The sequence below is a fragment of the Nostoc sp. S13 genome, from assembly GCF_029379315.1.
Lineage (GTDB): Bacteria > Cyanobacteriota > Cyanobacteriia > Cyanobacteriales > Nostocaceae > Nostoc.
This window is the reverse complement of the sequence record NZ_JAQYWQ010000054.1, coordinates 1-43,305: the sequence shown is the minus strand read 5'-3', so window position 1 is coordinate 43,305 and position 43,305 is coordinate 1. Positions and strand designations below refer to the sequence as shown.

The window sequence follows — 43,305 nt, the reverse complement described above, 5'->3', positions numbered from 1 at the left end:
CGTTTATTCATCCACCAGTCGCACAAAATACCCAAGTGAATTCTGGCGACTGGCACCTGAATTCTGTTTGATAAAAAACTTTGGGAGCATTTTCTACAAAATCAACTCCCTAGTTTCCAGTCCCCAGTCCCCAGTTCAATTTATGTGCAATAAATTTTCCCCACGTTGGTAAATTTCCCGTGCATAATCAGTCCAAGCACCTTGTCCCCAATAACGAAAACAACTGGTTTGCAGTAAAAGGTTATGTAGGAGAACGTTACGGTAGTGAGATTGTCTAGTTACAGGTTCTGCTGAATCAACTTGCTGTAATGTATCAACTTTTTGATGAAATAAACTACTTAATTGATACATGGGAGACAACACATTTTCATATCCTTTTACCCAACTGATATGATTTGTCCACGAGGCTCCATCCATGTGAAAATTAGAGTTGATTTGCTTTAATTCTTGAATCGCATTCTCTACAGCTTCCGGTTGGCAATTGTCTGCTGAAACTCGCTCCCAAATCTGATGTTGTCCTACTGGCTGACAAGTTGGATAGTCTTCAGGTTTGCATCCAGCAGCTTCTATTAATTCTAAATATTCTGTACCACACATCCCAACAACACCTGATTTTCCTCCCCCGTTATTCACCATATCCCACCAAGCTTGTTTAAAAGCGCTAGGAAATTCATTCATCATCACGCCGCCATTTTCACCATCGCCAATTTGGCTAACTATTGGTGGCACAAAAACACTGCCGATTTGTTGTTTGGATAAAGTTTTAGCTTCATAATAAGGCTGCATTTGTGCAACTAATTTAGTATCCGAACCTTGGGTTTTAATTAAGGCTGTAATGCTAATTGTTTCGCCTTGGGAATTGCGGGCAATCAGACGATGTGGTAAATGTTTGTAGGTAAGAGATTGACCGTTAATTGTTTCTACAGAATGTTCTTGAACAAGTAGCCAGCGATATCCACATTCTTTCAGCGCTTTCACAAATTCAAAGAGAGCATCAGGGTGATTTGGGAGGTGCATTTCTGGAGGGGAAAATCCTTTGACTCGCGCTAGTGCTTCCCAGCCAAAAATTGCTGCAAAGTGATGTTGCCATGCAATGATCTGTAATTTAATATCTGCTATGGGTGTGGAAGGAATAACTGCATGGCTCCACATTGTACCCAGCCACTCTACATAAGGTTGGTAGGTGCGATCGCAAGTGATGCGTTTAAGATTATCGAGAATATCACCGCGTCCCATTTGCCGCAGTCCCCACAAAAGATTACCTGAGTAATCCAACATCACACGGGGATTGCAACCTTGATTGACAAGTTCGGGGATCAAGTCTGCCATGCGGCTGTAACAATAAGCAAAAGCATCTGCATTGTGGTTATCCCCAACATTTGGATGTTCAAACATATATTGCAGATTGCTGATGAGTGCACCACCATGTCCAGCCGGTATAGTTGGCTGGTGCATGTGTAAGGCGATCGCAAACACAGCATTTACGTTTTCTAAGCGGATATTTGTTGTTGGTAAAAATACTGGTTTATCATCGTTAACTACAGAGAGAACCTCTGTTTCCCAACCAGAAATATTCGGTAAGCCATCAATGATTTCGGGCAAAGGAGTGAGAGTTGTGGATAAGGAAAGCATTTCTGGTTGCTCCGAAATAAGTTATATCTATAAAATTTACATGAGTATCTAATAGCACCTAACTCAGTATAAATACAATAAGTACCCTGAGCCATAACATTTTTAATTTGGTGATTTTCAGTAACTCCGAACTCAGGCAAGTCTAGTAATCATTAGTGCAGTCTACTCAGATATTCGCATCTTTGTGTTCTAGTGATTGATAAGGTTTGTTTACCGTCTGTTAATACCCAGATTTAGTCAGAAATTCCCGATCAGCCTTTTTAGCATTGGCGTTGGTTGGGAGCTTGATTGCCCATATCTGGAATTATAAGCTGATTGATTAGGGTTGGGAAGGATTGCTGATTGCGGTCAATCTAGTTAATTTGGTCGGGTACTCCCGTTTTTACCCTAAAGGTAAAGGCAATTGACCGCAGAAGAGGAGGCGATCGCGCCAAAAAATTTAGGACTTATGTGCAGACACGCCAGAAATCATGTTCTTGACAAGAATAAATCGCCGAAACGATGGATTTTCGTCAAAAAACTCAGTTTCGGGATCAGCTTGTTCAGTTTTTGACTCGACTGTTGTTTTGTTAGTGTTGGCGGAGTTGCTATTCGTAAAATTAGCTCTAGCAACCAGGGAGCAAGGCGTTGACACCATACGGCTAAATGACTTTGCCATCCGACTAAAATTTCTGGTGAATCATTTTGCATTCCGGTGACGAGTGCTTTAGCCACTTCCTGGGGAGTCATGGGGATCACCCAGCGAAATAATTTTAAGTCACGCATCATGTCTGTGTCTGTGAGGGTAGGCAGTAATGCGATCACCCGGATATTATATTCAGCTAGTTCGCGCCGCAAGGCTTCGGTAAATCCCAAAATTGCAAACTTGGTAGCTGAGTAAGTCGCCATCGTCGGTGCAGCAACTTTCCCCATCAGACTCGACACATTGACAATTGTCCCTTGCCTTTGGCTGGCCATGCGTCGAGCGATCAGACTAGTGAGGTTGTACATTCCTAGCAAGTTCACAGAAAGTTCTTCTTGAACTTGGGGCATTTTAGATTGCAAAAACGAGCTTTGGTATGCGACTCCCGCACAATTAACTAGCAGGTGAATCTGTCCGTAATTGCGCCACAGTTGGGCAACAACGATATTCACTTCAATTGTCTGCGTCAAATCTAATGCCACGATCGCAGCTTCTGTGCCCATCGCCTCGATTTCCTTAGCTACCTCAACTAACTTTTGGCGATCGCGTGCTACCAATATCAGCCGCTTAATGCCTAGTTGCGCTAGTTCCAGGGCGATCGCTCGTCCAATCCCACGCGAAGCCCCTGTAATTAGAGCTACTTTGCCTTGAATCTTCATTGGTTTTATCCTCCAAAATTTAAGTCTTACCAAACTCTTCGTTATTGCCGACCGACATAATCACAGCTACTCGCTTATCGGCGCAAGGTAAGACAAATAATCAATTGCAATTGAAATCAAACTGAAACTAAGCCTTTAGCAACGAGATATTTCTTAGTTAATCTGCCATCCCTCATAATTGTCTATACGAGGCAGAAATTTCTCCTTTTTAACCCGTCAAAACCTAACATACTTGGCTGAACGGATGTAGCTCATAGATTTTACTTCTCCTAGATCCGAGCGCTCATCAGCATCGTTGTCATACACACGTTAGCAATTAAATCAAGGTATTGCAATATTCTTTAATCAGGATTTCTTAATAGTTATTAACGCAAGCATATATATAGAAAATATTTTATTAAATAAGTTTTTATGAATACCTCAGTACAAATATCTCAATTTCCTGACAATTAACTCCTGTTTTGGGAAATTGTGATTTCTAAGTCATGGTTAAGAAATAAAAAAGACATATAGGTTTTATTTATGGTTGCAGAGCTTTTGGTCTTCAGCTATTTTGCAAAGATGCAACAGTATATTTACGGATTTATTTAAAATTAAGGTTTCTGATTTATATTTATCAAAATAATAGAAGAGAGTTAAATTATTGTCTTTAATGCAAATTAGAACGGCATCTTTATCTGCCAAAACTTTAGGAAAAATAGTAACTTATTTGGCTTTAGCTTTGAGTTTATCAAGGGAATGGTTGAGACTTGCCTGGTATATAGCAAACTTAAATCATTCATAAACAACAAGATCCTTGACTTCTTAGAGAAATCAAGGATCTAAAGCTTTCAATCTTCACAAATTAAATAAGATTGCTCTAGTTAAAACTGTGAGTAAGTACAGTGGGCAAGAAGAAATCAAACTATGTGTTTATGTATAGAACGAAATAGCCCTGCCCCTTAATTAAGGGGTTAAAAAGTCTAAATGGTTTCCTGGTTGGGCACGCAAATCTTCCACAGTCCCCTGAATTTGTAACTTGCCTTGATTAAGCAACACAATCCAATCAGCACGGGTAATTACTCTCGGACGGTGGCTAATCAGGATTGTGGTTTTTCCTTTGCGGTGGGACAACAGTTGATCTAAAACTTGACCTTCACTAACTGGATCGAGTCCAGCAGTTGATTCATCTAAAATCAGGACTGGTGGATCATTAACGATAGCTCTTGCTATAGCCAGTCTTTGGCGTTGTCCACCAGAAATATTTGACCCAAATTCACCTAATACAGTTTGATATTTTTCAGGTAGTTTACTAATAAAATCGTCTGCCTCAGCAATTTGGCAAGCACTGACAATTTGCTCAAAAGTGACGTGAGGAGAACCTAACCGGAAGTTTTCAACAATTGAGCGACTCCAAAAATGAGCATCTTGAGGAACGAGACCAACTTGTTGCCGCAAACAATCAAGGGCTAGGTCTTGCAGATTATAAATACCAATGCGAATGTTGCCAGAAATAGGTGTATATAATCCGGCTATCAGTTTAGCAAAAGAACTTTTACCACAGCCAGATGTACCAATTAGGGAAACAACTTTACCGCCAGGAATAGTTAAGGAGAAATTTTCCAGTAACTCTAACCTGCCAGGGTAGTGAAAGTTTAGATTTGTGCAAATAATATTAGCGTTGCTAGGAATTTTAACAAAGGGTTTGTTAGTATCGCCTTGAGTTTCAGGTGTGGCATCAATAACTTCTGTTAAGCGTTCGGTCGCAGTTTTTGCACGCGTTAATTCATCTATAAATCCGATCACAGTACCAATGAATGCCAAAAAATTACCATTCATCGCGTTAAATGCCAGCAGTTGACCGATGCTGAGTTCCTTACTAATAACTAGCGTGCTGCCGAAACCAATCAAACAAACGCTGCCGATAGCGTAAACTAACCCAGAAAAGATATTGTTAATAATTCCAATCTGAATTGTGCGGAATGTTTGATTTGCTAACCGACCAAATCGATTCTGGAATTCTTCCCAAAATTGCGGGCCAGCAGTAGTAGTTTTGAGTGTCAGCGCCCCTTTAAAGCTTTCAACGAGAACACCTTGATTTTCCGCGTCTAAGACTAATATACTTCTGACTTTCTGTTGAAGTGTAGGCAGAAAAACAACCGTAGAGGAACTCATAACAATAGCAATAACAAAGGCTACCAAGCAGAGTTTCCAGCTGTAGAATAGCATGAAACTTAAAGAAACCACTGCAATAAAAAATTGGCTAGGCAGACTAACAACTATTTGGGTAACTAGCTGATTAATTTGTTCAATATCTTGCAATCTGCTAACAATCTCACCACTGCGACGTGATTCATAGTAAGTCAGAGGCAACCGCAGGATTGTCCTGGCAAATTCCAGAACTAGCCCTAACTCAAGCCGTTGGGCAAAATGAGCAATGAGATTAGATTGAAATAGTTGTAGACTACTTGACACAAGATTCATTACCACAACGGCAATAATCAAAGCCCCAAGCAGCTTGGTATCTCCTCGAACCAGTACATCATCAGTCAGAATTTGAAGCAGGATTGGAGAAGTTAACGAAAGCAGACCGATAATAACGGCGCACAAAAAAGCCTCGAATAGTATGCCTCCATAAGGCACTACACGCCGCATAAAGCGCCCGAAACCGCCTATTTTATCATCCGGTTGAGCATAAAAGCGAACCGAATCTGGCTCTAATAAAAGCATCACCATATCCGGCCAACCCTCCATTAATTCTTTTTTGGAGAGATAACGGATGTTAGCTGCTGGGTCGGCAACTATATATTTCTTGCCTTTCTGACCATACAAAACAACCCAGTGGTAGCCTTTCCAGTGAATAATTGCTGGTAGTGGTGCTTGGTCTATTCGGTCTAATATTTCTTTTGATGCCCTGACGGAACGCGCATTAAAACCAAGTGCCTCGGCTCCCCGCCTCAATCCCAACAATGTTGTTCCTAATTGGCCAGTACCTACCGCTTCCCGGATGCGATTTAGTGTAAAGTTACGCCGATAATGTTTGGCAATGGAAGCAAGACAAGCAGCTCCACAATCTTCCTCACTATGTTGTGTAACAACTTGGTATTTCATTTCAGACTCTAATACCTAATAATATCGTGATAAAATCCAAAAAAAATAGCAGGGTTTCGTCCCTGCATCATTAAAAATTTGACCAACATTTTAATTGTACTAAGCTAATGAGCATTCATTTAACTTTCATCAAAGCAGATATGAAATCTTTACTAAAAGTAAATCACTCTGGAAAGATGAATGTCGATAGTTGATGATGTTCATGTATCTTTATCATGCGAATAAAGATGCCAATAGACTCACTGTACTAGCATCAAGAACAGATGAAGTTGTAGTTGTAGTTTTGCCTGTAGTTGATTTGACTATCTTTACTTTTTTTACTGACGCAGATGCTCCTTTTTTCCCAGCTGTTCCCTTTTTCCCAGCTGCTCCCTTTTTTACAGTACCTTTAGTAATACTAACTACACCACCACACAGGCTTGCTTCGTCGGTTTCCGTTAGTGAGGTAAACATTGAGGATGTTTGAGTGCTTTCCATACTTAACCTAAGTTGCTAATTATCAGTTTTGCACTTTTTACAAAGTTGCTTTCAGTTAAGATAACGAGAGCTAGTACGTACCAAAATCGCTAGATTCGCTATATTTTTCTACATCAACAGAGAAAACATCGCCAACTTTGGTATGTTTAGCTTACTTACTCCAAGGGAATAGATACACTTGCCTATTCGTTTGGAGTAAGTGATGCAAAAATAGCTTCGTTATCATTCACAAACTATTAGGTTGTGAAGAATATGGTTGATTTGTCCAATAGCAGCGCTCACTCCCCTAGTTGAGTACTCAAGGTCAGCAGTCAACTAGGGAAAAAGACTGCTTAAGTTTACCAACAGTTGCTAGAAAGCAACTGTTGGTAAACTTTATTAACTTTATTGAAGAAAAGTATTTAGGTAGTAATAAACGTATGCTAGGATAACTGCGATAACCAACACAGCTAATCGTTCGCTTAAAAGTAACTTAACCTGCTTCAACAGGGTACTTTATTTAAGACACTTTATCCTACTAACAAACGCAGTTAATAGTGTCTTTGCGTTTATTGTTTCCCTTCTACTCAACCTCATAAGTTTGCCTACCACCCATATGCAATGGCTGGGGCGCCATCTCCACCAGCTCCACCAGCTCCACCAGCTCCACCAGTAACGGTTCCGCCACTAACGCTAACAGAGCCTTTGCCGCTATTTAGGATACCAGGACCGCCAGCTCCACCAGTTCCACCAGCGCCACCATTACCGCCAGTTAGTTTAATGGTAGTACTAGTATTAGTAGTAGTGGTGGGTTTAGCAGGAGTCTTCTTTGGCGCTGGTTTCTTCTTAGTATACCAACCACCAGATAAATTTGCTTCTTCGTTAGCAGTCAATGTAGTGAACAATGTGCTTTCCATAGTCTTAGTTCTCGCTTAATTGTTGGGATTAACGCTTGATTTTTGAGATTAACCTAAATTATCTATCCAATGGCTGGGGCACCATCTCCACCAGGTCCACCAGGTCCACCAGCTCCACCAGTAACGGTTCCGCCACTAACGCTAACAGAGCCAGTGCCGCTATTTAGGATGCCAGGACCGCCAGCTCCACCAGTTCCACCAGCGCCGCCATTGCCGCCAGTTAGTGTAATGGTCTTAGTAGTATTAGTAGTAGTAGTGGTGGTGGTGGGTTTAGCAGGAGGCTTCTTTTTTGGTTTCCAATTACCACCAGATAAATTTGCTTCTTCGTTGGCAGTCAATGTAGTGAACAATGTGCTTTCCATAGTCTTAGTTCTCGCTTGATTGTTGGGATTAACGCTTGATTTTTGAGATTAATAACCTAATGCAACGGCTGGGGCGCCATCTCCACCAGCTCCACCAGCTCCACCAGCTCCACCAGTAACGGTTCCGCCACTAACGCTAACAGAGCCAGTGCCGCTATTTAGGATGCCAGGACCGCCAGCTCCACCAGTTCCACCAGCGCCGCCATTGCCGCCAGTTAGTGTAATGGTCTTAGTAGTATTAGTAGTAGTAGTGGTGGTGGTGGGTTTAGCAGGAGGCTTCTTTTTTGGTTTCCAATTACCACCAGATAAATTTGCTTCTTCGTTGGCAGTCAATGTAGTGAACAATGTGCTTTCCATAGTCTTAGTTCTCGCTTGATTGTGGGGATTAACGCTTGATTCTTGAGATTAATAACCTAATGCAACGGCTGGGGCACCATCTCCACCAGCTCCACCAGTTCCACCAGCTCCACCAGTAACGGTTCCACCAGTAACGCTAACAGAGCCGGTGCTGGTGTTTTGGATGCCAGCTCCGCCAGCTCCACCAACTCCACCAGTGCCGCCATTGCCGCCAGTTAGTGTAATGGTAGTAGTCGTATTAGTAGTAGTAGTAGTGGTGGTGGGTTTAGCAGGAGGCTTCTTTTTTGGTTGCCAATTACCACCAGACAAATTTGCTTCTTCGTTGGCAGTCAATGTAGTGAACAATGTGTTTTCCATAGTCTTAGTTCTCGCTTGATTGTGGGGATTAACGCTTGATTCTTGAGATTAATAACCTAATGCAACGGCTGGGGCACCATCTCCACCAGCTCCACCAGTTCCACCAGCTCCACCAGTAACGGTTCCACCAGTAACGCTAACAGAGCCGGTGCTGGTGTTTTGGATGCCAGCTCCGCCAGCTCCACCAACTCCACCAGTGCCGCCATTGCCGCCAGTTAGTGTAATGGTAGTAGTCGTATTAGTAGTAGTAGTAGTGGTGGTGGGTTTAGCAGGAGGCTTCTTTTTTGGTTGCCAATTACCACCAGACAAATTTGCTTCTTCGTTGGCAGTCAATGTAGTGAACAATGTGTTTTCCATAGTCTTAGTTCTCGCTTGATTGTTGGGATTAACGCTTGATTTTTGAGATTAACCTAAATTATCTATCCAATGGCTGGGGCACCATCTCCACCAGGTCCACCAGGTCCACCAGCTCCACCAGTAACGGTTCCGCCACTAACGCTAACAGAGCCAGTGCCGCTATTTAGGATGCCAGGACCGCCAGCTCCACCAGTTCCACCAGCGCCGCCATTGCCGCCAGTTAGTGTAATGGTCTTAGTAGTATTAGTAGTAGTAGTGGTGGTGGTGGGTTTAGCAGGAGGCTTCTTTTTTGGTTTCCAATTACCACCAGATAAATTTGCTTCTTCGTTGGCAGTTAATGTAGTGAACAATGTGCTTTCCATAGTCTTAGTTCTCGTTTGATTGTTGGGATAAAAATCACGTCACTTTAAAGTAAAAAATATACATAAAAAGAGTATATTTGGTAACTTTTTTGTTCCGCTACATGTATTATACGGTTCTTCCTCAAAAGGTCAAGCAACTAATTTTTTAAGAAATATGTATTACACCTTTTTAGAGAAGATATTACATAGTTATTGTTTATACAAATTTAATTAGAAAAAAGGTTTTATTTCTCAAATCATTGATATAAATATAGCTGTGTAAAAGCGGAATTTTTTCTAATAATCTATAAATTAAGCTTATTGCGTATTAGTACTGGGAAATTAACTAAAATGCCCATAGTTCAAGATGCAGCAAACTAAATAGATAATCTTTTTATACTACTTATACTTAAATAAATTTATCAAACTCAAAACTGGGATTCTGTATTTTTGAATAAGTATTTCTATGTATAATCTTTTGTATTGAATTCTTATATACACTATGAAGTTGAGTTCATATAAATTCTTTTAATATAGAAACGCTTAAGTTTGCTTAATTATTGATTAATTAGAAAAAAGCTTTATTTACTATACAAAAGTTTTGTAAACAAATAAAGAAAAGATAAAATTTTATATAAAAATTATAAAGATTTGGTATTTGCAATAAAATGCGTTAATTATTATTTAAACTTAGCTGTATACAAACCTTGTATTTACATACTAACTACATAAAGGCAAGACGTTGACCAGTAATAAAAAAAAAGCCGGCACTTTCCCCCTGGAGGGCGAAAAGACCCAAATTACGGAAATTTTGCCAAAAAGATGATTGAAACGAAACAGAGCTTTTATTTTTTGGATATCATCCCTGAATCTTGGTCGTCACGCTAACGCTAGGTAGATTTTTTTGCTAGATTATTTACACAATCAAAATGTTTTTTAGTCTTCATGCTCATTGACCCCCAACCAGACTTTCTCCGCGTAATCCAAAACGACGAATATCTTCCACCAATCAGCATCTGGACAAAGTTGGGAGGGATATTCTTAATTGGAAGTGTTGGCGCTACCTTTGGACTTACTAGTATCATTCAATACAACATAATAGTGAAGGCTGATGCTACTGTCCGCCCAACCGGAGAAATACGGTTGGTGCAAGCAGCAGCCGAAGGAACAATTTTAAGCATCAAGGTGAAAGAAAATCAGGTTGTGAAAAAGGGAGATACGATCGCAATGATCGACAACTCCCAATTGCAAACTAAAAAAAGCCAACTACTCGGAAATATCCAGCAGAATCAGTTACAACGATCGCAAATCGATGCACAACTCAAAGCGCTAAAAGCTCAAATGACTGCTGAGTCCAATGCAATGGGACAGGCGATCTCATCTGCAAAAGCAGACTTCAGTCGGAACAAAAGAGACTTTCAAGATCGGCAAATCACTAGTGAGGCAGATGTACAAGAAATAGAAGCCGCTGTTGAATTAGCTAAAGAGGAACTGAAGCGATATCAGCAGTTAGGAAATACAGGAGCGATCGCCGTTCTCCAAATTAAAGAAAAAGAACAAGCTTTTAAAGCTGCTACTGCTAGACTCGAACACGCTAAAGCTGGACTGAATCCCAATAATGCTAATGTGGCGATCGCCCAAGAACGTATTGCTCAAGAATCGACAAAGGGTGAATCTACCCTCGCTCAATTGAACAAAGAAAAAGAGGAAATCATCAGGCGTCAAGTTGAAATTCAAAACCAAATTAGTAGCGCTCAACAAGAACTTAAACAAGTTTTTACGGAACTCCAAAAAACTGTAATTCGTACCTCAGAGGCAGGTACTATCCTCAAACTAGAATTAAGAAATGCTGGGCAAGTCGTGCGTGCTGGGGATGTGATCGCTCAAATTTCTCCAAACAAAGCCCCTCTGGTGATCAAAGCCCGTGTTGCCGCTTCTGATATTAGCAAAGTGAAGGTGTGTAAAGTCGTACAAGTCGCAAAATGTCCAGAGGGGGAAGTAAAAATGCGGCTCTCTGCCTATCCGTACCCAGATTATGGAATCCTCAAAGGTGCTGTCAGAGGTATTAGTGCCGATGTCATTACATCTCAAGGTAACGGTAATATTCCAGTTGCGCCTTACTATGAGGTAACAATTGAGGCAGAGAGACTTTATTTAAAAAAGGGCGATAAACCGTATCCTATTCAAGCAGGGATGGAAGTTCTAGCTGAGATCATTTCCAAAAAAGAAACCCTACTAACATTTATTCTCAGAAAAGCAAGATTGCTAACAGATATCTAGACTCTTTCTTCTATCCACGCCATTCAAAACCACTATAAAAATTCAAAATTCGGAGGCGGAGCTACTCCCCCTCCGAATTAATAATTATTTAATCTTATATTCTTCAGCATCTTATATTCTTCAGCAAAATTAATAAGCATATCTACCAAGGCTGTAAACAGTTCAAAAATTTTATTAACTAATTCACAGGCTTGCTTGCGAATATCCTTTGCTAAATGCATACTTGCGATAAATTTTTTTATTTTATTAGAATGAACATTCTGGTCATTTTCAAGGAGTAAACGAGGAATTCCAAAATACGGATACTCTCGATTGCTAATAATTTTTAATTCTTGAGCGAGTGGTACAGTTATTGATAAAAAAATATTTGAGATGGATTTTATCCACTCAATAGCTACTAGCTTATAAATGCTATTAACTTGAAAAGTTCGCCGATATAGTTGATGTATTATTTGTCTAAAAATTGCTATCTGATCACTAAAATTCAATTTTAAATAGTTAGTGAAATTTAATAATCGGTTAAAATTCAAGTCTTCTAAATTTTTTAAAACCCATATCCAATGATTCTCTTCTTCACGGATTTGTTTGTTAAAAATATCTAGACTTGAATTAACTCTTGGTTCTTCTAACCAAACAAACTTGTTTAAATTTCCATATCCCATTACAAAAATTGCAAAAACTGCAAAAACTAATCTTTGTATAGGATCAATGCTTTTATTTACTAAAAACTCAAATAAGGGTAATTGAGCAAATTGTAAGGATTCTTTTTCAATTAATGCAAACACTTTTTTCATGTTGAACTTTCACCCACAATCATTACTTGTTTACTATTGAAGTTCCTCAAGGTAGTACCTGCTTACTTTACGTTCTGCGTACAAGTTTTATGTAGAGCCAGCCAATTCTTTACAAAAGTTCATAAAAAAGTCTTCCCTGATAATTGGACAGTGCAGTGTGTATTGAGTTATCAGTTGGGCGTACAAGTTTTATGCAGAGCCAGCCAATTCTTTACAAAAGTTCATAAAAAAGTCTTCCCTGATAATTGGACAGTGCAGTGTGTATTGAGTTATCAGTTGGGCGTACAAGTTTTATGCAGAGCCAGCCAATTCTTTACAAAAGTTCACCAAGGGCGTTACAGTAAACGTCTTCCCCTTATGAGTGTCAGAGTTTTCTTTTGGTCGCTTGGGCATGGCGGTAAACTTTACCTCAACCTCTCAGGGATGGGTAGGGGTAGGTTGAAGATTTGATGATTTGCCTGACTGGGGAATTGAGCCATTCCAAATTTGATTGAATTCATCTGCTGACAACGATTGTATAAGACTGAGATTAAGCGGCTCTTTACTGATGAATTTAGCGTAGGAAGGCTGCAAATAGGAGCGGTATTCAGGACGGTTCAAGAGATGGGTTTCCAAAAAAGCGACGCTAAGGGCGTTGAGATAGGAATAAACAGGAGCACGATCGGGGCCCAGCAAGGCAGATGGCACAGGTAACACATCGTTTTGAGAAGTAGATTCTCCGATCGCTGAAAAGTGGGTGGCGTTTTCGATCAAAGCTAAGTATTTATTGGGTTCAGAAAGCCAGGTGAAGGGGCGAATTTGCTCAAATACAGGTGGGGCGAAAATATCTTGACTACCTGCTACCAGCATTACGGGAATTTTAATTTGACTTATTCCGGCCTCACCCAAAATTGAACTGTCAATCGGATTAATCGCAATAATCGCCTTAATGCGATCGTCTTTGAGTTCGTAATTTTTCGGGGGTAATTCAATTGCTTGACACTGCAAAGCCAGCGACAAATTAAAGGATGAATTATTAGGATTACAGTCTTGGCGGAGTTGGTTAAAGTTAATCTCTGCTCCTGCTAGAGTCAAAACAGTATAACCGCCAAAGGATTGACCAATCGCCCCAACTTGCTGAAAATTGAGTTTTCCTTGGAGGGTGGGATCGGATTTTTCTAGTTGTTCGAGTTCATCGAGTAGATACTTAATATCCAAAGATCGGTTGATAAATTCTGCGGCATCTGGCGGCCCTGCCAAACCCGCAAAGTATTGCTGAAACCGTTTGGCATTACTACCAGGGTGTTCCAGTACAGCAACGGCAAAACCATAGGATGCTAGATGTTGAGCCAGGTAGACAAAGGTAGAGCGGTCTGAAGCGATGCCATGAGAAATTACAATCAGGGGAAACGGAGACGGCACAGAGTTCTGAGTTGTCAGTTGTGAGTTTTGAGTTACAGGTATATAGATGTCCACGGGTAGACGGCGATCGCGAGAAACGTCATTTAGCTCGAAGCTTTTTTTCTGCCAGCGGAATTTTCCTGGCGATCGCAAATCTGGCAGTTGGAAGAAGTCAGTAGTTGAATTGGCTGCTTGAGCGATCGCTTCTTTTTCCAGAGAGGCAACAACTTCATCCTTCTTTTTCAGCACTTGTGACAAGTCATCGACTATCTTTAACCCTTCTGTGAAATTCACCCTTATGGTATTGCTCGGAAATTTCCGCAGCAAATTCACAACTGTTAAACCCTTTTGATCAGCAGCAGCCAAAATCAAAGAGGCACGTATGGCATAGAAGCCGTTCTTTCGAGACTGAGTGAGGAGTAATTTTCCTAGCTGTTGCATCACTTGTTCGCCTATAGGTGAGTAGGTAACTTGAGATACTAGTGTAGGAGTGACATTGAAGCGTTGCTGGAGTAGATCCCGCAGTTGAGCGAGTTGTTGAGGAGTAGCACGATTAGCATAAAATGAAAAGTCTTGATCGATTTTGCCTTCTTTAGCAAAAGTTTCTAGCGAGTCCACGGATAAGTAGAATTCTCCGAAGGGAGGGTAATAAAAGCTAATGCGTTCAGCTCCCAATCCCGGAGTAGCAGTCAAAAACGTAGATAGAAAACCTAAACCCAGGTATCTCAAAAATTTTTTCATTAGAAAACCCACTATCTAACCCTGCCAAAAAAGTTTGGGCGGGGCGGGATCTATACCGCTTTCCTGTTTACAAAGGCTATAAGCACAAGAAAGCAAGTACTTACATCCATAGTTTGGCACATACGCAATAACCGGCATTGAATTAAATTTCTGGGTTGAGAGCAAAGCACATCTGTGCTTTGCTCTCAACCTAAGCTAAAACCCCTTTAAAACCTGGTTAAGAGCCTCTGGCTGGAAATGCTCTTCAATTGCGGCTTTGGCGCGAGTCAGGGCCTCAATCACGGGCATTCCCAGTCGGAGACTCTTAACGAGGTATCCCCTACTTATTGTCCTGAATTATCAAAATACATGGTTAGCGGGACTTAGACAAAAATTAAGCCCAAATGTAGCGCAAACTAGCTTTATAAGCAACCTGAGTTCGGGATAAGGAAAAGGACAGATAGTAAGCTGAAAATAACAACAAATCCAGCAACCTGTCTTATGTTTAGTTTAGATGCTTTGTTCTGTCATGTAGATGATTTCTGTAAAGCGTTTGAAGCTCAATGGCACAGAAACTGTTAAATCATGGAGTAATAAAACGTCTAAGAGCGAAAAGCTTGTGTTTAAGTCAAATAATCACAATTATCATCGCTTTTCATCAAAATCACTCCTGGAATTTCAAACATTTTTATTTGAATCAGGTGAAACAGCAGTAGAGTTGTGCGTTTCCAGGTCTTCCTTCTTATCAACGATTTATTGAATGGATACCATCAACCTTAATACCTTTATAGGTAATGTCAGGTATATTGCAGCTTAAATGCCGATTAGCTTAGCGAAGCGGTAGCCGGTATCCCGGCATCAGCCCCGTTAATTTTTGCGTTAATGTTCTTTGCGGATTAATCTTAGATGAGGCTTTTCAGGGGTGGAAGGGCTTGAAATTGAAGTTACGCTAAGGGCTTGAAAATGCGAGTCAGTTCTACAGTGAGCTAGTCTTTGCAGTTGGCGAGGCTATTGGGGTGGCTGATGGGGAGCCTTACACAGAACGGATATCTGGGGCAATGGCAGGTTTGGGTCAACTTTGCTGGTGGGTGTACTTCTGTAGTGTGCAATTGGCTCTTTTCGGTATAGTTCATGTCTTCACAAAGCTCACGCCTATTAATTATAGAGAATAGGAACAAGCGCAATGGCGGAAGCTACACTCAATAGCCCCCCACAGGCATGAACTCAATGAATGAGGTCAATTGTGGCGATCGCTTATCCATTACGATTTGCATTCAGCAAAAGAGATACGAAATGCTTTAAATAAGACCTCGCCAACCATAGGGCTAATTTCGATTAAACAACCACAAAATTTTTGTTGGTTAGTGACAATCCAGCAGATAATTGTGCAAATTGTACCTGAGTAAACCCAGACGCGCTGCCATCAAGATCAAAGAACAATGCACCTGTAGTACTGTTGTACATAAAACGCTCTTCGCTAGTGGTTGCAGATGTTCCGAGGGTAAACCTACCTGTCGGAAGTGAACCGATTGATAACCCGCCACCAAAACCAGTAGCTGATATCTGAATCAATTCATTGTTGGCATTGAAGTCATAAAGACGATCAACACCTTCATTGTAACTATTAAAAGCAAAGGTATCAGTACCAGATCCTCCAATTAGACTATCATTGCCATTGCCACCTGTGAGGTAGTCATTGCCATTACCACCATTAATAGTATTATTACCAGAGGCGTTAGAAGCACTTAGAGAATCATTCCCATCTCCCCCAAAGAGTAGATTAGCACCTGATGAATAATCAACAATTAACTGATCATCACCAGCACCACCGTCGAGCGTATTATTGCCAGAGACAGTATAAACTTTGTAGAAAGAGTATAAGGAGGCTGACCCAGAGGCGTTAAGAGAATCATTCCCATTGCCCCCAGAGAGTAGATTATTGCCTGATGAATAGTTAGTAACTAAGTTATCATCACCAGCCCCACCATTGAGGGTGCTATTCCCAGAGTTAGCAGAAAGACTGAACTGGCCGCGGTAGTCGTCGTAGAAGCCAGAGGCACTAAGAGAATCATTGCCAGTATCACCATCCACCAGGTTATTACCCTTTGAACTGTTAGCACTCAAGTAATCGTTACCTGCACCACCGTTGAGGGTGTCATTGCCATCATTGCCGAAGAGTGTATCGCTGCCATTGCTCCCCACTATATAGTCATCGTAGCGTGTACCGATAATATCTAATCGTTCGATAAACTTATAGTCAAGCCGATTCGTGTTTACTGTAATCGAGCCAATGTTAGTAGTAGCATTAAAAGCTGTAGTGATTCCTTCAGTCAGACTGGTGTCATAATAGAAAGACTCCAATGTATCGTCACCTGTCCCTCCATCTACAGTTGTAGTCACTAAGGAGGAAGTCTTTCGGGCGCTGAACAAAAACGAGTCATTGCCATCGCCCCCACAAAATAAATTATTGCCTAATATATACTGAGCATCGAACACATCGTCACCAGCGCCACCGTTAAGGGTGTTATTGCCATATGAGCGAGAGTCGTTGTAGTTGACAGAGACGGTGAAAGAATCATTGCCATCGCCACCAGAGAGCAGATTATCGCCTGGTGAAGAATTATCATCGAACACATCGTCACCAGCGCCACCGTTAAGGGTGTTATTGCCATCGGCAGAAGAAAGAACTAAAGAATCATTGTCGTTGCCACCACAGAGCAGATTATTGCCTGGTGAATTATCAACAATCAACCTATCATTACCAGTACCACCAATCAAAGAATCATTACCAGTACCACCAATCAAAGAATCATTACCAGTACCACCAATCAGAGAATCATTGCCTGCACCACCAATTAGAGTATCATTGCCTGCACCACCAATAAGAGTATTATTGCCTGCACCACCTCTAAGTATGTCATCACCACTCAATCCGTCGATGATATCATTACCCCCTTGACCATTGATGACATCATTAGAGTCGTAAAAACCTGTAATATTGTTATCGAGATCATTTAGGAAAGTAACAGTATTCTTATTGAACAGGTTAGTTTGAGTGGAATTTGCATCAAACACATCAAAACTGTCAGTGACACTAGTTTGTCCATAAAAGAGGATATTGCCAATAGCAGGTCGTGAAGAAGTTGCTGGCAAATTATCCAAGTTTTCTAATTTGAAGTTTTGCAGAATGACTTTGCGATTACCAAGATTTTCATTTTCAAAAGTGATTTCTAAGTTGTTGCTATTTGGAGTTAATTGCAGATTTTGAGCAGTGAATGCAGAACTTGTAAATTGCAAGGTGTCTAAAGAGTCAATCACAGTTGCTGAGGGATTTGAGCCTTTACCTACACCACCAAAATCGGTAATAGTATCAGTATTTTCGTTATAAAAAGCTCCCTTACTGTAAACAAATTCATCATTACCATCGCCACCAGTTAGAGTATCATTACCATCGTTACCAGTTAGAGTATCGTTGCCACTGTTGCCCACAATTTGGTCATTGTATTCTGTACCTGAGATATTTAATCGCTCGATATTCTTGTAATTAACCACCTGATTCGTACTCGAGCTAATTGAGCCAGTGTTAGTAGTGCCATTGTAAGTTGTTACGATCGCCGTACTACCGTAGTAATTGACGGACAGTAAATCCTCACCCTCACCCCCATCTATGGTATCATTGCCACTACTGCCCGTGGAGAGGGTATCGTTGCCACTGTTCCCCACAATGTTGTCATTGTAACTTGTACCTAAGATATTTAATTGTTCGATATTCTTGTAACTAACCTGATTCGTACCCGCTTTAATTGAACCAATGTTAGTAGTAGGATTGAATGTCGTTGTAATCCCCTTTCTAGCATAAATATTGTAATTGACGGACAGTAAATCCTCACCCTCGCCCCCATCTATGGTATCATTGCCACCATTACCCGTGGAAAGGGTATCGTTGCCACTGCTCCCCACAATTTGGTCATTGTATTCTGTACCTGAGATATTTAATCGTTCGATATCCTTGTAATTAACCTGATTCGTATCCGCTTTAATTGAGCCAGTGTTAATAGTAGGATTGAATGTTGTTGTAATCCCTCCTGTAGCAGCGCTGTAATCACTATAATCAACGGACAATAAATCGTCACCCTTACCCCCATCTACCGTTTGATTCTCTAAATTTAGATAGAAGGAATCATTGCCATCGTCCCCAAAGAGGAAGTTATTTCCTGTTGAATTCTCAGCCCTGAAGGTATCGTCACCAGCACCACCGTTGAGAGTATTATCGCCTGAAGACAAGGCTATACTACTGTCGTAAATGGAAAGACGAGAGATATCAAGATAATCATTGCCATCGCCACCTGATAGCAGGTTATTGCCTGATGAACCCTCAGCCCTCAAGTAATCGTCACCAGCGCCACCGTTGAGGGTGTTATTCCCTGATGAGGTAAAATTAGGATCTGCTGGATAAGTAAAAAGACCAGAGGTGGAGAGAGTATCATTGCCATCGCCACCTGATAGCAGGTTATTGCCGGATGGAGACTCAGCATTCAAGTAATCGTCACCATCGCCACCGTTGAGGGTGTTATTCCCTGATGAGGCTGTATAATCATAACGGTTTTGAGAAACGTAAGAGGTGTAAAGAGTATCATTGCCATCGCCACCAGATAGCAGGTTATTACCGGATGTTGCCCCAGCATTCAAGTAATCCTCCCCACTGCCACCGTTGAGGATGTTATTGCTTATTGAATATTCAACATCCAAGGTATCATTGCCTACACCACCAATCAAAGTATTATTACCTGCGCCACCCCGCAATAAATCATTGCCACTTTTGCCGTCAATCAGATCATCACCCCCCTGACCATTGATGACATCATCTGAGTTATCAAAGCCGCTAACATTATTGTTCAGATCGTTAAGGAAAGTGACTGTGTTCTTATTGAAGATAGTACTTTGGGTGGAGTTGGCATTGAAGATGTCAAAGCTGTCAGCAATGGTAGTTTGCCCATAAAACAGGATATTGCCCGAGTTGACAGTTGCTCCTGTAGATAAGCTTAGGTTATCCAGATTTTCCAAGGCAAAGTTTTGCAGGATGACTTTAAAACTATTCTCTGCTTTCAAAAAGGTGATTTCCACATTGGTATCATTCTGGATCAGCACCAAATTTCTGGCATTGAAGGAATTATCAGAATCAAATTTTAATCTATCTACTTCGGCAATAACTCCTGCCGATGGATTTATGCCTTTACCTATGCCACCAAAATCGGTGATAGTGATCAGAGGATCGGTATTGCCTGGTATGGCGGCGTAAATATCGTTGCCGCCTCCACCAGTCAAGGTCTCGTTGTAGCCATCGCCGTAGTATAGGGTATCGTTACCGTTGGTTCCAATGATACTTGCCATAACTTTTACCTACCTCAATCGATTTTTTCAGTAATTTCAGTTTTGAAGGGAGCTGATTAGTGGGACTTAATGGGACTTAGACAAAAAACACCCACAAAAGAGGCTCAAATGTATATATAGAAAGACTTCGACATCGTTTTGGTTACTTTATTGATATATCTGGGTTTGGTCTATTTTTGAGTATTTGGTGTATTTCCTTTACTCTGCATGGGTTTAAGGCTTGTTTCTACCTCAAAAATGTTTAAGTCCCGTTAGTAAATTTTTGAGCCAAATACCATCAGTAGAGCGATAATAGATATAGAGATCAAAATATGTTATATGTCCCTCGCCTCCTCCGCCTGTTGTGTTGTCGTTCTTAACCAACAACAAGAGCAAAATCAAAATCTCTGCCTCCAAAACCATTGCCAGGATGTGCCAGTTAACCACAGCAAGAGGGTGGTTAAAAGTTGCACTGTAGTTGAAAATGGTCGGGTTGTGGTTAAACCCTTGCAACCACCAGTCAATGAGATTTCTGAGTAACTTTCCGGTATTTCAACTCTTTTCATCTAAAGGGAAAACATCGTGAAAGCGGTTGTAATCAATGTAGCGATTTCCATCGGGTGTCTGGTGGAAGATATCGACAAATTGATTGTTCCACAAAATCTCATGAGCACCATAGGTATGACGGGCATGGACGACCTGTGCAACCGTTTCGTCAAGGCCACTCAAAGAGATGATCAGAATAGTATTTGTCTGGATTAACGATTCTGGTGTCATCCCATATAGAGGACTAAACTCATCAATGACATGCATCACTGACCAGCTTAAGGTGAAGCTAGGTGTTTGGTTTGTTAGCAATTTGAGATCGTGGAACCGACGCATGAACTGCCCTTCTAGGGTTACTTCGTCGCGCATCAAGTAAACTCGCATCTGTGCCTCCAGAATCATATTGCGACGCTTATTAGCGCTGCGAAACATGAGAGTAGGCATCGCATCTTGAGGTGTAATCACTGCAACACGGCTAAAAACCACACGGGCTGTAGGTCGGGAGAATCGAGCAAACGCTAGTCCTGTCGTCACAGCAATTCCCACCAAACCGATCATTGCTTCAATGGTGACAATAATGTTGGCGTAAGTTGTTTTAGGATACATTGCTCCATAGCCGATGGATGCTAGGGTTTGCACGCTAAAGAAAAAGACATCTAAAAAAGAGCCAGATCGGGCGTTGGCAATACAATCTCCTCCAATCAAGTAAGCTAGGGCAAATAGAGCATTAATAGTTATATAGGAAGTAAAAATTAGGATCAGAAAGGCAGTCCAGGGAATTGTGAGCAGCAGATGATAGGGATCGCGCCAGTAGGAATGCCATGCACCCATACCCATAATCTCAAATTTTCCATCTCGAACTTGAATCTGAATCGGTGGGATCAGACGCTGTTGTTTCTTTCGTGAAAGTCTCTTGAGTCGAAATTTCATTGCAAGTAGCCAAAAGAACGGCAACTGCTTAGTATTGTAAATTAAGTTGCTTTGGAGACATTCCACTAATCCGCTAGGAAACGGGAAACTTCACCTTTCTTTTCTTACAGCATAATTCAGAATTCAGAATCCAGAATGGGCCACGCCTCGCTCCGCTAACAGAAGTAAAACAGGGTTTATACCTGGCTTTGGGAAGAATCGTTATGTACTTCAACTTCCTTGAAATCTGCTATAAATCGACAAAAAAATCGGGTGTGCAATGCCCACCCGACTAATTTATCTTCTAGAAACTTATTTTTCCGGCTTTAGCGATTGACCTTTAGAACAACGGTCAAACCACTCCTGGTATTTTTTCTGGTGTGACTCATCTTCAACAGAAATGGTAACACGCACCTGCTTGCATCCGTGATTTCGCTCTAGTGCGATCGCATTCAACAATAAACTAGCAGTTTTAAGCGAACTAAATTCGCCGCTTACCGTTAAACTACTGTCAAAAGGTGTAACTTTAAGTCTTTCTACTTCGGTCAAGTCAACGCCAGAAATTTCTTCTTCTCCTAAATCAATTTCTGCTAGTTGTTTGTGTTCTGGGCTAATTTGTTCCACAATCAGCTTTTCACGCCGGACAGGAACTTGTATCATCCGGGTTTCGATGACTTTGCGAACAATCACCTCGCCAATTTTACGCTTACTGTTTTCAACAACTAGCCGTTCTTCTAGTAAACGAATAATCTGTTCTTCGCTAACCTTAACTTGTTCTAAATTTACTGGCTCAACTGGGCTATTTGTAGTTTGATTATTGACTAGTTTCTCAGTTGAGTTTTCTGATAATGTGTGTAGATGCAAAGCAGCTTGCCGATTGGCATCGCCTGGTGTTTCTGTTTCTAAATATTCAGGCATATACTCGATTTCTGATTTGTTTAAGTCTATGAAAACAGATTTAGTCGGCTTGTCAATTTGCTTTATTCTCTGGCTCTGCAAGTGAAATAAAGAAGGATGTTTATCGGCTAACTGCTGACCATCTTCTACAGTTTGTTGATTCACCTGGTTAGATATAACTAGGTTTAACCGACGATTAGCATCAACAATTAAATCATGAACTACTCCTACTAGCTCACCTTGCCTATCGATAACAGCAAAATCCTTCACCTTCTTTCTTAAATCTGCTAATGAGGTGCTAGTACGAGTGGTCGTATTTGCCTGTCCAATGTTTTTTGTCATCGGTTGGCTATTCATATGCAAAATTTATGAACTGCTTTCTAGTTAGCTATTAAATGTATTGATCATCTGAATACCATTTAGAAAATGTTTGCTGCTGATTATATTTATACAACCTATACAACCCATATTTAGAGCAATATTCCCAATCCAAAATCTAAACTGGTATCAGCGATTGCAAGCACAGGTAAGGCTGATTTAACAGCCTCACCTGTACTGTATCGAATTAATTATTAGTCATTAGTTAGTAGCTAATGACTATATTTAGTTAGCGTTCTTCAATCGGAAGATTACCAGAATTCACATCTAACTCTTCACGACGTACAGTTTCTTGAGTTTCAACTGTGTCTTGGTCAACCACTTTTCTAACTCTGACTTCTTCACGCAAAAATGCTTCTTTGCGAACATCAGCAGTTTCTTCGTGGAGTTCTATGCGAGCAACTTCGCCTTCACGGAAATCTGCTTCGCGCCCAGAAACGGCAGTACCTGCATCTGCTGGAGTTACACGTTCAATTACAACTCGCTCTCTTTCCACCGGCACTGCAATCCGTGCAGTATCAGTCTCAACATGCTTGCCAATCGTTACTTCTCCAGTCTTTTGGCGTCGTTTAGTGGCAATCAGCCGTTCTTCATACAATTTCAGAGTTTGATTATCTTGGTCATTTAAGCCGAATAAAGAAGGCTCATTTTCGTAATTGTAGCTATCACGATTGTAAGTAGGCGTAACCGGCTGCCGAGAGGTTGTATCTACTGGTGTTACCGGTGGTGTTATCGGTTGCAATGGTAATGAAGCATCTACAGCAAGACCGTAGTCTGCCGCTTGTGGTAATGATGCATCTAGAGGAAGGGCGTAATCTCCCGGTTGGCGATATACCCCACGCACCCGTTCTTCATAGTCGTAATCAAGGGTTTGGCGTTCATTGAACTCAGGTAAATCTTCTGCTTGCTCTCTAGTCAAGCCAATTGTATAAACACGATCATTGTTATAGTCGATACGGGCACGACCAATTGGTAGTAATACTTTTTTACCAAAAATCCAGAAGCCTAAGTCAACGACTAGATAGCGAAAATGACCTTCTTCATCAACTAAAACATCGCTAACTGTGCCAACCTTTTCATCAGTTCCTTGTGTATAGACACCCAGACCCTTAATGTCATGTCCATCAAAACTATCTTGATAGTTAGGCTCGAAATCTTCTACTTTGTAAAGAACCATTAAATTTAACCTCAAAAACTTTCTCTTCATCTCCTAATTACTAAAATAGACATTTACTTAGTTCTTTACCTCCTTCTGCCGAATGAATTATTTCCAAATTTAAATAATCAAAAGTTATAGATATTTTTTATTTATGGCATATAGCTAACTAGAAACGCGAATGTAAAAAATATTATGCTGTGTCTGCTCGTACTAGCGACTGAATTTAATTGAGATATTTCGTGGTTTATGTGTTTACATTACTTGAAAATTAAAGCTAAAACTTGCCCAATTATTTACATCCAAGATATATGAGTCGGTTGCTGTGCCGTTCATCTCCGTTTTTAGGGCGCTGGCGTTATGCAAGTCTTGTAGCAAGGCTTGTGCAACGTCTAAGGAATTCAACAATGGGCCAATCGGGTCTTGTTCGGCTGTGGAATACTTAGCAGTATTCAAGGCGGCGAGAGTTTCGCTAAAGGGTGCAGTACTAAAAATTAGTTGTTGTTCATAAAAGAAAGCTGGCCCTGAAATCACCCATGCGGAAGCAGCATTAGTTTGGGGTAAGGTGAGGGTTTCACCTGGGGCGATGACGGCTTCTTTAAGGAGGGGCTTGGTGTCGGCAGTGTTTGGTTCTTGGAGGGTTTCCCAAGAGTAGAAGGCAATTGCTGTATGATTATTGTTTAATCCCAGCAAGATTAAATATACTCGGCGATCGCTCTGGTTTTCTACTCGATATTGCATTCGACTACCGATAGGCACAATGGGAGTGGGCAGAGACGCTATTAATCGCGTCTGCACTGATTTTTTAATCGAAGTTTCAGTTTTAAAAGTTCGCACTGTTTCACGCTGCATGACAACGCTCGGCGATGTGTCACTAATTATTTCTAAGGTTGCCTTGAGAGCCAAGCGAGAAGAACCTTGATTTTCTGTGAGTCGCCATAACTTAGCTGCTAGCAAGGTTGATAATTTTGGCGCTAACCTCTGCACCGTTAATTTCACTGCTTCTCCTACTTCCCCGGTGGTATTGGGAATTAGCTCGCCACCAAGAGAAAATAGTCCATAGCGACTAGGCGTTTGCTGTAGCTTGGCAAATAGATAATCAGCTGGTTTTTCTCCTACTACTACGGTGGACACACGGGAAAATGCGGCAAAGGCACTTGTGGCATCTACCCGCTCAATTCTTTCTAGTCCAGTATCCAAAGCAATTGTTAAATTAATATTCCGGGGTAAAACCCGGACTGCTTCTTGGACGAGTTGCCCGACTTGTAGAGGAGTTGTAATATCAATTTTGGAAATTTGCGCTTTTGCTGTTAACCCAGTCCGCGATCGCAATACTAATTGCTCTGTTGTTGCTAGGGTGAATCGAGAATTCACTCCGTAGTATAGCAGCACATGTGGGGGTAATCCTCCCAACCACAGATGGACTGTTTTGCCGTCTTCTTCAATGGCACTCACCGCCCCTTCTGCACCAATGGAACTGTGTGGTAGTAGGTGATTTTTCACCTCATCTGGAAAACCTAACCCCTCAGTTCCCTTCCCTACTAGGGAAGGAAGAGTATTCAAAGCCTCTTCCCTTTTAGGAGAGAGGTTTTCCACATCCGCAGAAAACTCAGTTGGTAGTAGAGACGTTATATATTGATTTTTCTGATTACTTAATAACGTCGGTTGCTGTTTGCTAGCCAATTTCGATAGAGAATTTTCCACATGAGAGAAGGCGACTTGAATTGTGGTGGCTGGGGTGAATTCCCACAAATACTGTGTCAAGGCGTAGGTAAATAACCCAGCACTAAAACCAGAAAACAGTCCTTCCCTCGCCGACTGCTTTGGATTTGAGGTAGCTGCTAAGACAATAGGAGTGCTGGGTAACTTCTGAGTTTTAAGTTGTTTGAGCAAGTCGAGTTCCTCTGCTGCTAACTTTGCCTCTACTGACTCCTGAAGGGCGCGAATTTTTAATCCTAAGACTGTGCTAGGAGCATAATAGCTAGTATCCAATACTGCTGTTACTCGGTCTGTGGGAAGCGATTGCAATAATAGCAGTAGAGTTTCTTCTAATATATAGTTAACTATTTTCTCATCTTGTGGGTCTTTACTGCCATTAGCTGCTGGTACCAGAGCATTTTGCATTCTCTCTGGCGATGTTTCCAATTTGACACGGCTGCCATAGCCGCTAAAGTGGAAGACAATCACATCACTAGGTTTAGCTTGCTTACCCAGGTGATCTAAAAAAGCCGCTTGAATGAATTCCCTGCTAGCTTCTTCCTCAGTTAAGGTTAAAATATCTGACCCTTGGAAGCCAAAGCGATGAATCAAAAGTTCTCTTTGTAGTTCTACATCTGTCAGACAACCACTGAGGGCTGGATTTTCTGGGTATTGGTTAATACCTATTAACAATCCCAACTTACGCGGACTGGATTGTGCCAAAGCCTGATAATAGCGATTTCCGAAAGTCAACCACTCAGCTTCAGTTATCCCCAATACCGCGAGTATTGAGCTAATTCTCTGTAAAAACCTGCGCCGTTTCATAATTAGCTATCAGCTCTCAGCTATCAGTTAGCAGCTTACAGGGCTGAACTCTGTAATGTAAAGTTACAGATAATGTTTGCTTGTTGATCAAAGTGTGGGGAGTGGGAGGAGATGAGGGAGTAAGAATTTTAGATTTTAGATTTTAGATTTTAGATTTTAAATTAAAGAATTGAAATTTAATCCAAAAGACGCTCGCGGACTCGCTAACGCTACGCTATCGTCAATCCAAAATCCAAAATCCAAAATCCAAAATCCAAAATCCAAAATCCAAAATTGAATTGCCCCATGCCCCATGCCCAATGCCCTAAGCCGGTACTTGTATTTGCATTGCCCGCGCTAACTCTGCCGCCACCTCTGGACGGGAAAATTCTGGAGGAGGTAACTCACCACGCCGCAACATTTCTCTAACTTTTGTCCCCGATAGGTGAATGCGTTCCTCTGGTTTGCTGGGACTGGTTTTAGATGTTGCCATCTGCTTAGTGCGCGTGCAGTAAAAAGCGTGTTCAAATTTCATCGGCACAATTCCCAATTCACTTGGCGCAAATTCTTCAAAGATGTATTGAGCATCGTAAGTGCCGTAATAGTCACCGACACCAGCATGATCCCGTCCGACGATAAAGTGAGTACAGCCGTAATTTTTGCGAACTAAAGCATGGAATATGGCCTCACGAGGCCCAGCATAACGCATTGCAGCTGGATTAATTGCCAAAGTTACCCGATCTAAGGGGTAGTAGTGTTCCAGCAAAATTTCATAGCAACGCATCCGCACGTCAGCAGCAATATCATCTTCTTTTGTCGCCCCGACTAATGGGTGCAAAAATAGACCATCAACGATTTCTAAAGCGCACTTTTGAATATATTCATGGGCGCGGTGGATGGGGTTGCGAGTTTGAAAGCCGACGATAGTTTTCCAACCCTTGTCTTTAAATAGTTGCCGTGAGGCATCTGGATCAATCTGATAAGTGGGAAACTGGGGATGAGGTTGGCGTTGCAGTAGCCAAATATCACCTGCTAGATGTACATTACCTTGGTTATAAAGTACCTGCACGCCGGGATGATTGGCATCATCAGTGCGGTAGACCTTTATTGCTTCGCGGGTTTTGTCGTAGTGATATTTTTGCGTAAGTTGCAAAACCCCAATAAATTCACCTCTGGAGTTATCCAGACGGATTAAGCCGCCTTCTTGTAACGGGGAAGCTACTTCTTCGTTAACCGATAGTGTAATCGGGATTGACCACACAAGACCATTAGCTAGTCGCATTTCTGTAACAGTGCGATCGTAGTCTTCCTGGTTCATAAAACCCGTGAGTGGACTAAAAGCACCGATCGCAATCATTTCTACATCAGAAACGGCGCGATCGTCAAGTTGCACTCGCGGCAAAAAGTCAGCTTTTGAAAGAAACTCTGCTCTTTGTTCTGGTGTGGCGATACGGTTAACTAACTGTCCACCGTGGGGGGCTATAGCATCTGGATTGTGACTCAACGTAATCCCCTTTTTGTATTAACTGCTATTGTTTCAGATTATGTACTAACTAACTTATCAAATGCTGGTACGTAGAGAAAAAGAGTTTAGGGGTATGGGGGGCTAGGGATTGGGGACTGGGACTTAAGTTTTCTAAAAATTTACTATACTTTTTAAGTTAGGCTAAAGTTAATCTCCGCTTTAGTCGTTGAAGAGTTCCCTTATTTTGAATTGCTTATGACTGCTGTATCACCTGTTTTTAAAGCAGTTAGCCAGATGCGGCTAGCACCCGGTAGTACAGTGTCTATTCAAGATGTAAGCTGGGAAGAATTTGAGTCTATCTTGCAGGAGTTGGGAGAAAAGCGATCGCTACGAGTTGCTTACAGCAAGTCTACGTTAGAAATCATGGTTCCTCTACCAGAACACGAAAAATCAAAGGACTTAATTTCAGATGTTGTAAAAATCTTGCTGAAGATCGCAGGGAAAAGTTATGAACCCTTCGGTTCAACTACCTTCAAGCGGTAAAATACGGCGGGGGTAGAACCAGATGCTTGCTTCTACATCCAGAATTACCAAAGAATGATTGGTTGTCGTAAATTGGAACTAGATGATCCGCCTCCTGATTTGGTAATTGAAACAGATGTGACATCAAAAACAACTCTTGGTGCTTACGAAGCGATCGCTGTTCCAGAACTATGGATTTATGATAGTAAAAAGCTGAGGATTTATTTACTCAGGGATGGACATTACATCGAATCTGATCACAGTCCTAACTTTCCAAATATCCCTCTAACTCAAATTATTGCCGCTACAGTTGAACGAGCTTGGCAAGTAGGAACCGTACAAGCTTTGAAAGAGTTTTAAGGGGCATTAGATAGAAGTAGTTTTTGATAAAAAGTACATAGATTTAGTTCGCCGCAGGTATCGCTTTTGCTCATTAGACCTATCCACAAATAAACCTCAAAATAGCTGAAACCCTTACATAGCTGGCTTTTTAGCTTATATAAAACAGGAACCTCTAAAACCCTCTCCAGAGCTAGGTTTCAGCCAAATAAAGTTCTCATTTCCGGATAAGTCTATTGAGCCTGCTATGGCAATAAATGGCATAAATTGCCATAAAATAATATTATGAAAGAAAAATTAGGGAAGTAGTGCCAGTGAAAAGTATAAATATATCTCTCCCTGATGCGATGCGGACTTATATAGAAGAGAAAGTGGCGACTGGTGGTTACAGCAGTGTCAGTGAATATTTTCGTGAGTTAGTGCGCCAAGACCAAAAGCGTCAAGCGGCTGAACGTTTGGAAGCGATGCTTTTAGAAGGTCTAAATTCTGGGAATGGAACTGAGATGACTCCTGACGATTGGGAAGACATCCGCCAAGCTGTGCGGGAAAGAATTGCCAAGCATAAAGGGTCAAACCAAGGTTAATGACCAACGTAAACAAACGACCGCAAGTCATCCGCGACTTAATAGAATTAGCGACTTATATTGCAGAAGATAACTTGGAGGCTTCAGACCGGTTTCTTATAGCAGCAGAAACAACTTTCAAACAACTGGGTAAAATGCCAGGAATGGGAAAATCTTGTCAATCCTCTCATCCTAATTTAGCTGGTGTTCGACAGCAAGCGATCAAAGGATTTAAAAAGTATCTTGTTTTTTATCTTCCTTCCGATTCTGGTGTAGAGATTCTTAGAGTCATTTATAGCGGACGAGATATTGAAACAATCTTAGATGAAGATTTAGGAGAGAATAACGCTGAATAATAATCGGGTAGGAAACTGTGTCAAAAAAGAAAAAATTTAATCTAAAAGTAGAGGTTCTCAACCCGAAGACAGGCAAAATTACAACTAAGAGTATACACTTTGAGCAACTTAGTCATAATCGAAAGGCAATCAGCAAACTTAATTCTGAACAAATTACTCGAATTAAAAGAATTTATTCCATTTTAGATTTAGATTGTTTATTAGGTTATAATTTTGAAAATTGGGCAAGACAATTTACATTCGATATTTTTCCTGAAAATGACATTAGAGCTTGGGAAGAAATAACTTTTGTATTTTTAAAATTTATTACAAGACATCCTTATAATTTAACATTGAACCACAAAAAAGATATTTTATTCAGACTTCTAAAGCTCTCTTGTTGCGAAAGTCCAAATGATACGTCATCAATGTTTTTATATTCATTTTGGGAGGAATTAACGGAAGAATTCAGAAAAACTAAGGCTAAAAATATACATGAGCAAACAAAAGCTGCTGATCAAAGCTCAGTATATCTTAACCCTTGGGATACAACTGATTTTGAGCAATTAGCTTTTGCTTTTAATAAATATACAAATCAGCATAATTTGAGTTCAGAAGAAGATGATGATATTTTTGTTAGATTGATGCATCTGATGGCCGGAGAACAGCCTAAAGATCATCTTTCTAGAGAATTATTTCATATCCTTGTAAATGAATTTGATCCACATAACATTATAGATGATAGGATGCGAGTTATTTCTCTTGTTTATAGACGTAAAGGACAGTCTAAATTTAGGCGTGAAGTTATAAAAGCCTATAAAGGAAAATGTGCAATTACAGGTTATAGCGTAGATAAAGTATTAGAAGCTGCTCATATTATCCGCTATCTTGGCAGTGAAACAAATCATCCCTCTAATGGAATTTTACTTCGGGTAGATATACACAGACTTTTTGAGAAATACTTACTATCTATTCATCCAAAAAACTATGAGGTAGTAATTTCTCCTACTTTATGCGGGACTGATTATGAAGGACTTGGCGGAAAAAAATTACTACTTCCTGATAAAGACAGATTTAAACCTAATTCAATTGCATTGGAACAGCATTATCAAACTTTTTTACAAAAATGTGAGAAATAAAAATAGCCCTCCACAAGTGTGGAGGGACGCAAAAACGGGGTTGGGTTCAACTAAACTGCTCGATAATTCCGCCACCTAATACTTTTTCCCCGTCGTACCACACCGCAGCTTGTCCGGGAGTGATGCTGATTTGGGGTTCATCAAATACCAAACGCACATGGGAGTTTTCCAAAGCAATGACTGTAACTGGTGTAGCCGTTGAACGATAGCGAATTTGCACTTCGGCATGAATTGGAGTTGATGGTTCAGCAATAGAAACCCAATTTACCCGATTTATAGTGCATTCTGGCTGAGTTACCTTAGTGCGATCGCCTACTACTACTTTATTATTTTCCGCATCTAATTCAATCACATAAAGTGGTTCGGCAGCAGCAATCCCCAAGCCTTTGCGCTGTCCAATGGTATAGTGATGGACACCATCATGCTGTCCCAAAATTTTACCTGTGACATCTACTATATCGCCTATTTTGGGAGCTAAATATTTATCTAAAAATGTCCGCATGGAACCATTACTTTCCACTAAGCATAAGTCTTGACTTTCTGGCTTATCAGCAGTTTTTAGTCCGTATTCAGTAGCAATCCGGCGCGTGTCAGTTTTTTCTAGTTCACCTAGAGGAAATATAGTTGCTGCAAGTAAATCTTGAGACAAATCATAGAGGAAGTATGACTGATCTTTGTTGCGGTCAACAGCCCTTAATAATTGGTAACGTCCAGTTGCTTCGTCATAGCTAATTCGGGCATAATGACCAGTGGCGATGCGATCGCATCCCAATTCTTCATGGGCATATTGCACCATTGGCCCAAACTTCACCGTTTTATTGCACTGGGAACAAGGCAAAGGCGTGATTCCAGCACTGTAACCAGTCACCAAGTAATCGACAATATGCGTCTGAAAGAGATCCCGAATATCCACAACCTGATGGGGAACGCCCAGTTGTTCACAGATATCAGCCGCGTCAATCATACCTTCAGAGCAACATTGACCTTTGCCTTTCATTAGCCAAAGAGTCAAACCAATCACTTCATAGCCCTGATGGTGCAGGATAGCTGCGGCAGTGGAACTGTCAACGCCACCAGAAAGACCAACGACGACTTTTTTCATACAAAGCACGATATATTAAGCAATTCAAAAGTCAAAATTAAGAAATCAAATTATAGTAAGCATTCTGGCTGGTGATGGTGTGCCAAGTTAAAGAGTAACAGCTTTGCTGCGTGGTTGTCCAATTGTAGCACACACTCTTTAAAGCCTTGCTAGCAAAGCACTTCAGTTTATGAGGAAGCAAATAGATATTGCTCTTTACTCTGTCATCACCGAAGAGAACTGAGTAGGGATTCTTCTTTTCTCTCCCATCATCGATTATAGCTGTTCTCAGTTGAGTAAAATATAGTAGCAACAGTGGGTAAACCAACCAATAATGTCTTTTTTAGTTATTGTTTCTAAAGCTTGGGTAATAGCTTGGTCTAAATCTTAATAAGTTGTGGCAGTTTGCGATCAGACGTTAATTCCCTTTTATCCCTCAAAATAAGCGAACCGACAGTAATTAATCTTTTTGTCAAGATTAATTAACATATGTACCATGCGTGCGATCGCTAAATCCTTGGCATCTTTAGGCAACATCGCAGGTGTAGGATATTTTGCCTCTAAATAGTCCAAAATTGCTAAAGATTTAACTATATTAAAGCCGTCATCTAGCCAAAACTGGAAAAGGATTAAAGCTGATTTCGTAGCGCCCTGAGGTCACAGCCCCAACTCTTGGAGACGCTACGCGAACGGGGAAGTCAAAAGTCAAAAGTCAACCCTTTCGGGGAATTAAAAATTAAAAATCCCCATAAATCAATTTAGCGCAAAGTCTGAGCGGAGGTTTCCGACGCTCGCGGACTCGCTCTCCGTGGCGCTATCCGTTGGCACAGCCCGCCACAGGCATCAGAACTTTGTAAGAGAGGGGCTTGTACCTTTTTATTTCTGGTCAACATGAGGAAAACTCACAGCGTAAGTAGGGCGGACATTGCCAACTTTATATGAACCTATCCCACTATTCTAAAAATCTCTACTTCTTTTCCTAAAATGTGCTTGAAAAGCTTGATTTTTCGTTTTGAGTTCTCAATCAACTTAAGCTTTGTAGCACAAATTTTATTAGTGGGATAGGTTCATCTTAATACTCAATTGAATTGCTCTAGAAGTTTATTAATACTGGCATTGTGATCCAGAAAAGAAAATAAATGCCAGTAGCGGAGTTTTCCTTCTTTATCTAATACGAACTGTGCTGGCAAAGGCGCTCCTAAAGCTTGTCCTACTTGATAGGTACGAAACACTCGACAACTGGGATCACTCAGCAACGGCATTTTTAAACCTAAATCCTTCACAACTATTTGACTCTGCCGTTCATCGGTACTAGTAATCATTAAAACTTCTATACCGCGATTTTTAAATTGTTCGTAGTTTTCATTCAAAGCTTTGATGTGAGGAAAACAAAATGGACAATATTGCTTTTCGGTAAAGATGCGAGTCAAGGCGAGTAACACTGGTTGCTTGCCTTTATAATCAGACAACTTTACTAAAGTTCCGTTGGTAATATCTGGCAGTTGAAAGTCTGGTGTTCCCACTCCCAACCTGAGTTTATTGCTAGCTGGAACTGGTAAAAAATTGCGGAAAAATCGCTCATTTAATAAGCCACTAAAATCAGTTGAAGTAAGCATAATACCATTTTGGATTTTGGATTTCGACTTCACTCAATCGAACGATTTTGGATTTCGACTTCTCTACGAGACGCTCCGCGTAGGGGTACGCTCAATCGAACGATTTTGGATTGTCAAAGAGTGATTGGATAAGCTTTTGGGGGCTTAATCTATCGTAATAATTGTTCAAACTGGATTCTTTCAATACTATTTTATGAGAAAACCACGGATAGATACGGAGGTTAACACTGTTTAATGTGTATCTCTGTTTATCTGTGGTTTTCATTGATTTGGCTCTCAATTCCAACAGGATGGATTAGAGTTTGCTAGCTAGCGAAATTTAGACGGCAGAGAAGTAGACTTTAGACTTCACTGGGTCAGGATTCATTGTCTTGTCACCAGGTTGCCAACCAGCTGGGCAAACTTCATCGGGGTGAGACTGAACATACTGAATTGCTTGTAATGTCCGCAGAGTTTCATCAACGCTGCGACCAAAAGCTAGATTATTGATGGTAGCGTGCTGTATAATACCATCTTTGTCGATGATGAACAGACCACGCAAGGCAATGCCTGCTGCTGGGTCAAGCACGTTATAAGCGGCGCTAATCTCTTTCTTGATGTCGGAGACTAGAGGATAGTTCAGGTCGCCAACGCCACCAGATTTACGATCTGTTTGAATCCAAGCGAGGTGGGAGAATTCACTGTCAACGGAAGCCCCAAGGATTTCCGTATTAATTTTATTGAATTCTTCGTAGCGATCGCTAAATGCTGTGATTTCAGTGGGACAAACAAAGGTAAAGTCTAATGGGTAGAAAAACAGGACGACATACTTACCGCGATAATCGGAAAGTTTGATTGTCTTAAATTCCTGATCTACCACAGCTGTTGCTGTGAAATCGGGAGCTTGTTGACCAACGCGGAGGCTTCCTTCGGTTCCGTAAGTAAGGGACATTAACCTAATTCTCCTTTATCGATTTAGTAGCGTTGGAATTTGGGTCAAGTAAAACTCACCCATCCACGCTTTCACCCTTTCGGGTGACGCTCGAGTACTCGCTAACACTACGCTAGCGTCAGTTCCCTAGGTCGGGCTAACCCTCCTTCAGGGCTGACTCACAGTTTAATTACGATCTGTTACGACTATATCATACTCATAACGATTTTGAGTAGCAAATGTTTGATTTAGATACAAGAGAATGGGTGCTTACCAATGGCTTGGGAAGTTTTGCCAGTGGTACAGTTTCTGATGTCCGCACGCGTACTTATCATGGTTGGCTGTTTGCCGCGACAAACCCGCCTTCTGGGCAGACTCTGCTGTTTTCCCACCTAGAAGCTAGCTTGGAAGTATTAGGGAGCGTTGTAGCACTGGGGACAAACTTTTGGGGTAACGGTCAGATTGAGCCGACAGGCTACGAACTGCTACGTTCTTTTGATATTAACCCAGTTCCTACATGGATTTGGGGTCAAGATAATTGGCAGTTAACTAGACAATTGCTGATGCCTTATGGTTGGGAAGAGAGTAGCGAATGGGGACAAGGGGGAATAAGCAATGCCCCATGCCCCATGACGCCAGTTGCTTCAACGGAGGGAACCTCCGCAACGCACTGGCTCCCCAATGCCCACTCCCAATTTTGCCATCGGATTTTAATCCACTATCGCTACGAGGGAAGTGATACAGCGATTTTACGGCTGCGACTATTGATCGCAGAACGTGACTTTCACCACCAGCAGACTGCTGGGCCAACATTACAGTTCTCGCAAATGCTAGGACAACAGCAAGTCTGTCTGCAAGCAATCAATTCTGGGCGTTTCGGTATACCTTGGCACTTGCGCTGGACACAAGGAAATTATCAACCAGATGCAGTTTGGTATTGGCATTATGGATTGCCTGAGGAGACGAAACGGGGATTAGGCGATAAGGAAGACCTCTACAGTCCTGGTTACTTGATAGTCATACTCCAACCAGGAGATGCAGTGACTTTAGAAGCACGAGTAGGTTTTCCCGACTCGATGCTAGGTCTAAATGTTCTCACTGCCAAAACCTTTGTAGAAGCCGTGGAGGCAGAGCAAGAACGGCTCTCACAGATTTTTGGATGGAATAAAGGAAGCAGAGGGGCGGAGGGGCAGGTCAGCTGGGGATCTGGAGAGCTAGGGAATAATTACGAATGTCCAATGTCTCATGACGCCAGTCGCCTCAAGTCGGGAAACCCGCCCACGGCGCTGGCTCCCCAATGCCCCATGCCCCATGCCCACTCCCTACTCTGGCAACAACTACTCAAAGCAAGCGATCAGTTTATTGTCTATCGGGCCTCAATTGCAGGCCCCACAGTTATTGCTGGTTATCACTGGTTTAATGACTGGGGACGCGACACATTAATCGCCTTACCGGGGTTGGCACTAGTTCCACAGCGCTTTGATCTGGCAAAAGGAGTATTGCGAACTTTTGGGCATTATTGTCGCTACGGTTTGATTCCTAATGCATTTCCTGATGTCAATGGCGAACCAATTTATAACAGTATTGATGCGGCGTTGTGGTGGATTGAAACTTTAGGACTTTATTTAGAAGCTACTCAAGACTGGAATTTTTTGGCAGAGCAATTCCCCGTAGTACAGCAAATCTACAAAGCATTTGTTGGTGGTACACATTTTAATATCCAGGTCGATGCTACCGATGGGCTAGTTAGTTGGGATGGTCGTGGTGTAGCCCTCACCTGGATGGATGTGGTAATTGGGGCACACCCCGTCACTCCCCGTTACGGTAAACCAGTGGAAATCAATGCATTGTGGTATTCTGCTTTATGTTGGCTGAGTCAGTGGGCAGAACGATTGAGCCAGCTTGAGTATGGTTCGCCAGTGCGTCTCACTAAGCAAGCACGGCGTTATGCTCAACAAGCACAACACGTAAAAACGTCGCTGCAAAAGTTCTGGAATCCTCAGCTAGGTTATCTGTACGATACGATTGAGCCGGACGATCGCCGTAATTTTCAAATTCGTCCCAATGCAGTTTTGGCGCTGTCGTTGCACCATTGTGGGTTTTCTGAACAACAAGGGTGTCAAGTATTAGATTTGGCAACTGCCAGCTTGCTTACCCCCTATGGTCTTCGCAGTCTTGATCCAGGAGATCCCGAATATAAAGGGAAATACCAGGGCAACCAAGAGCAACGCGATCGCGCTTATCATCAAGGCAGTGTTTGGGCTTGGCTAATTGGGCCATATATTCGGGCTTGGCAACGTTTTTATCCCCAACAATCGCTGCCTTTTGATTGGCAACCCCTGCTAGATCACTTCCTATTGGACGCTTGTCTTGGTTCTATTTCTGAGATTTTTGATGGCGATTCACCTTATACACCCAGAGGTGCGATCGCTCAAGCTTGGTCAGTCGCTGAAGTCATCCGCCACATTCAATAGTGCTGAGTATAAGAGATGAGTATAGCTAAAAATGGCGGTTAATTATCCCAAAAAGGTGGTTTTGATCCCAAAATCTATCTTTGCTGACTTTTGTATATAATTTTCTCGATCGAGGAACTTCTAACCTGCTGAAAAATATCGGCTACTCACATTTTATTATCAAGAGTATGAATCTACCAATCAACTCATGAGCGAGGAACGAGAAAGAGCCGATAATGATTCCCCGTGGAAAGAAATCCTAGAAGCTTACTTCCCGCAAGCAATGCAATTTTTATTTCCGCAAACAGCAGCACTAATTAATTGGGAACGTCCCCACGAGTTTCTTGATAAGGAATTTCAACAAATAGCCCGCGAAGCACAACTTGGTAGAAGATATGCAGATAAATTGGTCAAAGTCTGGCAAATTCAAGGAGAGGAAATTTGGCTGTTGATTCATGTCGAAATTCAGGCAAAATCGGAAGATAATTTTGCTCAAAGGATGTTTTCCTACAACCTGCGAATTTTTGACAAATTTGCTAAACCAGCCATTAGCCTAGCAATTTTGTGCGATGCTGACTCGACTTGGAGACCAAATCAATACAGTTATAATTATCCCGATTGTGGTCTGCATTTTAGATTTGGAAGCGTCAAACTGCTCGATTATTAAAATCGATGGACAGAGTTAGAAAAGAGCGATAATCCCTTTGCGACAGTGGTAATGGCACATTTGAAAACCCAGCAAACTACTAAACATCTGGGAGAAAGGAAAACGTGGAAATTTAGTTTAATTCGGCGATTGTATGAACAAGGGCTGCAAGAAAGGGATATTCGTAACCTCTATCGTTTTATCGATTGGGTTATGATTTTACCAAAAGCATTAGAAGCAGAATTTTGGCAGGAGTTTAAACAATTCGAGCAGGAGCGTACCATGAGTTACATTACCACAGGCGAGCGCATTGGCTACGAGCGAGGGAAGGAGGAAGGACAACAGGAACAAGCACAAATACTTATACTACGACTGCTACAAAAACGGGTAGGAAAGTTACCAGAACAGGTTCGAGAACAGATTCAGGATCTTTCTCTAGAACAATTGGAAGCACTGGGTGAGGCTTTGTTAGATTTTAGTGCGTTGGCGTAGCCCGTCGTAGACATCGCTGATTTAATCAACTGGCTACAAACTGATCAAACAGTTAGTGCTGAGTCCTGAGTATTAGAGGTCAAACTTGCCTCTCACAGAGCAGTCAAAGTTACTCTATCTTAACTCCACTTATCGCTCACTACTTATAACTTTTAAAGTGGCTCAGGTCGGAGTTGAACCAACGACCCCAGGCTTATGAGTCCCGTGCTCTAACCAACTGAGCTACTGAGCCAGATTTATTCAAATCATTAACTAATATAGCATACAAATTTGCTCAAGACTAGCCCCTTTGGCAATTCTGTTAGAACTTGTATCCCTGTTGAGGTTATAGAAAGCAAAAGAGGGAGGTGAACTCCCTCAACTAACAAGCCAATGATTTAGTTACAGACAAGTCAAGAATTACAGGCGATTTGGTAGGAAGGCTATTGGGTTAACAGCACCCTTACCTGGTGGATGAATTTCAAAGTGGCTGTGTGGCCCAGTGCTGTGACCAGTGCTACCCATTAAAGCAATTGTTTCTCCTTGATGCACCAGTTGACCAGGTTGCACCAGAATCTTGCTGTTATGACCATAGCGAGTCATGCTGCCATCGGGATGACGAATATCGACGAGGTTGCCGTAACCACCATTGTTCCAGCCAGCTTTTTCTATCGTACCTTCTGCTGAGGCAACAACTGGTGTGCCAGTGGAGTTAGCAACGTCAATTCCCTTGTGCAATCTACCCCAGCGCCAACCATAACCAGAGGTGAGAGTACCCTTCGCCGGCCATGTGTAAGCTATAGATGAGCTAGATGGAGGGGGTATAGTTTCGTCAATTTGTCTGGGCAGATATTGATCGACTGCTGCCAAAGGTGGTATCGGCATCTGTGGAGAAACTGTAGTTCCCCGCATCTTTCCTAAGGAGTCAGAGGCATTTACTCTTCCAGTAGGCGTTTTAACGCTTGTGCCAGATGGATTGTCAGAGGGAGTCCACTGACTAGCAGAGCCTAGATTGGGCAAGAAATCTGGATTTACTGGCTCGTTAGCCGGTAGAGTAGCACGGAATTGGGACTTAATTGGTTGAGCGCTATAGTTACGTCTAATAGGTGTAGGAACTAGAATTTGTATCGCTACATTATTCGGTCGAACTGCGGCGTTAGGTACAGTGAAATTACTAGGGCTAGAAATAGGAGTAAGCATCGCAGCATGATTAGTTTCGCTTGCTGCTGGCACAATTAAGTTCCCAGACTGTTGAGCGCGATATTTCTGCTGTAACCTCTGGATTTCCGATTGTAAGCCCCGCAAACGGTCATTATTGTTATTGTTTACCCTTGCTATCCTATTTGTTGGTGTTTTCGGCTGTTGCATTTCGGCAAAAGCTTGTGGGACTGGAATGTCACCACCGACACCATAAGAACTAACAGCAGTGGGGACTGGTTGGTGTTGGGTTGCACTATTTGCCTGAATCTGAATAGTTACCGGTGTAGGGGCGGCAACGCTACTATTGTCGGCAATAGTTGGTGATTGTGAAGTAGGTAGATATGAGTTGGCACTACCAATGTTCACATCATGGTAGGTGGCAACATGAGGAGTATTGCTGGACTGTACAACAGTGGGGTTACTCGCAACAGTTGCCTCAACTTGAGCAGCAGGAATAATCAGTTTTTGACTAATTTGCAGTTCATTTGGATTATTGAGGTTATTTGCCTTAACTAGTTGTGATACTGAAGTCTTGTATCTGCTGGCGATCGCTGCTAATGTATCTCCAGGCTTAACTTGGTAGGCTGTATGAGTCGAGGACGCAATAACTGTTGGTCTAGATGGTACAAGTGCAGTCGTCTGTGTCTTCTGTTTTAACTTCGATATCAGGTTCGCTTTGCTTGCATTCTCAGAAGTGTCCGACTGGGCTAATAGAGTCTTCTCAACGACAGTCGTCGGCTCCACCAACCCCATATCAGCTTGTGATAAATTTTTGGTCTCCCCAGACCGCAACTGTGCCAGACTCTTTCTTAAACGGTTGGATTTTTCTTGTAAGCGATTTAGTGCGAACTCTTGTTGCGCCTTAAGTTGTGCATTTATTTCACTGTTGGCTGCGCCAGATGTTGCCACTATTTGTGGCTGGGCAGTTAGTGATGCATTTATACTACCAACACCATCAGCAGTATAGTCAGACAGATTATTGACTGTTGGGAAACTAGTTTCGGCTAAGGTATTGTTCAATCCCTGTGCCATCTTGGGCTTCAGGTAGGTAGAATTTTTATAACCTGCTTTTGCTTGAGAAAATGTGTTTGATGCCGGAACTTGCAAAGACATTCCATGTGCCGCAACTTGCCATTTAGCTTCAAGCCCAGGCACTTGTGAGACAGCCGTTGGTTCCACGATCACAGGATTTTCCGGTACGCTCGCTGATGAGACTGTTTGGGACTCCAGCTTTGTGGAGGCGAATTTCACCTCAGTGTCAGGAACAGCAGGAATCGAAGAAGAAGCCTTTTGGCTGCCTACAGGCACCGCTGCTTGGGCTTGATCGCTTTGTCGAGTCACCAAAAGGCTGGTTGCTCCCATAGAGATTGCCAAGCCAATCATCGCGGCTTTTGTTCGCACCCGGCGGTTAACTTTTGGATTCATCACATTTACCAGTTTTACCGGGGCATCATCATCGCTAGGGTTATTGTTCAACACAGCTTTTACTCTCTTTTTCAATGCTCGTTTCAAAGACGACCTCCTATGATCACTAGCGCTTAACTGATCTCGATTTTTCAGTTGGATACTAGTCAATGATTTAGATCACAACGAACGATAGATCAAGATCACATTCACCAGAGATGCTTACGCAAGATTAACCTGCTTCTCTGATTTAGACAAGTTCACACGTGTTAGCAAAATTTAAAGTTTGCTGTGTTTACTTGTCCGAACCACTCCTAACACCACTTAGGACGTTTTACTCTTTACCATTGTCCGCGCTTGTCTTGCGTCAATCGCGGGGACTAGGCGGCAAACTATTTGCCCAGTCCATAGTCGCTGTTGAGAATTAAATTGCTGCGACTTCTGGAAAAGTGATATCCCCTGCTGTAAATATCTTCAAGATATTTCTAACCAATCCGTCTTCTCAACAGGAGACTTTACGTTGATTATTCCCTAAAAGACAACCGTATTAACTATCAGCTACTTTTGGGTTGCTTTCTGGCGTTTATTGACCCAGAATAGCTCAAATGTAAACCCTGACTTGATTTTAGTGCTTTTGTTCCCCCATTTAGAATCTTTCAAATTCATCAAAATCTATCATTCAAATTTGGCAATAGCCCAAGTTTTATATACAAATTTCTTATAACAACCTTACTCTGCTTGTAAGTATCTTCCACTACAATTTGCTCAAAAATCTAATTTTATGTATTTTTTTTGACAATTTATTCGAGTAATCAGAAAATTTTTCTAGCTACAAATAACTCGTTTAGTAGATTCCTGAAACTATTATTAGTATATTTACTTATGCCTTTGGAGGTAAAGAACTATTGTAAATAGCCTAACTGACGACGGGTTTCAAATAAGCCAATTGCCACACTCACTGACAGATTCAAGCTGCGAACCCCCGGTTGGCTCATCGGAATATGCAAGGTAGCATCGCAATCTGACAGAATTGCTGGTGATAAGCCCGTGGTTTCACTACCAAACAGTAGCCAATCATCAGGTTGAAACTGAAAGCTTATATAATTACAATTTCCACCAACCGTATAACCCAACCATCTGCCTCCACGCTCCTGATGTAGAGTTTTAAAAGCTTCTAGCGATTCGTGATAGTGCAGTTTCACATAAGGCCAGTAATCTAACCCAGCCCTTTTGAGGTAGCGATCGCTAATTTCAAATCCCAAAGGCCCCACCAAATGTAACTCTGTACCCGTAGCTGCACAAGTACGGGCAATATTACCTGTATTAGGGGGGATTTGCGGGTTAACTAAAACTACCTGGGGCATTGTCCGTATAATTTACGTACTGTATAAAACAAATTATTGTCAAGGTTAAATCTACCAAAAGGTAGAGGCGATTCATAGCTTTTATTAATAATAATCCAGCATCATCCATCTATTAGATTTTTAAAACCAACCACAAACCCTCCCAGAGAAATGCCTGAGAGGATATTTGGTTAAAATCAGGAAATATTAAGTTTTATGTAGAAAAAGTGGGGAGTGGGGAGTGGGAGTTTGGAGTTATAAGAATTCTTTCCCCAATACCCAATGCCCAATGCCCCCTGCGTCTTCAGTTAAGCCAGTAGGGACGAACACAATTTCTCTTCGAGTTCGATTTCGCGCTCTTGGGTGGCGACAATAGCCTGAGTGATGACGCGCTGGCTGTCAAAACCGACTGCATGTAATTGCAACCACTGTTGAGCTTCATTGCCTTCGCGGAGGATTTTGTGTAAAGGAGAAAGGAAACAGCTAAAGCCTTGTTGTTTGGCGATCGGCCAAACGTCTTGGTACATTTGAGCAATCCAATCTCTCGCTACAATGCTTCTGCCATCTTGCCAATGCCTCAAATTAGCATCAAGACTACTAACAGCAGCAGCAGCTTCATTCTCAGCAGTCAGGGTGACGAGTTCTTCAGCAGAGAAAGTACTTTGAGTTAATGGATCAATGGTGGGATTTTCGATTATTTGCAACAAACGCGCTTCTAATAAGGCACTAATCGCCAGCAAGGCAATGGGATCTGTGACTAAATCGCAAATTCGCAATTCTAGGCGATTCAAGTCATAGGGACGGCGATCGCCATTTGGTCGCACTGATGCCCATAAATGTCGTATATTTTGCATTGTTCCAGCAGCCAGTTGATCTTCCACCCACTGAATATGATCGGCGTGGCTGGCAAATAGCGGCACATGGCTAGGCGTTTGCGGAAACAGTCCCCAACGGGTGGAGTGATAGCCAGTAGCTTTGCCATCCAGGAAGGGAGATGAGGCGCTGAGGGCGAGAAATAGAGGTGCTTCCATCCGGATTACCCGACACGCCCGCATTAATACTTCTGGGTCGCTGATGCCGACATTAATATGTACGCTGGCGGTGACTACTTTCGTCTTGTAGGTATTCTCAATGTAGTCATGATAGGGGTTTGCTGGATCGGAACGTAGAAAGCGATCGCTCCCACCCAAAGATAAAGTACTCCCCGGTATCAAGGTGTAATCGCCCAAGCGATTAAGGTAGTTTCGCAACTCTCGCCGGGGATGCAGCAAAGCACACAATAAATTATCGTAATTAGGGGATGGTTGGGTTATATATTCGACGTTGCGGCTATCTGGCTCCCGCATAAATCCATCCAAAGCTGCAATAATTTTGTCGGAGAGACCGACGATTTCACCTTGAGGCGTGCCAGTATATATCTCTATCTCAAAGCCTTTTAATAAAACCACTTTGTTCTCCTCGGCTCTCTCTGCCTATAAATTGTATCGAATTAGACGATTTTCTGTATCTATCTTTAAGTCAATCAAAGCTTAAGAATCATTCAATTGCCAACTCATGCGAAATCAGAAGACAGATTTTTTGGTTGTCTTCCAAAAAATTATTCTTATTGAAGTATGAAAAATATAGGACTCCTATTTGATTTCTGAACAAGACTAAGAGAGAATACGGAGAGGTTT

General features: G+C 41.8%; 30 protein-coding genes, 1 tRNA gene and 3 pseudogenes. 8 read left to right on the top strand and 26 right to left on the bottom strand.

Annotation, left to right across the window (positions count from 1 at the left end; genetic code table 11):
• Window positions 1-135: 135 nt before the first annotated feature.
• From PUQ00_RS17625 to PUQ00_RS17580, 10 genes are all read right to left on the bottom strand, one after another.
• A complete protein-coding gene (locus tag PUQ00_RS17625) occupies window positions 136-1,632 on the bottom strand; it encodes a glycosyl hydrolase family 57 (protein WP_300418984.1) in 1,497 nt (498 codons plus the stop codon).
• Window positions 1,633-2,100: 468 nt separating this feature from the next.
• Window positions 2,101-2,973: an SDR family NAD(P)-dependent oxidoreductase gene (locus PUQ00_RS17620; protein WP_300418982.1), complete on the bottom strand. Its 873-nt coding sequence runs from the start codon at window positions 2,971-2,973 to the stop codon at window positions 2,101-2,103.
• Window positions 2,974-3,918: 945 nt separating this feature from the next.
• A complete protein-coding gene (locus PUQ00_RS17615) occupies window positions 3,919-6,063 on the bottom strand; it encodes a peptidase domain-containing ABC transporter (RefSeq protein WP_300418980.1) in 2,145 nt (714 codons plus the stop codon).
• Between the two features lie 213 nt (window positions 6,064-6,276).
• Window positions 6,277-6,540 (bottom strand): hypothetical protein, encoded by a 264-nt coding sequence (locus tag PUQ00_RS17610; RefSeq protein WP_300418979.1) that lies wholly within the window; start codon window positions 6,538-6,540, stop codon window positions 6,277-6,279.
• Between the two features lie 584 nt (window positions 6,541-7,124).
• Window positions 7,125-7,436 carry a hypothetical protein gene (locus PUQ00_RS17605; RefSeq protein WP_300418978.1) on the bottom strand — a complete coding sequence of 104 codons (312 nt, stop codon included), beginning with the start codon at window positions 7,434-7,436 and terminating at the stop codon, window positions 7,125-7,127.
• 62 nt (window positions 7,437-7,498) lie between these two features.
• Window positions 7,499-7,798 carry a hypothetical protein gene (locus PUQ00_RS17600; protein ID WP_300418973.1) on the bottom strand — a complete coding sequence of 100 codons (300 nt, stop codon included), beginning with the start codon at window positions 7,796-7,798 and terminating at the stop codon, window positions 7,499-7,501.
• A gap of 48 nt (window positions 7,799-7,846) precedes the next feature.
• Entirely contained in the window at window positions 7,847-8,155 is a 309-nt protein-coding gene (locus PUQ00_RS17595) for a hypothetical protein (protein WP_300418976.1), read from the bottom strand.
• 48 nt (window positions 8,156-8,203) lie between these two features.
• Window positions 8,204-8,512, bottom strand: a complete 309-nt coding sequence (locus tag PUQ00_RS17590; protein ID WP_300418974.1) for a hypothetical protein — start codon at window positions 8,510-8,512, stop codon at window positions 8,204-8,206.
• A 48-nt stretch (window positions 8,513-8,560) separates the two neighbouring features.
• Window positions 8,561-8,869 (bottom strand): hypothetical protein, encoded by a 309-nt coding sequence (locus PUQ00_RS17585; RefSeq protein WP_300418974.1) that lies wholly within the window; start codon window positions 8,867-8,869, stop codon window positions 8,561-8,563.
• 62 nt (window positions 8,870-8,931) lie between these two features.
• Complete coding sequence (locus PUQ00_RS17580) at window positions 8,932-9,231, bottom strand: hypothetical protein (RefSeq protein ID WP_300418973.1); 300 nt, start codon at window positions 9,229-9,231, stop codon at window positions 8,932-8,934.
• A 924-nt stretch (window positions 9,232-10,155) separates the two neighbouring features.
• Between PUQ00_RS17580 and PUQ00_RS17575 the strand changes: the two genes are divergently transcribed.
• Complete coding sequence (locus PUQ00_RS17575) at window positions 10,156-11,490, top strand: HlyD family efflux transporter periplasmic adaptor subunit (protein ID WP_300418971.1); 1,335 nt, start codon at window positions 10,156-10,158, stop codon at window positions 11,488-11,490.
• A 77-nt stretch (window positions 11,491-11,567) separates the two neighbouring features.
• Here PUQ00_RS17575 and PUQ00_RS17570 read toward each other — a convergent pair whose 3' ends face one another.
• The 3 genes from PUQ00_RS17570 to PUQ00_RS17560 all read right to left on the bottom strand — a co-directional run bounded on the left by PUQ00_RS17570 (window position 11,568) and on the right by PUQ00_RS17560 (window position 19,775).
• A complete protein-coding gene (locus PUQ00_RS17570) occupies window positions 11,568-12,284 on the bottom strand; it encodes a hypothetical protein (RefSeq protein ID WP_300418969.1) in 717 nt (238 codons plus the stop codon).
• A gap of 417 nt (window positions 12,285-12,701) precedes the next feature.
• Entirely contained in the window at window positions 12,702-14,405 is a 1,704-nt protein-coding gene (locus PUQ00_RS17565; RefSeq protein ID WP_300418968.1) for an alpha/beta hydrolase, read from the bottom strand.
• Window positions 14,406-15,719: 1,314 nt separating this feature from the next.
• Window positions 15,720-19,775, bottom strand: a complete 4,056-nt coding sequence (locus tag PUQ00_RS17560) for a calcium-binding protein (RefSeq protein ID WP_300418967.1) — start codon at window positions 19,773-19,775, stop codon at window positions 15,720-15,722.
• A 318-nt stretch (window positions 19,776-20,093) separates the two neighbouring features.
• Between PUQ00_RS17560 and PUQ00_RS17555 the strand changes: the two genes are divergently transcribed.
• Window positions 20,094-20,294: a hypothetical protein gene (locus PUQ00_RS17555; protein ID WP_300418965.1), complete on the top strand. Its 201-nt coding sequence runs from the start codon at window positions 20,094-20,096 to the stop codon at window positions 20,292-20,294.
• A 12-nt stretch (window positions 20,295-20,306) separates the two neighbouring features.
• On the opposite strand, the gene PUQ00_RS17550 is transcribed toward PUQ00_RS17555, so the two are convergent.
• The 5 genes from PUQ00_RS17550 to sat form a co-directional block, all read right to left on the bottom strand.
• Window positions 20,307-21,230, bottom strand: coding sequence for an ion channel (locus PUQ00_RS17550; RefSeq protein WP_300418963.1), 924 nt, complete (start codon window positions 21,228-21,230; stop codon window positions 20,307-20,309).
• 291 nt (window positions 21,231-21,521) lie between these two features.
• Window positions 21,522-22,448 (bottom strand): DUF2382 domain-containing protein, encoded by a 927-nt coding sequence (locus PUQ00_RS17545; protein WP_300418961.1) that lies wholly within the window; start codon window positions 22,446-22,448, stop codon window positions 21,522-21,524.
• Between the two features lie 265 nt (window positions 22,449-22,713).
• Window positions 22,714-23,661 (bottom strand): DUF2382 domain-containing protein, encoded by a 948-nt coding sequence (locus tag PUQ00_RS17540; protein WP_300418959.1) that lies wholly within the window; start codon window positions 23,659-23,661, stop codon window positions 22,714-22,716.
• A gap of 234 nt (window positions 23,662-23,895) precedes the next feature.
• Window positions 23,896-26,163, bottom strand: a complete 2,268-nt coding sequence (locus tag PUQ00_RS17535) for a caspase family protein (protein ID WP_300418957.1) — start codon at window positions 26,161-26,163, stop codon at window positions 23,896-23,898.
• Window positions 26,164-26,467: 304 nt separating this feature from the next.
• Window positions 26,468-27,646: a sulfate adenylyltransferase gene (gene sat / locus PUQ00_RS17530; RefSeq protein WP_300418955.1), complete on the bottom strand. Its 1,179-nt coding sequence runs from the start codon at window positions 27,644-27,646 to the stop codon at window positions 26,468-26,470.
• A gap of 216 nt (window positions 27,647-27,862) precedes the next feature.
• On the opposite strand from sat, the pseudogene PUQ00_RS17525 reads away from it, so the two are divergent.
• The 4 genes and pseudogenes from PUQ00_RS17525 (at window position 27,863) to PUQ00_RS17510 (ending at window position 30,505) form a co-directional block, all read left to right on the top strand.
• Window positions 27,863-28,489: pseudogene (locus tag PUQ00_RS17525) on the top strand (Uma2 family endonuclease).
• 293 nt (window positions 28,490-28,782) lie between these two features.
• The gene (locus PUQ00_RS17520; RefSeq protein WP_300418953.1) at window positions 28,783-29,052 is read left to right on the top strand and encodes a type II toxin-antitoxin system ParD family antitoxin; all 270 of its coding nucleotides are present in this window, start codon (window positions 28,783-28,785) and stop codon (window positions 29,050-29,052) included.
• Entirely contained in the window at window positions 29,052-29,387 is a 336-nt protein-coding gene (locus PUQ00_RS17515) for a type II toxin-antitoxin system RelE/ParE family toxin (RefSeq protein ID WP_300418952.1), read from the top strand. The genes PUQ00_RS17520 and PUQ00_RS17515 overlap by 1 nt, the downstream gene beginning before the upstream one ends.
• Window positions 29,388-29,404: 17 nt before the next feature.
• On the top strand, window positions 29,405-30,505 hold the full coding sequence (locus PUQ00_RS17510; RefSeq protein ID WP_300418950.1) for an HNH endonuclease: 1,101 nt from the start codon (window positions 29,405-29,407) through the stop codon (window positions 30,503-30,505).
• A 46-nt stretch (window positions 30,506-30,551) separates the two neighbouring features.
• Here the strand turns inward: PUQ00_RS17510 and mnmA are convergent, their stop codons facing one another.
• The 4 genes and pseudogenes from mnmA to PUQ00_RS17490 form a co-directional block, all read right to left on the bottom strand.
• Window positions 30,552-31,607, bottom strand: a complete 1,056-nt coding sequence (gene mnmA, locus PUQ00_RS17505; protein ID WP_300418949.1) for a tRNA 2-thiouridine(34) synthase MnmA — start codon at window positions 31,605-31,607, stop codon at window positions 30,552-30,554.
• Between the two features lie 462 nt (window positions 31,608-32,069).
• Window positions 32,070-32,198: pseudogene (locus PUQ00_RS17500) on the bottom strand (glutathione S-transferase family protein); the annotation flags it as partial.
• A gap of 467 nt (window positions 32,199-32,665) precedes the next feature.
• Window positions 32,666-33,202, bottom strand: coding sequence for a peroxiredoxin (locus PUQ00_RS17495; protein WP_300418948.1), 537 nt, complete (start codon window positions 33,200-33,202; stop codon window positions 32,666-32,668).
• A gap of 319 nt (window positions 33,203-33,521) precedes the next feature.
• Window positions 33,522-34,133, bottom strand: a complete 612-nt coding sequence (locus PUQ00_RS17490; RefSeq protein ID WP_229549843.1) for a peroxiredoxin — start codon at window positions 34,131-34,133, stop codon at window positions 33,522-33,524.
• 218 nt (window positions 34,134-34,351) lie between these two features.
• On the opposite strand from PUQ00_RS17490, the gene PUQ00_RS17485 reads away from it, so the two are divergent.
• Window positions 34,352-36,586, top strand: coding sequence for an amylo-alpha-1,6-glucosidase (locus PUQ00_RS17485; protein WP_300418944.1), 2,235 nt, complete (start codon window positions 34,352-34,354; stop codon window positions 36,584-36,586).
• Window positions 36,587-36,773: 187 nt separating this feature from the next.
• A pseudogene (locus PUQ00_RS17480) lies at window positions 36,774-37,703 on the top strand (DUF4351 domain-containing protein).
• A 158-nt stretch (window positions 37,704-37,861) separates the two neighbouring features.
• On the opposite strand, the gene PUQ00_RS17475 reads toward PUQ00_RS17480, so the two are convergent.
• From PUQ00_RS17475 to gshA, 4 genes are all read right to left on the bottom strand, one after another.
• Window positions 37,862-37,935: transfer RNA gene (locus PUQ00_RS17475), tRNA-Met, on the bottom strand.
• Between the two features lie 167 nt (window positions 37,936-38,102).
• The gene (locus PUQ00_RS17470) at window positions 38,103-40,394 is read right to left on the bottom strand and encodes a peptidoglycan DD-metalloendopeptidase family protein (RefSeq protein ID WP_300418942.1); all 2,292 of its coding nucleotides are present in this window, start codon (window positions 40,392-40,394) and stop codon (window positions 38,103-38,105) included.
• Window positions 40,395-41,188: 794 nt separating this feature from the next.
• Window positions 41,189-41,650, bottom strand: a complete 462-nt coding sequence (locus tag PUQ00_RS17465) for a tRNA (cytidine(34)-2'-O)-methyltransferase (RefSeq protein ID WP_300418940.1) — start codon at window positions 41,648-41,650, stop codon at window positions 41,189-41,191.
• Window positions 41,651-41,937: 287 nt separating this feature from the next.
• A complete protein-coding gene (gene gshA, locus PUQ00_RS17460) occupies window positions 41,938-43,077 on the bottom strand; it encodes a glutamate--cysteine ligase (protein WP_300418938.1) in 1,140 nt (379 codons plus the stop codon).
• Window positions 43,078-43,305 lie beyond the last annotated feature (228 nt).

Coding starts and splice junctions, on each gene's coding strand:
- PUQ00_RS17625 (WP_300418984.1), bottom strand. CDS start 1,632: ATGCTTTCCTTATCCACAACTCTCACTCCTTTGCCCGAAATCATTGAT.
- PUQ00_RS17620 (WP_300418982.1), bottom strand. CDS start 2,973: ATGAAGATTCAAGGCAAAGTAGCTCTAATTACAGGGGCTTCGCGTGGG.
- PUQ00_RS17615 (WP_300418980.1), bottom strand. CDS start 6,063: ATGAAATACCAAGTTGTTACACAACATAGTGAGGAAGATTGTGGAGCT.
- PUQ00_RS17610 (WP_300418979.1), bottom strand. CDS start 6,540: ATGGAAAGCACTCAAACATCCTCAATGTTTACCTCACTAACGGAAACC.
- PUQ00_RS17605 (WP_300418978.1), bottom strand. CDS start 7,436: ATGGAAAGCACATTGTTCACTACATTGACTGCTAACGAAGAAGCAAAT.
- PUQ00_RS17600 (WP_300418973.1), bottom strand. CDS start 7,798: ATGGAAAGCACATTGTTCACTACATTGACTGCCAACGAAGAAGCAAAT.
- PUQ00_RS17595 (WP_300418976.1), bottom strand. CDS start 8,155: ATGGAAAGCACATTGTTCACTACATTGACTGCCAACGAAGAAGCAAAT.
- PUQ00_RS17590 (WP_300418974.1), bottom strand. CDS start 8,512: ATGGAAAACACATTGTTCACTACATTGACTGCCAACGAAGAAGCAAAT.
- PUQ00_RS17585 (WP_300418974.1), bottom strand. CDS start 8,869: ATGGAAAACACATTGTTCACTACATTGACTGCCAACGAAGAAGCAAAT.
- PUQ00_RS17580 (WP_300418973.1), bottom strand. CDS start 9,231: ATGGAAAGCACATTGTTCACTACATTAACTGCCAACGAAGAAGCAAAT.
- PUQ00_RS17575 (WP_300418971.1), top strand. CDS start 10,156: ATGCTCATTGACCCCCAACCAGACTTTCTCCGCGTAATCCAAAACGAC.
- PUQ00_RS17570 (WP_300418969.1), bottom strand. CDS start 12,284: ATGAAAAAAGTGTTTGCATTAATTGAAAAAGAATCCTTACAATTTGCT.
- PUQ00_RS17565 (WP_300418968.1), bottom strand. CDS start 14,405: ATGAAAAAATTTTTGAGATACCTGGGTTTAGGTTTTCTATCTACGTTT.
- PUQ00_RS17560 (WP_300418967.1), bottom strand. CDS start 19,775: ATGGCAAGTATCATTGGAACCAACGGTAACGATACCCTATACTACGGC.
- PUQ00_RS17555 (WP_300418965.1), top strand. CDS start 20,094: ATGTCCCTCGCCTCCTCCGCCTGTTGTGTTGTCGTTCTTAACCAACAA.
- PUQ00_RS17550 (WP_300418963.1), bottom strand. CDS start 21,230: ATGAAATTTCGACTCAAGAGACTTTCACGAAAGAAACAACAGCGTCTG.
- PUQ00_RS17545 (WP_300418961.1), bottom strand. CDS start 22,448: ATGACAAAAAACATTGGACAGGCAAATACGACCACTCGTACTAGCACC.
- PUQ00_RS17540 (WP_300418959.1), bottom strand. CDS start 23,661: ATGGTTCTTTACAAAGTAGAAGATTTCGAGCCTAACTATCAAGATAGT.
- PUQ00_RS17535 (WP_300418957.1), bottom strand. CDS start 26,163: ATGAAACGGCGCAGGTTTTTACAGAGAATTAGCTCAATACTCGCGGTA.
- PUQ00_RS17515 (WP_300418952.1), top strand. CDS start 29,052: ATGACCAACGTAAACAAACGACCGCAAGTCATCCGCGACTTAATAGAA.
- mnmA (WP_300418949.1), bottom strand. CDS start 31,607: ATGAAAAAAGTCGTCGTTGGTCTTTCTGGTGGCGTTGACAGTTCCACT.
- PUQ00_RS17495 (WP_300418948.1), bottom strand. CDS start 33,202: ATGCTTACTTCAACTGATTTTAGTGGCTTATTAAATGAGCGATTTTTC.
- PUQ00_RS17490 (WP_229549843.1), bottom strand. CDS start 34,133: ATGTCCCTTACTTACGGAACCGAAGGAAGCCTCCGCGTTGGTCAACAA.
- PUQ00_RS17485 (WP_300418944.1), top strand. CDS start 34,352: ATGTTTGATTTAGATACAAGAGAATGGGTGCTTACCAATGGCTTGGGA.
- PUQ00_RS17465 (WP_300418940.1), bottom strand. CDS start 41,650: ATGCCCCAGGTAGTTTTAGTTAACCCGCAAATCCCCCCTAATACAGGT.